Annotated in this window: 54 protein-coding genes (2 of these 54 cut by a window edge); 34 read left to right on the top strand and 20 right to left on the bottom strand. The window is 39.2% G+C overall.

Annotated elements, in window-relative coordinates:
- On the top strand, window positions 1–557 hold the 3' portion of the coding sequence (locus PALI_RS04520) for a trimeric intracellular cation channel family protein (RefSeq protein WP_193155030.1). The gene continues 58 nt to the left of window position 1, outside the view; the window shows 557 of its 615 coding nt (coding positions 59–615); the start codon falls outside the window, past its left edge; it ends in the stop codon at window positions 555–557.
- A gap of 34 nt (window positions 558–591) precedes the next feature.
- Complete coding sequence (locus PALI_RS04515; protein WP_193155029.1) at window positions 592–2,103, top strand: YifB family Mg chelatase-like AAA ATPase; 1,512 nt, start codon at window positions 592–594, stop codon at window positions 2,101–2,103.
- On the opposite strand, the gene PALI_RS04510 is transcribed toward PALI_RS04515, so the two are convergent.
- The gene (locus PALI_RS04510) at window positions 2,100–2,804 is read right to left on the bottom strand and encodes a response regulator transcription factor (RefSeq protein ID WP_077536669.1); all 705 of its coding nucleotides are present in this window, start codon (window positions 2,802–2,804) and stop codon (window positions 2,100–2,102) included. The two genes, PALI_RS04515 and PALI_RS04510, sit on opposite strands and share 4 nt — an antisense overlap.
- A gap of 479 nt (window positions 2,805–3,283) precedes the next feature.
- Window positions 3,284–5,779: an alpha/beta hydrolase family protein gene (locus tag PALI_RS04505; RefSeq protein WP_193155028.1), complete on the bottom strand. Its 2,496-nt coding sequence runs from the start codon at window positions 5,777–5,779 to the stop codon at window positions 3,284–3,286.
- An 81-nt stretch (window positions 5,780–5,860) separates the two neighbouring features.
- Between PALI_RS04505 and PALI_RS04500 the strand changes: the two genes are divergently transcribed.
- Window positions 5,861–6,937, top strand: a complete 1,077-nt coding sequence (locus PALI_RS04500) for a hemolysin family protein (RefSeq protein ID WP_077536670.1) — start codon at window positions 5,861–5,863, stop codon at window positions 6,935–6,937.
- A 70-nt stretch (window positions 6,938–7,007) separates the two neighbouring features.
- Here the strand turns inward: PALI_RS04500 and PALI_RS04495 are convergent, their stop codons facing one another.
- Window positions 7,008–8,225: an EAL domain-containing response regulator gene (locus tag PALI_RS04495; protein WP_138585903.1), complete on the bottom strand. Its 1,218-nt coding sequence runs from the start codon at window positions 8,223–8,225 to the stop codon at window positions 7,008–7,010.
- A 164-nt stretch (window positions 8,226–8,389) separates the two neighbouring features.
- Here PALI_RS04495 and PALI_RS04490 point away from each other — a divergent pair, with 164 nt between their 5' ends.
- The 3 genes from PALI_RS04490 (at window position 8,390) to PALI_RS04480 (ending at window position 13,416) form a co-directional block, all read left to right on the top strand.
- Window positions 8,390–9,406, top strand: coding sequence for a metalloprotease (locus tag PALI_RS04490; RefSeq protein ID WP_193155027.1), 1,017 nt, complete (start codon window positions 8,390–8,392; stop codon window positions 9,404–9,406).
- A gap of 505 nt (window positions 9,407–9,911) precedes the next feature.
- Window positions 9,912–12,860 (top strand): S8 family peptidase, encoded by a 2,949-nt coding sequence (locus PALI_RS04485; protein WP_193155026.1) that lies wholly within the window; start codon window positions 9,912–9,914, stop codon window positions 12,858–12,860.
- Between the two features lie 43 nt (window positions 12,861–12,903).
- Entirely contained in the window at window positions 12,904–13,416 is a 513-nt protein-coding gene (locus PALI_RS04480) for a hypothetical protein (protein ID WP_193155025.1), read from the top strand.
- 442 nt (window positions 13,417–13,858) lie between these two features.
- Here PALI_RS04480 and PALI_RS04470 read toward each other — a convergent pair whose 3' ends face one another.
- The gene (locus tag PALI_RS04470; protein WP_193155024.1) at window positions 13,859–14,812 is read right to left on the bottom strand and encodes a chemotaxis protein CheV; all 954 of its coding nucleotides are present in this window, start codon (window positions 14,810–14,812) and stop codon (window positions 13,859–13,861) included.
- 174 nt (window positions 14,813–14,986) lie between these two features.
- Here PALI_RS04470 and PALI_RS04465 point away from each other — a divergent pair, with 174 nt between their 5' ends.
- Together PALI_RS04465 and PALI_RS04460 are read left to right on the top strand one after the other, a co-directional pair.
- A complete protein-coding gene (locus PALI_RS04465; protein ID WP_077536673.1) occupies window positions 14,987–16,057 on the top strand; it encodes a potassium channel family protein in 1,071 nt (356 codons plus the stop codon).
- Complete coding sequence (locus PALI_RS04460; RefSeq protein ID WP_182702895.1) at window positions 16,054–16,251, top strand: PLDc N-terminal domain-containing protein; 198 nt, start codon at window positions 16,054–16,056, stop codon at window positions 16,249–16,251. Before PALI_RS04465 ends, PALI_RS04460 begins: the two co-directional genes overlap by 4 nt.
- A 108-nt stretch (window positions 16,252–16,359) precedes the next feature.
- Here the strand turns inward: PALI_RS04460 and PALI_RS04455 are convergent, their stop codons facing one another.
- The gene (locus PALI_RS04455; protein ID WP_182702896.1) at window positions 16,360–16,818 is read right to left on the bottom strand and encodes an EVE domain-containing protein; all 459 of its coding nucleotides are present in this window, start codon (window positions 16,816–16,818) and stop codon (window positions 16,360–16,362) included.
- A gap of 77 nt (window positions 16,819–16,895) precedes the next feature.
- Between PALI_RS04455 and tesB the strand changes: the two genes are divergently transcribed.
- On the top strand, window positions 16,896–17,753 hold the full coding sequence (tesB, locus tag PALI_RS04450; RefSeq protein WP_077536676.1) for an acyl-CoA thioesterase II: 858 nt from the start codon (window positions 16,896–16,898) through the stop codon (window positions 17,751–17,753).
- A 343-nt stretch (window positions 17,754–18,096) separates the two neighbouring features.
- Here tesB and plsB read toward each other — a convergent pair whose 3' ends face one another.
- On the bottom strand, window positions 18,097–20,535 hold the full coding sequence (gene plsB / locus PALI_RS04445; RefSeq protein ID WP_193155023.1) for a glycerol-3-phosphate 1-O-acyltransferase PlsB: 2,439 nt from the start codon (window positions 20,533–20,535) through the stop codon (window positions 18,097–18,099).
- A 402-nt stretch (window positions 20,536–20,937) separates the two neighbouring features.
- Between plsB and rpsJ the strand changes: the two genes are divergently transcribed.
- From rpsJ to rpsQ, 11 genes are read left to right on the top strand one after another with little or no spacing between them, the layout of a single operon-like run.
- A complete protein-coding gene (gene rpsJ, locus PALI_RS04440; RefSeq protein WP_002957900.1) occupies window positions 20,938–21,249 on the top strand; it encodes a 30S ribosomal protein S10 in 312 nt (103 codons plus the stop codon).
- A 27-nt stretch (window positions 21,250–21,276) separates the two neighbouring features.
- Window positions 21,277–21,912, top strand: coding sequence for a 50S ribosomal protein L3 (gene rplC / locus PALI_RS04435; protein WP_002957898.1), 636 nt, complete (start codon window positions 21,277–21,279; stop codon window positions 21,910–21,912).
- A 17-nt stretch (window positions 21,913–21,929) separates the two neighbouring features.
- On the top strand, window positions 21,930–22,535 hold the full coding sequence (gene rplD / locus PALI_RS04430) for a 50S ribosomal protein L4 (protein WP_077536677.1): 606 nt from the start codon (window positions 21,930–21,932) through the stop codon (window positions 22,533–22,535).
- Complete coding sequence (rplW, locus tag PALI_RS04425) at window positions 22,532–22,834, top strand: 50S ribosomal protein L23 (RefSeq protein WP_077536678.1); 303 nt, start codon at window positions 22,532–22,534, stop codon at window positions 22,832–22,834. Before rplD ends, rplW begins: the two co-directional genes overlap by 4 nt.
- 15 nt (window positions 22,835–22,849) lie before the next feature.
- On the top strand, window positions 22,850–23,674 hold the full coding sequence (gene rplB / locus PALI_RS04420) for a 50S ribosomal protein L2 (protein WP_007376192.1): 825 nt from the start codon (window positions 22,850–22,852) through the stop codon (window positions 23,672–23,674).
- Between the two features lie 15 nt (window positions 23,675–23,689).
- Window positions 23,690–23,968 (top strand): 30S ribosomal protein S19, encoded by a 279-nt coding sequence (gene rpsS / locus PALI_RS04415; protein ID WP_004588689.1) that lies wholly within the window; start codon window positions 23,690–23,692, stop codon window positions 23,966–23,968.
- Window positions 23,969–23,981: 13 nt separating this feature from the next.
- Window positions 23,982–24,314, top strand: a complete 333-nt coding sequence (gene rplV, locus PALI_RS04410) for a 50S ribosomal protein L22 (protein ID WP_002957892.1) — start codon at window positions 23,982–23,984, stop codon at window positions 24,312–24,314.
- A gap of 11 nt (window positions 24,315–24,325) precedes the next feature.
- Entirely contained in the window at window positions 24,326–25,027 is a 702-nt protein-coding gene (gene rpsC / locus PALI_RS04405; RefSeq protein ID WP_006791356.1) for a 30S ribosomal protein S3, read from the top strand.
- Between the two features lie 12 nt (window positions 25,028–25,039).
- Window positions 25,040–25,453: a 50S ribosomal protein L16 gene (gene rplP, locus PALI_RS04400; RefSeq protein ID WP_002957890.1), complete on the top strand. Its 414-nt coding sequence runs from the start codon at window positions 25,040–25,042 to the stop codon at window positions 25,451–25,453.
- Window positions 25,453–25,644, top strand: coding sequence for a 50S ribosomal protein L29 (gene rpmC / locus PALI_RS04395; RefSeq protein WP_002957889.1), 192 nt, complete (start codon window positions 25,453–25,455; stop codon window positions 25,642–25,644). Before rplP ends, rpmC begins: the two co-directional genes overlap by 1 nt.
- On the top strand, window positions 25,644–25,901 hold the full coding sequence (gene rpsQ, locus PALI_RS04390; protein WP_002957888.1) for a 30S ribosomal protein S17: 258 nt from the start codon (window positions 25,644–25,646) through the stop codon (window positions 25,899–25,901). The genes rpmC and rpsQ overlap by 1 nt, the downstream gene beginning before the upstream one ends.
- A 288-nt stretch (window positions 25,902–26,189) precedes the next feature.
- On the opposite strand, the gene PALI_RS04385 is transcribed toward rpsQ, so the two are convergent.
- Window positions 26,190–26,726 (bottom strand): helix-turn-helix domain-containing protein, encoded by a 537-nt coding sequence (locus PALI_RS04385; protein WP_193155022.1) that lies wholly within the window; start codon window positions 26,724–26,726, stop codon window positions 26,190–26,192.
- Between the two features lie 184 nt (window positions 26,727–26,910).
- Between PALI_RS04385 and PALI_RS04380 the strand changes: the two genes are divergently transcribed.
- Window positions 26,911–27,375 (top strand): hypothetical protein, encoded by a 465-nt coding sequence (locus PALI_RS04380; protein WP_193155021.1) that lies wholly within the window; start codon window positions 26,911–26,913, stop codon window positions 27,373–27,375.
- Between the two features lie 35 nt (window positions 27,376–27,410).
- On the opposite strand, the gene PALI_RS04375 is transcribed toward PALI_RS04380, so the two are convergent.
- Complete coding sequence (locus tag PALI_RS04375) at window positions 27,411–29,021, bottom strand: endonuclease (protein WP_193155020.1); 1,611 nt, start codon at window positions 29,019–29,021, stop codon at window positions 27,411–27,413.
- Between the two features lie 304 nt (window positions 29,022–29,325).
- Here PALI_RS04375 and PALI_RS04370 point away from each other — a divergent pair, with 304 nt between their 5' ends.
- The 4 genes from PALI_RS04370 (at window position 29,326) to PALI_RS04355 (ending at window position 34,377) form a co-directional block, all read left to right on the top strand.
- A complete protein-coding gene (locus PALI_RS04370; protein ID WP_193155019.1) occupies window positions 29,326–31,140 on the top strand; it encodes an assimilatory sulfite reductase (NADPH) flavoprotein subunit in 1,815 nt (604 codons plus the stop codon).
- A gap of 61 nt (window positions 31,141–31,201) precedes the next feature.
- Entirely contained in the window at window positions 31,202–32,899 is a 1,698-nt protein-coding gene (cysI, locus tag PALI_RS04365) for an assimilatory sulfite reductase (NADPH) hemoprotein subunit (RefSeq protein WP_193155018.1), read from the top strand.
- 42 nt (window positions 32,900–32,941) lie between these two features.
- Complete coding sequence (locus PALI_RS04360) at window positions 32,942–33,682, top strand: phosphoadenylyl-sulfate reductase (protein ID WP_193155017.1); 741 nt, start codon at window positions 32,942–32,944, stop codon at window positions 33,680–33,682.
- A gap of 146 nt (window positions 33,683–33,828) precedes the next feature.
- Window positions 33,829–34,377: a DUF4124 domain-containing protein gene (locus PALI_RS04355; RefSeq protein ID WP_138585690.1), complete on the top strand. Its 549-nt coding sequence runs from the start codon at window positions 33,829–33,831 to the stop codon at window positions 34,375–34,377.
- On the opposite strand, the gene PALI_RS04350 is transcribed toward PALI_RS04355, so the two are convergent.
- The 4 genes from PALI_RS04350 to PALI_RS04335 all read right to left on the bottom strand — a co-directional run bounded on the left by PALI_RS04350 (window position 34,378) and on the right by PALI_RS04335 (window position 38,630).
- Window positions 34,378–34,632, bottom strand: coding sequence for a hypothetical protein (locus PALI_RS04350; protein WP_138585689.1), 255 nt, complete (start codon window positions 34,630–34,632; stop codon window positions 34,378–34,380).
- Between the two features lie 137 nt (window positions 34,633–34,769).
- Complete coding sequence (gene acnA / locus PALI_RS04345) at window positions 34,770–37,514, bottom strand: aconitate hydratase AcnA (RefSeq protein ID WP_193155016.1); 2,745 nt, start codon at window positions 37,512–37,514, stop codon at window positions 34,770–34,772.
- A 205-nt stretch (window positions 37,515–37,719) separates the two neighbouring features.
- Window positions 37,720–38,148: a hypothetical protein gene (locus PALI_RS04340; RefSeq protein ID WP_138585687.1), complete on the bottom strand. Its 429-nt coding sequence runs from the start codon at window positions 38,146–38,148 to the stop codon at window positions 37,720–37,722.
- 98 nt (window positions 38,149–38,246) lie between these two features.
- Complete coding sequence (locus PALI_RS04335; RefSeq protein ID WP_193155015.1) at window positions 38,247–38,630, bottom strand: RNA-binding S4 domain-containing protein; 384 nt, start codon at window positions 38,628–38,630, stop codon at window positions 38,247–38,249.
- Window positions 38,631–38,875: 245 nt separating this feature from the next.
- Here PALI_RS04335 and PALI_RS04330 point away from each other — a divergent pair, with 245 nt between their 5' ends.
- The 4 genes from PALI_RS04330 (at window position 38,876) to PALI_RS04315 (ending at window position 40,710) form a co-directional block, all read left to right on the top strand.
- The gene (locus PALI_RS04330; RefSeq protein ID WP_077536690.1) at window positions 38,876–39,163 is read left to right on the top strand and encodes a hypothetical protein; all 288 of its coding nucleotides are present in this window, start codon (window positions 38,876–38,878) and stop codon (window positions 39,161–39,163) included.
- Window positions 39,164–39,218: 55 nt separating this feature from the next.
- A complete protein-coding gene (locus PALI_RS04325) occupies window positions 39,219–39,884 on the top strand; it encodes a hypothetical protein (RefSeq protein ID WP_193155014.1) in 666 nt (221 codons plus the stop codon).
- Between the two features lie 84 nt (window positions 39,885–39,968).
- On the top strand, window positions 39,969–40,286 hold the full coding sequence (locus tag PALI_RS04320; protein ID WP_193155013.1) for a hypothetical protein: 318 nt from the start codon (window positions 39,969–39,971) through the stop codon (window positions 40,284–40,286).
- Entirely contained in the window at window positions 40,219–40,710 is a 492-nt protein-coding gene (locus tag PALI_RS04315; RefSeq protein ID WP_193155012.1) for a hypothetical protein, read from the top strand. Before PALI_RS04320 ends, PALI_RS04315 begins: the two co-directional genes overlap by 68 nt.
- A 221-nt stretch (window positions 40,711–40,931) precedes the next feature.
- On the opposite strand, the gene PALI_RS04310 is transcribed toward PALI_RS04315, so the two are convergent.
- The 5 genes from PALI_RS04310 to glnA all read right to left on the bottom strand — a co-directional run bounded on the left by PALI_RS04310 (window position 40,932) and on the right by glnA (window position 46,008).
- Window positions 40,932–41,390, bottom strand: a complete 459-nt coding sequence (locus PALI_RS04310) for a cyclic nucleotide-binding domain-containing protein (protein ID WP_193155011.1) — start codon at window positions 41,388–41,390, stop codon at window positions 40,932–40,934.
- A 23-nt stretch (window positions 41,391–41,413) separates the two neighbouring features.
- Window positions 41,414–42,799, bottom strand: coding sequence for a nitrogen regulation protein NR(I) (gene glnG / locus PALI_RS04305; protein ID WP_138585681.1), 1,386 nt, complete (start codon window positions 42,797–42,799; stop codon window positions 41,414–41,416).
- Window positions 42,800–42,813: 14 nt separating this feature from the next.
- Entirely contained in the window at window positions 42,814–43,884 is a 1,071-nt protein-coding gene (glnL, locus tag PALI_RS04300) for a nitrogen regulation protein NR(II) (RefSeq protein ID WP_138585680.1), read from the bottom strand.
- Window positions 43,885–43,968: 84 nt separating this feature from the next.
- The gene (locus tag PALI_RS04295; RefSeq protein WP_182703191.1) at window positions 43,969–44,490 is read right to left on the bottom strand and encodes a DUF4124 domain-containing protein; all 522 of its coding nucleotides are present in this window, start codon (window positions 44,488–44,490) and stop codon (window positions 43,969–43,971) included.
- Between the two features lie 111 nt (window positions 44,491–44,601).
- A complete protein-coding gene (gene glnA / locus PALI_RS04290; protein WP_077538922.1) occupies window positions 44,602–46,008 on the bottom strand; it encodes a glutamate--ammonia ligase in 1,407 nt (468 codons plus the stop codon).
- Window positions 46,009–46,515: 507 nt separating this feature from the next.
- Between glnA and typA the strand changes: the two genes are divergently transcribed.
- The 3 genes from typA to PALI_RS04275 all read left to right on the top strand — a co-directional run bounded on the left by typA (window position 46,516) and on the right by PALI_RS04275 (window position 53,677).
- The gene (gene typA / locus PALI_RS04285; RefSeq protein WP_077536697.1) at window positions 46,516–48,339 is read left to right on the top strand and encodes a translational GTPase TypA; all 1,824 of its coding nucleotides are present in this window, start codon (window positions 46,516–46,518) and stop codon (window positions 48,337–48,339) included.
- A 404-nt stretch (window positions 48,340–48,743) separates the two neighbouring features.
- The gene (locus PALI_RS04280; RefSeq protein WP_193155010.1) at window positions 48,744–50,906 is read left to right on the top strand and encodes a winged helix-turn-helix domain-containing protein; all 2,163 of its coding nucleotides are present in this window, start codon (window positions 48,744–48,746) and stop codon (window positions 50,904–50,906) included.
- 557 nt (window positions 50,907–51,463) lie between these two features.
- Window positions 51,464–53,677, top strand: a complete 2,214-nt coding sequence (locus PALI_RS04275; RefSeq protein WP_193155009.1) for a fibronectin type III domain-containing protein — start codon at window positions 51,464–51,466, stop codon at window positions 53,675–53,677.
- A gap of 459 nt (window positions 53,678–54,136) precedes the next feature.
- Here the strand turns inward: PALI_RS04275 and PALI_RS20025 are convergent, their stop codons facing one another.
- From PALI_RS20025 to PALI_RS04260, 3 genes are all read right to left on the bottom strand, one after another.
- On the bottom strand, window positions 54,137–54,358 hold the full coding sequence (locus tag PALI_RS20025; RefSeq protein WP_264299766.1) for a methylated-DNA--[protein]-cysteine S-methyltransferase: 222 nt from the start codon (window positions 54,356–54,358) through the stop codon (window positions 54,137–54,139).
- A gap of 266 nt (window positions 54,359–54,624) precedes the next feature.
- A complete protein-coding gene (locus PALI_RS04265; RefSeq protein ID WP_193155008.1) occupies window positions 54,625–55,716 on the bottom strand; it encodes an MBL fold metallo-hydrolase in 1,092 nt (363 codons plus the stop codon).
- 141 nt (window positions 55,717–55,857) lie between these two features.
- Window positions 55,858–56,514, bottom strand: a complete 657-nt coding sequence (locus tag PALI_RS04260) for a DUF2959 domain-containing protein (protein WP_138585675.1) — start codon at window positions 56,512–56,514, stop codon at window positions 55,858–55,860.
- Between the two features lie 87 nt (window positions 56,515–56,601).
- On the opposite strand from PALI_RS04260, the gene PALI_RS04255 reads away from it, so the two are divergent.
- Both PALI_RS04255 and dtd read left to right on the top strand, forming a co-directional pair.
- Window positions 56,602–57,507: a virulence factor BrkB family protein gene (locus tag PALI_RS04255; RefSeq protein ID WP_193155007.1), complete on the top strand. Its 906-nt coding sequence runs from the start codon at window positions 56,602–56,604 to the stop codon at window positions 57,505–57,507.
- Window positions 57,508–57,671: the beginning of a D-aminoacyl-tRNA deacylase gene (dtd, locus tag PALI_RS04250; RefSeq protein ID WP_193155006.1), read on the top strand. It continues 274 nt past the right edge of the window; only the first 164 of its 438 coding nucleotides appear in the window; its start codon is at window positions 57,508–57,510; the stop codon falls past the right edge of the window.

The following is a 57,671-nucleotide window of genomic DNA, read 5'->3' as shown; positions in this document are numbered from 1 at the left end:
GCACTTTATTAGCGTACGAGAAAAAAATGGATGGCTTTGGTGTCGTCGTTTTAGCGACTGTTACCGCAATTGGCGGTGGTACAGTGCGTGATCTGATTTTAGATGTTCCTGTCTTTTGGTTACACGATCAAAGCTATTTTTTTGCCATACTGGCTTCAGTATTTGTCACTACACGTCTTCTAAATAAGCAAAAGCCAATACCTCATTATATTTTGCAAACAGCAGATGCTTTTGGTTTAGCTTTTTTTGCGGTAATGGGGGCTCAAAAAGCGCAACTTGCTGGTATGCCAGATATGACAGCGGTGATTATGGGTGTAATTACAGGCTGCTTTGGTGGTTTAATTCGAGATGTACTCGCGCGCGAAATTCCTATGCTATTAAAAGGCGAGCTTTATGCCATTACCTGTATCGCGGGTGGTAGTGTTTATACGCTTTGTATTAGTTTTTCGTTAGTGACTGAGGTAGCGATGATATTAGGCATGTTAATGACCTTATTGCTTCGTTTTGCTGCTATAAAATGGAAAATCACATTACACGTTTTTAAATATCCTGACTAAACTGGTGTAATCACACCATTTACTAGGATAAGGAATGTCGCTAGCTCGTATATTTTCTCGTGCTCAGGTGGGGATCAGTGCTCCAGAAGTTATTGTAGAAGTCCACCTAGGAAATGGTTTACCCGCTTTTCACATCGTAGGCCTGCCCGAAGCCTCTGTTAAAGAGTCAAAAGACAGAGTGCGTAGTGCACTCGAAAATTCGCAATTTGGGTTTCCCGATCAACGCATAACTGTAAATTTAGCGCCCGCCGACTTACCTAAAGATGGCGGGCGGTTTGATCTGGCTATCGCGGTGGGAATTTTAGTCGCTTCAGGGCAAATAGTGTGTCCTGACATTCATAAGTATGAGTTTTACGGGGAGCTTGCTCTTAATGGCGAGATACGTGGTGTAAATGCTATTTTGCCTTCGGTACTTGCCGCTAAAGAGCAAGGCCGTTGCTGCTTTTTACCTTTTGCAAATGATAGCTTAGCAAGTTTAGTTAACGGCGTTAAACGCAAAGCCGTTAGCTCGATTCAAGAAGTATGGGGAGACTTACTGAATCAACAGCCATTACCACTAAATATAGAGTACCCAGATTGTACGCAAGCGCCAGACTTTTTACTTGATTTAAGCGATGTTAAAGGCCAACCTGGTGCAAAGCGAGTGCTCGAAATAGCCGCAGCTGGTGGGCATAATTTATTGTTTTTAGGTCCGCCAGGAACAGGAAAATCAATGCTCGCTCAACGAATGGCAACCATAATGCCGACAATGTCGGATGATGAAGCTATTTCAACGGCTGCGCTTTACTCTATTATTGGTCAATCAATTGATTTAACTAATTGGCGACAAAGGCCGTTTCGTAACCCACATCATACGTGCTCAGCGGTTGCTTTGGTTGGTGGATCTTCAAACCCCAAGCCTGGTGAGATTTCATTGGCACATAATGGGGTGCTCTTTTTAGACGAATTACCAGAGTTTGAACGTAAGGTGCTTGATTCACTGCGTGAGCCAATGGAAACCGGTACGGTTACTATTTCGCGTGCTGCAAGGCAAATGGAGTTTCCTGCGCAATTTCAGCTCATTACAGCGTTAAACCCAAGCCCAACAGGAAGCCATACTGATAAACGTGCTACGCCCGATCAAGTTATGCGTTATTTATCAAGAGTATCAGGGCCTTTTATTGATCGAATTGATTTACAAATTGAATTGCCTCGATTAACGAGTGTTGAACTACAAAGTACTCAACCGGAGGAAAGTAGTGCACAAGTTAGAGCAAGGGTTGAGGCTGCCTATTATGTGCAGTTGAAACGCCAAGGCAAGGTGAACGCGAGGCTTAACAATAAAGAAATGAGTGTGCATTGTGATCTGGCGTCTGCAGAATTACAGTTTTTAGCCAGAGCGAGTGAAAAGTTGTCGTTATCACCACGCTCTTACCACCGAGTAATTAAAGTGGCGCGTACTATTAGTGATTTAAAAGGCGCTGAGAATATTAGTTTAAATGAACTTAAAGAGGCACTTAACTATCGTGCATTTGAGCGTCTCATTGCACAATTAACCAAGTATTAAATAGAGAGCATGTAACCTTTCCCGCGTACGGTAACAATCCGTTTTTGATCTTTTTCGTCGTTTAACTTTTTACGCAAACGGCCAATAAGTACATCAACAGTACGATCGTTAGGGCTCCAATCGGGTTGACCTATTTCTTCTGATATTTTTTCACGAGACGTCGCTTTACCCGCATTACTAATTAGGCAAATAAGTACTTTATGCTCTGCTTCGGTTAAACGCGACTCAACGCCAGTTACAGTAATTAATGTACGATTATCGGGATGAAGTTTAAAGTCGGCATATTCTATAAACTCTTCGCTCTCGTCATGTTGTTGGTTAACTGCAATGCGCTTATGCAGTGCACGTACACGTAGTTCTAACTCAAGTAAATCGACCGGCTTGCAAATATAGTCATCAGCACCTTGGGCAAGACCTGCAATACGATCAGCTTGAGAATCTCTGCTCGATAATACAATAACGCCAATATCAGTAAGGGTGTTTAATTCTTTTGCGAGCTGTAGTCCGTCGCGCTTAGGTAAGACAATATCAATTATAGCTAATGAGATAGCACTGCGCAGGTTGACTCGCTGCTTTACAACGCGAAGAGCATCAGCACCAGTTGAGTCTACTTCTATTGTAAACTCGGTATCTGCAAAGTGATTTTGGATGCGTTTAACGAGCAGTTCATCATCTTCAACCAATAAAACATTAATAGCCATAGTACTTTATTTTGAATGCTTATAGTTCTGTATGGTAGCACCATTAGGTAAATGCTGAGAAGGGGTGGTTGTTAGTTTTAGGTAACTTAATATTTCAAAAAAATATAAGGTGTCATGAATAGGTGGTATTAGGGCGTGTTGACCTTTGTGGATTGAAATTTGTTCAATCTAGGGGCGATTTAATCGCGGCGCGAGGTTTGTAACCTAGTGGGCTAAGTAAAAACCGAGCAACAAAGAGTTAATCGCCCCTAGAAAGAACCCAAAGGGCAGCGCATGTTTGGCATTTATGCTGCGTTATCGCCTATTTATGGGGAATAACCACACTGCATAGGCTCTGCCTTGCCTAAATACCAAACAGTCTGCTGCAAAATCAATCACGAAAGGTCAACACGCCCTAGCACCTTTAGAGTAATTAAAAGGTGCTAAGTAGTTAATGATTGGGTAGTAAACCTATATTAAACGACTATTTCAAAATGCTTTTAGTCATTTGAGTACATTGAATCCCACCATTGTGGTTCGTCTTTTAGCTTTTTATCAAAGTACGCGAGCATGGTATCCCACCAGTTAAATCGTTTATCGCGCGCAAAAATTTGGTGGTCAGCGCCTTTGTATTCTATTAACTCTACGTCTTTATTAAGTAATTTAAGCGCAGTATACATGGTTAAGCTTTCGCCAACGGGCACATTGGTATCGCTATCGCCATGAAGAAGTAACAGAGGGGTAGTTACTTTATCAGCATGAAATACAGGGCTATGTTGGCTATAAAGTTCAGAGTTATTCCACGGAAAGCTATTTTTAGATGCTTCACCTGAATATAAATAGCCCCACCAACCTTCGCCCCAATATGAAGTGAGGTTAGAAATACCTGCATGGGCAATTGAGGCACTAAATATATCGGTTTTAGTGGCTAGTAGCATAGTCATAAAGCCGCCGTATGAAGCCCCTAAGTTACCTACTTTTTTATTATCAACGAAGTCGTACTTTTTCAAAAAGGCCCGAGTGCCTGTTATTATATCGTCAGCAGTGTAGTCGCCCCATGCGTTAACATGTTGCGCCGAAAATTTCTGTCCAAACCCTGTGGCTCCAGTTGGTTGCACTACATAAACAACGTAGCCGTTTTCTGCCCATAAGTTAAACGGGTAACGACCGGTAAAGCCACGAGTTACAGGCGAAGTACCACCATAGTAATAAACTAAAGCTGGATACTTTTTAGTTTTATCTAAGTTGCTAGGAATATAAACACGGCCAGTTATTTCAACGCCGTTTTTATTTTTAAAATTAAACTCTTCTAATGTAGGAATGCGCGTATTTGCATAAGCACTCGGCTGTGAATCCCACACTAATTGTGTTTTATTTTTACTTATATTGAGGCGTTTTAATTGCTGTGGCGCTGAGGCATTAGTGCCGCTTAATAGAACTTCGGTATTACGGTCGTGTGAATAACTAAATTTCTCAACAATATCTAATCCAGTACTTAGCTTTTTAAAGCGCTGTTTACTTAAATCGAATAGGTAAAGTGGTTGTGTGTCTCGCTCAGTCACTTTAACAAGTGCGTCGCCATTTTCTAAAACTTCAAGTTGACCAATAGCGGGGTCAAATTGTTTACTGAGGGCTTTTACGTTTTCACCATTATTGGTTAGTAGATAAAGTTGACCGTCATAGTTATTAGCAAGCATTGTTTTTGGCAATGCTCTGCCTGTACCATTTTTGAAATCGGGGCCTGCCACTACATAAATGTCTTTATTGGCGTACTTAGCTAAGTCAAAAGTTTTAAACTTACCTAGCGATAAAAGCTTACTTGATTTTAAATCCAGCTCGACCAGCTCAGTTTCTGGATGAGTTGATGCCTGCATTGCCACCACAGAGCGGCTCATTAGTATTTTACCGCGACTGCTGTTTAAATCTTCAAGGTTATGGGTAAGAGGGCCTTGGCTAAGCGCTTTTGTTAAGCCACTTTTGGTATCAAATATGTAAATTTGGCTAGTGGTGCGGGCATATGACCAACGGTCTTGCAGACCTTTATAATGCTTAGTTAAGCTATCAGTACTTTCGGGGGATTTAGACCAACTAAAAAGAAGGCTACTGTCGTTATAAAAGGTAAAACCACTGGCACCTTCTAAATCGGCAGCTAATGTTTTTATTGATAAATTTTTACGATTAAGTTGTTTTAATTCACCGTTGAGCAAATACACCAAAAACTGATTATCAGGGCTCCAGATTATATTACTTGGTTGACCTGCTTCAAATCGATATAGCGTGTGGTCGTCTGCATCTTTAAGTACAGTAACGGTATTCGCTTGGTTTTGTGTAACATCGTTATATGTTCTTGTTGTGGTGACGTATTGCTTAGCATTAGGTGCTAATGATAATTGGTTGATGATAGGGGCATCAAATAGTTGTTTTGCAGATAAACGTTTTGATTGTGAAGTGCTAAGCGTGATTTTATCGATGTCGGCTTTAGGTGCAAAATCGAGTGCCACGTCATACCAATTAGCAACTTGTTGCGCGACTATAATTACTGTGTGAGTTGTGTTGCTTAAAGCTAGTTTATAGCTGTTCTTATCGCCTTTTTGCAGCTTACCATTGATAAATAGTTGGCCTTGCTGAATCCCTTTTAAGGTGAGCGTGCCTTGTGTGAAACGTGTTGTTTCAATATTGAACTTTAGCGCTTGCAACCCACCAAGTGTAAGCGCATTTATCTTATCAAATGGCTGCCAGCTCTGCTTTTTTCCGAAAATAGATAAACTCTCTGAACTTGCTTGTAATCGTGGTAATAGGTTGTTGATAATGGCGGTGCCATGAGGTGTTTGAAAAGGCTTTAATTGCATGTCTTCGGCCAATGGACCGATAAACTGAATTTTTGACATGTCTAATGGTGCAGCTATTGCTGCAAAGCTTAAGCTGGCGAATGTTAAAAAGGTGGCAGCGTGTTTAAATAGCTTATTTTGAGTGTACCAAGATGCGCTAAACTTCATTATTGAGCCTATTATTAGTAATTTGGCTAAATATAACATGTATTGTTACTATGCTTACATACCTGAAATTAAGGAGAGAAAGTGACTTTACTGATAGTTTATATGGTCGTGGCGATAGTTATTTCGTTTTTATGTTCTGTGATGGAGGCGGTGCTGTTAAGTATTTCGCCTAGCTACGTTGCATCACTTAAAAAAGAACATCCTGAGTTTTCCAAGCAGCTTGAAACGCTCAAAAGTAATATAGATGAGCCTTTAGCGGCTATTTTAACTTTAAATACAGTCGCGCATACCGCCGGTGCCGCTGGGGTAGGCGCGCAAGCCGCAGTGGTCTTTTCAGATGCAGCTGTCGGTATAGCATCAGCTATTATGACTTTATTAGTGCTGGTACTTTCTGAAATCATTCCCAAAACCTTAGGTGCGAATTACTGGCGGGTATTAACGCCAAGTGTCACTTATGCGCTGCGCTTTTTAGTTATTTTGCTTAAACCATTTGTATGGTGTGCACAAAAACTCACTAATTTAATGAGACCTGCACATAATGAAGCGTATTATATTCGTCAAGAAATAGAAGCAATGGCAGATATAGGTACTGAGTCAGGAGCGCTTCATGAAGATGAGTCTGAAATAATTCGTAATTTACTGCATTTTAGACATGCAAAATTATGTGACTTAATGACACCTCGAACTGTGCTTTTTAAAGTTCATAAAGATTTGACAGTGAATCAATACTTGAACGATTACGGTTCGTCGTCATTTTCTCGAATTTTGGTATTTGATAAAGATAGCGACGATATTGTTGGGTTTGTGCATAAAAACGATATTATGCTGGCGTTTCATCGATTAGGCACTGACTACAAAATAAGTAAATTAGTTAAACCTATTTATACCGTGCCCAGCTCTCATAATGTGTCGTCATTACTGCAAACGCTTTTAACCAAGCGTACCCACATATGTTTAGTCGTTGATGAATACGGAGATGTGCTAGGTATTGTAACGTTAGAGGATTTGATAGAGGCTCTTATGGGCTTAGAAATTGTAGATGAGCGAGATCAATCTACAAATATGCGTGCAGTAGCAAAGCAACGATGGCGTAAGCGCTTAGCTAACAGTGCGCATATAGTAAGCGAAACAGATAAAGCCCCCGAAAAAGACCATTAAGGCCTGTTTATCTTTCGAGGTTAAATGCCAAGTATGCGCAGCCTTGGGGTGTCATTTATTCAGCCGATATTTATTTTTTGATTAAACTATTGGCTGTTTTGATCCAGTTTTTAGCCCAGCGTACAAATTCATTTTTGGGCTTAGGGTGACTGAATAAAAAACCTTGAACGGCTAAGTTTTTCCTATGGTGTTTCAAATAAATGAGCTCTTCTGGTCGCTCGACACCTTCAGCGACTAAATCCAAATGTTCTTCGCTTGTTATATTAATTAAGGAAGTAACGACCACTTGAGAGAATAAGTCGGTATCTATGTGGCTAATAAGTGAGCGGTCTATTTTTATTTCAGTAAAAGGAAGGCTTTTAAGCTGATTCATATTTGTAAAGCCCACACCAAAATCATCCAAGGACAGACCAAAGCCATGCATTCTTAATCTATTTAAAGTTTCTAATTGTGCAAGACTGGAAAGTGCATGTTGTTCAGTTATTTCAATAATAATATCGCTGGGCGTCAGTTTATTATTTGCTAATATTAGTAATAGCTTATTTGGGCAATCTAAGTCATCAAGCTGAATGGATGATAAATTAAATGCGAGCTTAAAACCTTGGCAAAGTTCTACTTTCATACTGTTAAAATCGCTGGTGGCTTTTTCGAAAAGAGAAAATGAAATCTGGTTAATTAAATTATGTTGCTCAGCTACATTAATAAAACGATCTGGTGAAATAACACGACCGTCCTTATTAGAAACAATACGGGCAAGCACCTCTACACTTTCTATTTTATTACTATAAGCATTTACTTTAGGTTGGTAAAAAGGAACTATTTCATCATTATTTAATGCGCCGATAAGCTCCTCTTTTGAAATTGCAGATTCTTTAATTAAAGTGTGGCAATGAAATTGTGCGGCTTTTGTTAATAAAGTGCCCACTTGAGATAGTTGGATAGGTTTGGTTATATTTCCGATAAGGTGAGTATTATGTTGCTTGGCAATATTTGCAGCTAAGTTAATTACTTTATGCGCCATTTCAGAAATAATAATAATAGCGCCGTGGTAATTTAATGCCCCTAAGTGCCGCATCAGCTCCATACCATCCATTTCAGGCATGTTAAGATCAGTAAAAATGACGTCAAAATAATTTATATCAGCTTTGACCCTATCAAGAGCTTCTGTCGCACTTAGGCATGTAGTTATGGTTTCTGACATGCCTAGTTCGTTGAGTATAGCCTCCATGACAATCAAAATAGCCTTTGAGTCGTCAACAACTAGAATATTGGGCACCATTTTGTTCACTGTAATCCCTTTCATTGTGTAACGTATGATTACTATAAAAGTAGTCGTGTTGTTTACTTTTGTCAGTATTAAAACGCTATAATTAAAAATAATGATTAAGTATGCTACTCGTGTTTTATAAGCGAGAAGGTATACTAGGTTCATTGTTTTAAACGGTTTTAATTATGATAAGAATAGACCTCACTTTAGCCGAGCAACCATTTTCACTTATGGTAGCAGGGCAAAAAATAGTGCAAGTTTTCCATGCTCAACAAGCCATCACCTTTGACAACCCACGTGAAAATTATTATCAGTTTACTCACGATAATAAAGTAATAGGTATTGATACCAGCACAGTCGAAGAGCACAGTATTTCGCTGTTTGTGGATGATCAATTTGCTACACAACTAGCATTGCCGGTATCGGAAAACGGTGCGCCTAAAAAAGGCTTTTTAGGGTTAGCAGCATTAGGCTTTAAGCTTTTTAAAAGCGCTAAAGTAATTAAAGCCGTGCTTGCGGGGGCTTCGGTTGCAGGCTATGCGTGGTTATTTAGTATTGAATTTGCACTTATGCTTATTGCGTGTCTGGTTGTGCACGAATATGGCCATGTGCGAGCTATGAAATATTTTGGGATAAAAACCAAAGGTATTTATTTAATCCCATTTGTTGGTGGGCTGGCCGTAAGTGACGATAAAATAACGACTCGTTGGCAAGATGTAGTTATATCGCTAATGGGGCCTGCGTTTGGTTTAATTACCTCTGTGCTGGGTGTGGTTTTGTATTACGCCACAGAAATGGAAATATTTGCCGGTGTCGCGGTGCTTAGTGCATTACTAAATTTATTTAACTTGCTACCCATTTTACCGCTTGATGGCGGGCATGTATTAAAAAGTATTAGTTTTTCAATGCGTTCATGGATTGGTTTAAGCGTATGTTTACTCGGTGTTTTATTTGGCTTATGGCTGAGTTACACATTTGGTTTGATGTTACTGGTATTCTTTTTGTTTGTTGGTGCGCTGGAGATTATATTTGAATGGCGAGGTCGTCACTATTCGCATTTAATGCCACTGGATAAATACGGCCAAATTTTTTCGGCTGTAATGTATGCAGTTGTAGTTGCTGGTCATATCGCTGTAATGATGCATTTTGCGGATTCAGAGAACCCCATATTAAGCCTGCCGATGACCATTTTATCGAGTTGATTGTTATGAATAAAGCTGTATTCATATTTTTCTTCTTGTTTCTTGATGATGTTAACGTGATTTATCAATCCATGTAATTGTACTAGTTTTGATTTTTTGAGCTTTCTTGTGCGTTTTTCTCATTTCTTGTTTGTTTTATAATCATAAGATAGTTCTTTAAATTAATTCGTAAATTAATAGTTGACATAAATGGGACTGATAAATATAGTGCGTGCAAAATGGGTACGGCTGATGTGTAGCGTTATTCAGACAAGAAGTTGCGGCACAGCAAAGTGACCCCTTGTTTTTTGATTTAGTGTGTTAATCCCCCCCCCTCTTCCTCCATTTTTTAGATACAAATTAAGGCATGGCGTTGTTTTTATTAGTAAATTAACAGCTACTAAATAATCACAACACATATCGCATCTCATAATTTTCACAAGAGAAATCAGGTAATGAATATTTGGTAATTTTTCTGATCTTTAATTAGTAAAGTTAATACATAAAATAATAAAGGAGTAAATTTATGCGGCTTAATAAATTGGCGCAGAGCTTGTTGGTAGCGTTGATACCAGTTGGAATTTTGAGTGCTAAAGAAATAAATATCGATACGATGCCTGTTTTGGTAAGTTATCTTCAAGGCGAATTACCTAGTGAATTTACAAACCAAGTAGTTCCTATTTCATCCCATAGTATCCGTTCATATGGTTCATTAAATGTTACGACCGATGAGTTAGAGCTTTTACTTATAGAGTCATTCAAAAAAGGAACCTCGCTTAAAGTCGAAGCTAACTATAACTACCAATTTCCCAACTTACTTTCACAAACTCACAGTAATAATGAGCTAAGCGCTACACCATGGCAATTATTAATAGGAGCTAAAAGTTTAGTTGCAAATATAGAGCAGACAACTAAAGTATGTTTAATTGATTCAGGTGTGCAATTAGACCATCCTCAGTTAAACCCTCATATTTTTTCAGGTCTAAGCAGCGAGTATGCGGGTTTTTGGTATGAAGATGCTATTGGTCATGGCACGCACTTAGCTGGGATACTCGCAGATCCAGTATTTGGTGATGGTAGTGTTATAATTGAAGTACGTAAAGTATTGAAGTCAGCTCACGGTGAAAATTCAAATATTCATAACTCGGATTTAATAAGTGCTATAGAGCAGTGTGCAAACTCAGGTGCTGAAGTGATTAATATGTCGCTTAGCAGTCCATATTTTTCTAAAGCAACTAGAGATGTAATTGATAGGTTAACTTATGATAAGGGTGTAATTTTTGTTGCGGCAGCAGGTAATCATGGAAATGCACAATCCAATAAACGAGACTATTTAGCGTTTCCTGCAGCTTATCGAAATGTAGTCTCGGTAGGTGCAATTGATAAAAACACTAATCTAGCACAATTTTCTGCAAAAAATAGCAGCGTGGATATTGTCGCACCTGGGGTAAATATCCAATCTACAATAAATCAAAATAGACAACAAATTTTAGCGGTGAGCGATAATGCAGGAAGTAATTTAGATTATGTTCAAGTTGATAGTGGTCTGCAAGATTATCCTAATAACTTTAGTGTGGGTGCTAATTGTTTAGTTTCGTTACCTGATTTATTGGTTTATCAGCAAATCACTCAATCCACTCTGTCCTCAGAGCATAAGCAGTGGATTAATGATAAAACGGCTCAATGTAACAGCGCTCAAGGTCAAGGAATTATATTTACTTATCACGTTGGTTTTGAAGGCGTAAAAATTGAAAAGCTCGATGTTGATACTAACTTTCCTACTTTATTGATCCCAAATATAAACCTAGACTCGATAAATGAACATCAAATAGTTGAACTAAATATTGAAGCTAAGAAAGCGCCACTTGCCATGCTATCCGGAACGTCACAAGCTGCCGCAATTGTAAGTGCGGGAATTGCAAGGCTTAAGTCAATTAATCCGAATGTTAGTCGAGACGCTTTAATTGCGGCTCTTTATCGCAGTGCAAATGATTTAGGTGAACCTGGTCGAGACTCTTTTTTTGGTTATGGATTAGTTGATTTTCAGCTTGCAAATCAGATTCTTACGGGAGAGGTTGTTTTAGAAAACGATAGTGTAAATAATTGTCCAACCTCTTGGTATAGCAACCGTGCCTATCAACAAGGTGAGCAAGTTGCATACGGTCGCTTTGTATATGAAGCAAGTTACTGGTCTAAAGATGAAATCCCACTATTAGCAGACAATGATAATGAAGCTTGGCGGTATATAGGTGAATGTAAGCAAGCGAATCGCCCTTACACTGGTGATTTTGATGCCGATAGTTTTATATCTGATTACCAATTAACTGAAATGGAAAGAATTGGAGTTGTTTATGATTGTGCATCTTACTCGCTAGCTTGCGGTGGCGGTGGCGGTGGGTTTTCAGGGTTTATAGGTTGGGGCTATGGCGGAGGTAGCAGCTTCTCTGGTGGTTCAGGTGGTGGTGGTGGTGGTGGCAGCTCCCCGACACCCAAAGATAAGCAACAAACAAAAGAAGAAAAGCAATTCGCTGAAGATGCTGCCGATATCACTAATGCTGTTGTTCAATTTAAAACACAGTTAAAGCAAATATTGAATAACTTAGATAAAAACAGCCCCGCTTACGAGAAAGTCAATAAGATGTTGGGTAATCTAGGGAAATTGACGGATAGGCTCAATAGTGGATTACAGGGCTTTAATCATGCTTGGAACGGTGAAGGTCAAAAAGCACTTGCCGAGGGGTTAGCTTTCGTAGTTGCATCTGCAACAGGTAAATCAGTTGATTTTGTTTTAAAGCAATCGGCGAAAAACCCTATACTTGCTGTGGGTAAAGCTGCAGCTTCTGTTTATCTTGGGATGAAGGCGGGTTCATCCGCTGAAGCTGCATTCGAAAAATTTATTTTTGATACTTATTTAAACGATTTCATAACGGCCGGGGAGTACTATCACCAAACGGGAAATCAAATAAATATAATACTGAATGAAATGCGTTGTGGCTACCAAAAGATAACGCTTTCAAGGCCTGATGTACTTTGCAGCGGAGATATAAGAAGTACCCTTGAGTTATCTGGTCGATATATAGTTACACTAGATTTAAATAACAATGGTATTCAGTGGCAAGAGGCGCAAGCAAAAAATTATCTTACTTTAGGGATGCATGACGGTATTTTATTTGTTGACCGCAATCACTCTGGGGCGTTAGATAGTAGCCAAGAGTTTTATTTCACTAAACTAGGCACTCAAGTTGATACACTCACATTGCTTGACGGTAATGGGGACCATGTTATTAATGGCCAAGATAACTATTATGATCTGCTAAAAGTTTGGACCGATATAAATAGTAATGGTCAAGTAGAATCAAATGAGATTGTGCATGCAAAAAAATTAGGGTTGTCTATCCAATTGGCATTACCACCACTGCGTTTTAGTGCGACTGTAAATAATGCGTTAATAGGCATTGAAAAACATATCCAATAATAACAAGGAGCCCTATATTACAATAGTGATATAGGGGACTTTCATGACACAATTTCATTTTATCCTTAAAAAAACTAAGTACCTCTTTGCTGTTGTTGTTTTGATGGCTTTTACTGTGTGGTTGTGGGGGGACGTCTTAAATCCAGAGGAAGGAGCTAATAGTTTTCGCCAAGGTAGTTTACTTAATGAACCGACCACCTTATTTTGGTTGTCTACAGCCACTTCAATTTTTTTCATTTTTACGTGCTTTTATATGTTGGTGTTAATGGAATCAAAACTAACACTAGATATAGAAAAATGCAGCGTCTCGGTCAGTTACTATTTACTTCCTCAAAAAACAATTTATTTTGAATCACTTAACAACCTAGCTGTTTTTAAAGAGGAGGAAAACCCAGCTGAGTTTGGTTTATATTGCGCAAAGCAAAGTGAATACTATAAGCCAATATATGATAGCCGAGGTTTATTTTGGACGCTTTCGCAGCAGCAAACAGAAGAGTTTATACAGTTAGTTAAAAAGCATCAATTGGATCAAAGGAAATTTCCATGGCACGATTAATACAATCTATGTGACCAGTGCTGTGCGTTTATTTAACTAGGGCGTGTTGACCTTTCGTGATTAATTTTTGCAGATGTATGGATTCCCCCTCATTAACGAGAGTAATGTATAAGGTGAATTGCAAGCAAAACTTCTCCCAAATAAGGAATCTACACATAGCGCGTGTCAAATATAATTACCATCGATTTAATCAGGTGCGACAACAAGATAGAATTGAAAACTGCGGTAATCATTTTTTGTGGGCTGAAGGTGTTACGACAGATGTAATTACAAAGGTGAGTAAAGTAACAAAAATAAATGGGTCAGGCAGATAACGTTTCACCAAGGTAGTGAGTGGCTTGGCAACTTTTTTGAGCAAATGTTGTATTTTTATTATGTGTCTAAAATGCCAATTAATCACAAAAGCGCTAAATTGGCAAATAGACTAAAATCTTCAGTATGGCTATTCGGTGCTGTTATTAAGCACTTCTTTTAGGCGATTTTGTACTTCATTAACAAGCAAATCAGGTTGGAATTTAGATAAAAATGCATTACAACCAACTTTTTCTACCATAGCCTCGTTAAAGCTACCGCTTAAAGATGTGTTAAGAACCACATAAAGATTTTTAAGCCTGCCATCGTTACGTATTTCATGGGTTAAGCGATAGCCGTCCATAGAAGGCATTTCGGCATCTGTAATTACCATTAAGAGCTCTTTTTCGACATCTCGCCCTTCATCAGCCCAGTCTCTAAGCATGTTAAGAGCTTCTAAGCCATTACTTGCAGGAATAATCTCAATGCCCAGTTGTGATAGCGTATCGCTTACTTGTTTACGTGCGGTCGGTGAGTCATCGGCGTGAAGTATTTTACGTCCCGCAAACTCATTGACGATGCCTTGATCGAGTACCCCATCAGAAATATCCACCTCGTATTCAACTATTTCTGCTAGTACTTTTTCTACATCAATGATCTCAACGAGATGTTCTTGATCATCACGTTTGATTTTAGTGAGCGCTGTTAAGTAATGATTTTTACCAACAGAGCTAGGCGGTGGCATAATATCTGACCATGTCATATTGACGATTTGATCAACTTTGCCAATCAAAAAGCCTTGTACGCTTCTATTGTATTCTGTAATAACTAAGTTACAGTCTTCGGCGTATTTTACTGCGGACATAGAAATAGCCTGCCGTAAATCGATTACAGGAATAGATTCACCTCTAATATTCGCAACTCCAGTTATTTTGGAGTGAGAATGGGGAATTTTGCTTAAATGTGGCAGCTTCACCACTTCTTTTATTTTAAACACATTGAGTGCAAATAAGTGGCGGCTATGTAAATAAAACAGTAACAACTCTAAGCGGTTTTCACCAACTAACTGAGTTCTTTGATCAACCGAAGCTAAAACACCAACCATAATGAACTTATCTAATCTAATTATTACATTACTATAGCTTACTATTTTTTAACTACATAGCTTAGGGTCTGTTTATCTTTCGAGGTTAAATTTGCAGCTAGTTGTTGCTATGGTGGTATAATTTACAGTACCGTACTACAAAGTGATTTTACTAATCTATTAGCAATTAAAACTATGCATCATACTTTTAAACGTTTCATCGTGTTATTACGCAGCCATATAGAGCAAGTAAGTTGGCAATCTATAGCTATTGTTATTTCTTTGCATATTATTATTACATGGTGTTTATTGGTGCTAGCAAATGAAGAGACCTTGATACCTCCAAGCACTTTTATTTACTATTACGTAATAACAACATCAACGGTAGGTTATGGTGATTTTAGTCCAACTACTGAGCTTGGTCGTTGGGTGGTCGCGTTAATACAAATTCCATTTGGTTTGGCTTTATTTGGTGTTCTGTTGGGAAAAGCAGGACAAACTGTTACTTACTTAATTAGGCGCGCTATGACTGGTGATAAAAGTTTTGCCCACAGTACTAATCACATAATTATTTTTGGTTGGCACGATACCCGTACAAAAAAAATGATTGATTATATTCTGGCCGATACTAAACGAACCGATCGTCGAATTCTACTTGCGGTCACAGAGCAGATGGATCATCCATTTTTAGCAAATGATAGTGTTGATTTTGCGCGTTTAACGAGTTTTACTAATTTAGCTGAGTTAGAGCGTGTGGCTATTAATCGTGCCGATAAGGTTATTATTGATGGCCAAGATGACGATCAAACATTTACTACTGCACTGCGTATAAGTCGTTTAGTTAAAGATGATTGCCATATAAGCGCGCACTTTTTAGATGAAACTAAAATAGATATGCTACTAGAGCATTGTCAAAATATAGAATGCTCTAGCGCTAAATCAGCAGAAATACTTGTGCGTTCAATGCAAGACCCTGGCTCTAGTCGAGTACAAGAAGAACTACTGTCTACACTTCACGGTGATACGCAATTTAGCTTAGCAATACCAAAAGACAGTAAAGAAATGGAATTTGGTACTTTATTTCATCATTTTAAGCTTGAGCATGATGCAATTTTATTAGGCGTGGCGCACAACTTGAGTGCACAAAATATGGATTTAAATCCACCGCTTGATTATAAAATAAATGCCGGCGATATTTTGCATTACATAGCCGTCGAACGCGTGCTAAATAACGAAGTAAACTGGGAAAGCTTAGTAAAAGAATGAATGAAGTTGTATTTTTAATTATTGTATTGAGCGCCTACATTTTACCTGTAGTGATAGTGCTTAATAACAAACGAACTCAAGGCCATGAAAAAAACGGCTGGCTATTTGGGATCATTATTTTCTCGTGGTTAGGGTTATTTTTATATTTCTTAATTGTTCCAAAGCATGGGCACAAAAAGAAGAAGAAAAAATAATACAATGGCGCTCTTTCAGAGCGCCATTGTATTTATAGCATTAATTTGTGACCCATAGTAACTTGCTTGGAGTAAGCTGCTGCGCGTCTCAGTAATAACTGCAGAGCGCTACTTCGCCATTTTAATAATTTCATCCCAGTCATTTTCACTAACAGGCATTACAGACAAGCGACCACCTTTTTTAAGTGCTATTTCAGTAATATTATTATTCGCTTTAATGTCTTTGAGACTAACTAATTTTTTTAGGTGGCCTTGGTAAGTAACTTCAACAACAACCCAGCGTGGTTTCTTGCTGGTGGCTTTAGCGTCGTAATAATCACTACTTAAATCAAATTGAGTTGGATCTGGGTAAGCTTCTTTTGTAACTGTAGCAATACCCACTACGCCAACTTGTTTACAGCTTGAATGATAAATCATCGCCAAGTCGCCAATTTTAACGCCATCACGCATAAAGTTTCGCGCTTGGTAATTACGTACGCCTTCCCAAAGAGTGGTTTGTTTTGGTGCGTTTTTTAAATCATCTAATGAAAACGCATCGGGTTCGGTTTTAAAAAGCCAGTAAGCCATAGCAGTACCCCTAACAAATATTTACATAGTTCTAGTCTATAGTATCATTAACTTATCTGGGGATTGAGGAAGAAGTAATGAGCCAAGTATTAGATGATTTATTGTCGCTGTTAACACTTGAAGAAATAGAGCAGGGTTTATATCGCGGACAAAGTCAGGATTTAGGCTTTGGTGCTGTGTTTGGTGGTCAAGTTATGGGGCAAGCCCTCTCTGCAGCCAAAGAAACATTACCTGAAGGGCGTATTGTTCATTCCCTCCACTCTTACTTTTTACGCCCAGGCGATCCAGCTAAACCCATTGTTTATGATGTAGAAACTATTCGCGATGGAAAAAGTTTTAGTACTCGTCGTGTAAAAGCAATTCAATATGGTAAACCGATTTTTTATATGACCGCGTCATTTCAAGGTAAAGAAGATGGTCTATCGCATCAAGCAACTATGCCTGATGTACCTGAACCTGAGGAGCTGCGGTCGTCGTTAGAGTTTTATCAAGAGCATGCGTCACATATTCCAGAAGCGATTCGCAATAAGTTTATTCGTGAAATGCCAATTGAAATGCGACCTGTCACCTTTCATAACCCGTTCAAGCCTGAAGCAATGGAGCCTGTTAAGCATATTTGGTTTAAAGCTAATGGCGATATGCCAGATGACCAACGCATTCATAATTATTTGTTAGCTTATGCGTCCGACTTTGAGTTTTTACCAACTGCATTACAACCTCATGGCGTATCGTTTATGCAACCAAACATGCAAGTAGCGACTATCGATCATGCAATGTGGTTTCATCGTCCATTTAGAATGGATGACTGGATTTTATATTCAATAGATAGTCCAATCGCTAGCTCAGGTAGAGGATTGGTGAGGGGGCAGTTTTTTGACCGCCTGGGCAACTTAATTGCCTCAACAATGCAAGAAGGGGTTATGCGCCAACGCTAGGGCCTGTTGACCTTTCAGGATTAAAATTTGTTCAATCTAGGGGCGATTTAATCGCGGCGCGAGGTTTGTAATCGAGTGGGTTCGGTAACTGCTCCTGCGTTACTCTAATGGCTTACATTCCTGTAAGAATAAGTAAAAATCGAGCAACAAAGAGTTAATCGTCCCTAGATCGAGCTCAAAGGGCAGCGCATGTTTGGCATTTATGCTGCGTTATCGCCTATTTATGTGGAATGACCACACTCCATAGGCTCTGCCTTGCCCAAATACCAAACAGTGTGCTGCAAAGTTAATCACGACAGGTCAACACGGCCTAGTGCTAACCCCATCAATAGAGATATAGTCCTCAATTAGACTGACTTTGCACTATATCGCTAATTGACTGCCAGACCCGTGCTGGCAGTAATGCCTTAAGATGTGTATAAGTTTTACACAGCTGTGTACTACCTATTAAACCTTTATCGCATTCAGTTATTAATGATTGCTCGCGTAAATTATCAATAAAGCTAACCAGTACTTTTTTGTCAAAAAATTCAGGTGTTTTAATGCCATGCAGTGTACCTAGGCGCTGTGCTAATACTTGGCTTTCTCGTTCAAGTTCATCTTTGGCAATGGCATCATTTGTTTGAATAAATCCAATTACAATAGCGTAACGCTGCAAAGTAAAGCTTAGTGCTCTTCCTAGCATTTCAAGTTTGGCTAAACAATCGTTGCTATTTGTAATGTGGATATTGTCGCCATCAAACTCAATTAAGTTTTGATCTGCAAAGTTTGCCAAAATACGTGTTACGTAGTTTTCATCAAGTGGTTGCAAATACCACTCTTTAGCAAACAGCGGATAAAACGTTTTTACTAGCTCTTGGCACTGTTGAATAGTTGTTGTGTGCTGCTTGAATAGATGTAGCGCAATTAGGCTTGGTACAGCAAATAAGTGCAAAATATTATTTCGGTAGTAATTAAATAATACTTTTTCTTTATCGCTAATTGTAATAATTTCACCAAATTCATCACTTATCACTTCAAACTTATTAAGCTTTAATGCATGTGTTAGTAGTTGCTCAGGTGTTTCATCAGGCGCTGTTACTTTATCGCTGTAGCTAGCGTCGCGTTGTAAGCGCAGGTAAAAATCAAGTTGTGCTAGGAGCTTTGGTTTACTTAATGCCTGTTTATCGTTAACCAGTAATATCATTGCCAGTAAGTTAACAGCATTAAGCGCCGCTGCATTATTAATTTTAACCATTACTTGATCGGCAAGTTTAGTAACTTGCGACCCTAGCCATTGTGGCTTTTGAACATCGGTTGGATGAATTGAATCGCGCCAATCTGGTTGATTATCATTTAAATATTGGTTAATTGAGATTGGATCGCCAAAGTTTAAATTACCACGCCCATAATTTTTAAGATTTTTAATTGCTTTAAAAATACCAAAAATAGACTCGCCTTTTTTATCTTTACCATCAAGCTCTTTAAGGTAGGTGTTAATTTCCATAACGTGTTCGTAGCCAATATACACAGGCACTATCGATATAGGGCGGTCTATTCCACGCAGCATTGCCTGTAAGGTCATTGATAGCATACCCGTTTTAGGTGGAAGTAAACGCCCGGTTCTGCTTCGCCCGCCTTCTGTATAAAACTTAACGGAGTAGCCTTTAATAAATAGCTGGCTTAAATACTCTTTAAATATTGCCGAATAGAGCTTATTTCCTGCAAATGAGCGGCGAATAAAAAACGCTCCTGAGCGTCTAAAAATACCGCCGGCAGGGAAAAAGTTGAGATTGATACCCGCAGCTATGTGCGGTGGCACTAAGCCTAAATGATAAATTGAGTAGGTAAGCAGTAAGTAATCCATATGACTGCGGTGACACGGCATATAAATAATTTCATGCCCTTTGTTTGTTAACTCGTGAAGTTGCTCAGTATGTTTTATATCAATACCGTTATACAACTTGTTCCACAACCAAGTTAAAAACCTTTCCGCAACGCGTATCATTGCCTCAGAATAATTAGCAGCTATTTCATCAAGTAACTTGAGCGCATTTTGACGAGCTTGCTCTTGGCTAATGTTTTTTGACTTAGCTTCTTCCTGAATCGCTTTTTTTATTGTAGGTGAAGCAAGCAAAGAATTAAAGAGTTGCTCGCGTGATGGCATTTTTGGGCCTGTGGCTGCTAATTTTTGGCGTTTAAAGTGGACCAAGGCGACACGTAATAACTTGTGTGGTAATTCACTCACATCTGCTTTTTCATTTACTAAAAGCGATAAGTCGAGAGGTTGGCTGAAGCGAATAAAATTATCACGGCCTGAAAATAACACCACAAAAAATTTTCTAAACCAACTTGGCGTCAATGAGTGGGTAATTAAGGTACGTACTCCTGGTTTTTCTTTGCCTGGATCGCGCCCCCATAAAATAGTGACAGGCACTACTTGCACGTTTTTCTGACCACTTTTTAATAAGTGGTCGATGATCTGTTTACCTTGAGCCAACGCACTAGTTGATTTAGCTTCATCACCAAAAAGTGGTGGTGGGTTTTTTATACCAATGAAGCGTTCTAAACTTTGATTACCTAACACTTGTTCATCAGTCGGGCTGGGGAGACCATGTTTTTTACAAACATGTGCCAATGCCGCTAGGTCAAATCTTGAATTTAAGCGCACTATATAAAATGTAGGGAACTCAGGGTTTAAATTGTACTGTTCAATAGGGTTCTCTGGTAGCACTTTGCTTTTTACAAATAGACGGCTAAACCCAGCAGATAGAACATTTAAACAATAATTAAAAATACGCATCGACTCACCATATTGAGAGTTTAAAGGCAAAATTAGCGCAATAGGATACCATAACATCCAAAAATCACTTAATTTACGCAATAGAAGTCGCTAACAGCACAGCTATTAGTTTAAGTATAGCTTGTAAGTGGTGATGGTCGTTTATTTGCTCAAATCAAGAATCATTATATTGCTTCTAAATAGTTGTTGCATTTATCACCAACACCTCTATAATACGCAGGCTTTCGAAATTCCCTAGGGAACTAGAGAGGATAAATTAAGCTTGGATTTCAAGCTAATAAACAGGAGTTCCGATTTGGAACTCAACGTAGATATAAATCAACAACCGGCATCTTATGTTTTTAAGATTGTTTCGGTCGTTTTTTTATGCTCTTTTAAATGCTCTTTATATTGAGGTTAAGAATGTCAAATCAACGCATTCGTATTCGCCTAAAAGCTTTTGACCACCGTTTGATTGACCAATCAACGGCAGAAATCGTGGAAACTGCGAAACGCACTGGCGCACAAGTACGTGGACCAATTCCACTACCTACACGCTTTGAACGTTTTACTGTACTAACTTCACCGCACGTTAATAAAGATGCGCGTGATCAGTACGAGATCCGCACCCATAAACGTCTGATTGACATCGTAGAACCAACTGACAAGACTGTTGACGCTCTTATGCGTTTAGATCTTGCTGCTGGTGTTGATGTTCAAATCAGCCTGGGTTAATCGAAAGATTAGAGAGGTTTTAGGAAAATGGCATTAGGTCTAGTCGGTCGTAAAGTGGGTATGACACGAATCTTCACTGAAGATGGTGTATCTATCCCTGTGACAGTTATTGAAGCGACACCTAACCGCATTGCTCAGATCAAATCTGACGCAACAGACGGTTATAACGCGCTTCAAGTAACCGCAGGCACTAAAAAAGCAAGTCGTGTAAACAAAGCTAAAGCGGGTCATTTCGCTAAAGCTGGTGTTGAAGCGGGTCGCGGTCTGTGGGAATTCCGCCTTAACGGTGGTGAAGGCGATTTTGAAGTAGGCGCAGAGCTTACTGTTGAATTATTCAACGAAATCAACAAGGTTGACGTAACCGGTACTTCTAAAGGTAAAGGTTTCCAAGGTGGTGTTAAGCGCTGGAATTTCAGCATGCAAGACGCTACACATGGTAACTCTCTATCTCACCGTGCTCCTGGTTCAATCGGTCAAAACCAATCACCTGGTAAGGTGTTTAAAGGTAAGAAAATGGCCGGTCATATGGGTGCTGAGCGTGTAACGACTCAAAACTTAGAACTAGTTCGCGTTGACGCTGAGCGTAATTTGCTTTTAGTTAAGGGTGCAGTACCTGGAGCTATTGGCGGTGACGTTATCGTTAAACCAGCTGTTAAAGCATAAGTCCTGGAGATTTAGTGATGGAATTAGCAATTAAAGACGCTTCTGGCGCTCTTGAAGTTTCTGAAGCTACTTTTGGACGTGAGTTTAACGAAGCATTAGTACACCAAGTAGTTGTTGCATACGCAGCAGGTGCTCGTCAAGGTACTCGTGCTCAGAAGACACGTTCTGAAGTAAGCGGTGGTGGTAAAAAACCATGGGCTCAAAAAGGTACTGGCCGTGCACGTGCCGGTACAATCCGTAGCCCAATTTGGCGTTCAGGTGGCGTTAGCTTTGCAGCTAAACCACAAGACCACAGCCAAAAAGTAAACCGTAAAATGTACCGTGGTGCGATTAAAAGCATCTTATCTGAATTAGTTCGTCAAGAGCGTTTAATCGTTGTTGAAAGTTTTGCTCTAGCAGCACCAAAAACTAAAGAACTAGTTGCTAAGCTTAAAGAACTTGAGCTTAAAGATGTTCTTATCGTGACTGAAGAAGTAGATGAAAATCTTTTCTTATCGGCACGTAACCTTTATAAGGTTGACACGCGTGATGTAGCTGGTATCGATCCTGTAAGCTTAATTGCTTTCGACAAGGTACTTATTACAGCCGCTGCTGTTAAGCAACTTGAGGAGGCGCTAGCATGATCCGCGAAGAACGTCTTTTAAAAGTGATCGTTGCTCCACATATCTCTGAAAAAAGCACTATTGCTGCTGAAGAAAACAATACTATTGTTTTTAAAGTATCAAATGACGCAACTAAAGCTGAAATTAAAGTAGCAGTTGAGAAGCTTTTTGAAGTAGAAGTAACGGGTGTTCGCACACTTAATGTTAAGGGTAAAACAAAACGTACTGGCGCACGTTTCGGTCGTCGTAACGACTGGAAAAAAGCTTACGTTACTCTTAAAGAAGGTAGTGAACTAGACTTTGTCGGCGGCGCCGAGTAATAAGGGGATAGAATTATGGCACTTCAAAAGTGTAAGCCTACTTCTGCGGGCCGTCGTCACCTAGTTAAAGTGGTTAACCCAGATCTACATAAGGGTAAGCCATACGCACCACTTTTAGAGAAAAACTCTAAATCAGGTGGTCGTAATAACAATGGTCGTATTACGGTTCGTCATATCGGTGGTGGTCATAAGCAACATTACCGTTTAATCGATTTTAAACGTACTAAAGATGGCATTCCAGCCACTGTTGAGCGTTTAGAATATGATCCAAATCGTAGCGCAAACATCGCTCTTGTATTATATGCAGACGGTGAGCGTCGTTACATTATCGCACCTAAAGGCTTAAAAGCTGGCGATGCAATCCAGTCTGGTGTTGATGCACCAATCAAACCTGGTAATGCATTACCAATGCGTAATATGCCTGTAGGTTCGACTGTTCACAACGTAGAATTAAAACCAGGTAAAGGTGCTCAAATCGCACGTTCTGCTGGTGCATACGTTCAAATCCTTGCTCGTGATGGTCAGTATGTAACATTACGTCTTCGTTCAGGCGAAGTTCGTAAAGTTGAATCTGATTGTCGTGCGACTCTAGGTGAAGTAGGCAATGCTGAGCATATGCTTCGTTCACTTGGTAAAGCAGGTGCAAATCGCTGGCGTGGTATTCGTCCGACAGTTCGTGGTGTTGCCATGAACCCGGTAGATCACCCACACGGTGGTGGTGAAGGTCGTACATCTGGTGGTCGTCATCCTGTGTCTCCATGGGGTAAACCGACTAAGGGTGCGAAGACGCGTAAGAATAAGCGTACGGATAAATTTATAGTACGTCGTCGTACTAAGTAATATTGAGGAATAGCCATGCCACGCTCTCTCAAGAAGGGTCCTTTTATAGACCTACACTTGCTGAAGAAGGTAGAGAAAGCTTTGGAAAGCGGTGAGAAGAAGCCAATTAAAACTTGGAGCCGTCGTTCAATGATCATACCTAACATGATCGGATTGACCATTGCTGTCCATAATGGTCGCCAGCACGTACCAGTTTTCGTTTCTGACGAAATGATCGGTCACAAACTAGGTGAATTTGCACCAACTCGCACTTACCGTGGCCATGCTGCGGATAAGAAAGCGAAGAAACGTTAAGAGGGGAAGATAAATGCAAGCATTAGCTAAACATAAATTCGCCTCTGGTTCGGCGCAAAAAGCACGTCTAGTTGCAGATCAGATCCGCGGATTACCTGTCGATCGCGCACTAGAAATCCTGGCGTACAGCCCTAAAAAAGCGGCTGTATTAGTTAAGAAAGTACTTGAGTCTGCTATTGCTAACGCAGAGCATAACGAAGGTGCTGACATTGATGAGCTTCGTATAACTACGATCTTTGTGGACGATGGTCCTACAATGAAACGTATTATGCCTCGTGCTAAAGGACGCGCAGACCGCATCCTTAAGCGTACAAGCCATATCACTGTTATGGTTTCAGATAGCTAGGAGTATAAGTAATGGGACAAAAAGTTCATCCTACTGGTATTCGCCTAGGTATATCTAAACCTTGGGTTTCTACCTGGTACGCGAGTTCTAAAGATTTCTCTGATCAGCTTTTTGGCGATCACAAAGTTCGTGCATTCCTTACTAAGGAATTAAAAACGGCTTCTGTGTCTAAAATCGTTATTGAGCGTCCAGCAAAATCAATCCGCGTAACAATTCACACGGCTCGTCCGGGTGTTGTTATCGGTAAAAAAGGCGAAGACGTAGAAAAATTACGTCAAGCGGTAACTAAAATCGCTGGTGTACCTGCTCAGATTAATATCTCTGAAGTACGTAAACCAGAACTAGATGCACAACTAGTAGCAGACGGCATTGCCTCTCAACTAGAACGTCGTGTTATGTTCCGTCGCGCTATGAAGCGTTCGGTACAAAATGCAATGCGCATCGGTTCTAAAGGGATTAAAGTTGAAGTTAGCGGTCGTCTTGGCGGCGCTGAAATCGCACGTTCAGAATGGTATCGTGAAGGTCGTGTACCTCTACATACTCTTCGTGCTGATATCGATTACGCAACTTCTGAAGCCTTAACCACTTATGGTATCATTGGTGTTAAAGTTTGGATTTTCAAAGGCGAAGTTATTGGTGGTTTACCACTAGTACAAGAGCAAGAAAAACCAGCTAAACGCGCACCAAAGAAAGCCAAGAAAAGTGCTAAGTAGAGGTAGCGAGTAATGTTACAGCCAAAACGTACAAAATTCCGTAAAATGCACAAAGGCCGCAACCGCGGTTTAGCGCAAAACGGTAACAAAGTAAGCTTCGGTACTTTCGGATTGAAAGCTACTGGCCGTGGCCGCATGACTGCTCGTCAAATCGAAGCAGCTCGTCGTGCTATGACGCGTCACGTGAAACGTCAAGGTAAAATCTGGATTCGTGTCTTCCCTGACAAACCGATTACAGAAAAACCTCTTGAAGTTCGTATGGGTAAAGGTAAAGGTTCTGTTGAATATTGGGTTGCTGAAATTCAGCCTGGTAAAGTACTTTACGAAATGGAAGGTGTTTCAGAAGAGCTTGCTCGTGAAGCATTCGACCTTGCTGCTCGTAAACTGCCATTCAAAACAACTTTCGTAACTCGGACGGTAATGTGATGAAAGCTAGCGAACTAAAAGACAAAAGCGTAGAAGAGCTTAATGCTGAACTTCTAGGACTACTTCGTGAGCAATTTAATATGCGCATGCAAGCTAGCACTGGTCAGTTAGCTCAGACACACACGCTAAGAACAGTACGCCGCGATATCGCGCGTGTAAAAACAGTTATTAACCAGAAGGCAGGTCAATAATGAGCGATAAAATTCGTACTCTTCAAGGCCGTGTAATCAGCGACAAGATGGAAAAATCTTTCACTATCGCTATCGCACGTTATGTGAAGCACCCAATTTATGGGAAATTCATTAAACGTACGACTAAGTTACACGTACATGACGAAAATAACACAGCAAAAGCGGGTGACGTAGTTACTATCCGTGAATGCGCACCAATTTCTAAGAATAAATCTTGGACTTTAGTAGACGTTATTTCTAGTCCAAAACAAGCTTAATTTTTTAATTAAGTTAGTTTTGTAAAAAAGCCTCAGCATTAGCTGGGGCTTTTTTGTATTAGAAAGTTGAGTTCAATAAATTAATACTTAACCTGAACTCTAGTTAAGATATTTACTAATATATTGAGTCATAATGATATTTTAATTTATTTTTCTCTAGCCAGAGACCTTTAGTGAAAACAAGGCTAATTTACGTATCAATAGCGGGCCTATTGTAAGTAAGTGCAACGTTAGTTAGCGCTGAAAATAGCTGCTTGAGATAGATTTATTATCCAGGGTTCAGGTTATTTACTTTTCTTTTTGATGTAATGGCTTAACTCGTCGTACACTCATTAATATTCCAATAAATATAAAGACGGCTGAAGACACACATAAAATACGATTTTCTATTCGACTAACATCACGCTGCCCTATAATTTCGTAAATGACATCACCTTCAATATATTTTTCACCTTTATAAATTTCAGTAATATTGATTGCCCAAAAACCTTGGTTTTTAGCCTGGTAAGTGAAGAAGGTTTCAGGGAAAAAGATATTAAGCATCGCGCAAAGGTAGATTAGTATGCCGATAATAATAAAAAGAATGCCGCCCCATTTTAATTTTTTAGTAAGGTTTGCTGTTTTTTCTTGATTAGGAACGAAGTGTTCAATCGAAACATGATAGCAGACATTTAATTTTTCAATAACATCGGGTGAAGGAATGGATTGTCCGTTTTCGAGTTTAGACAAGTAAGATTGCTGAATGCCAATTTCCTTAGCCGCAAAAGCTTGCGTCCATTTTTTGTTCGCTCTAAGGCGTTTTAATTCCATTCCTAACGATGACATGTTTCCATACCTAAATAATTTACTGACCCGTTTATTATCGCTAAAAATGGCCTATTTAAATAGCCTATAGTGTTATATTCATGGCTATGAATAAAAATAATGTTATGAATATTAGTAAGTTATATGTTATTCGAGGTTTTTTTAGTTATGCTAAGTGGACTAATTAATAGAGGAGTATTACAAAATGAAAATATATTTTTACCAAACTGCCATGTTTATAAGCTTGTTGTTTTTATCACACACGAGTTTAGCTGAGCCCGTGTTTGCAATTAAAGCAACTATTTATAAATTACAAAATAACATCACTATAGATAGTAAAATAGATGAAACCTTGAAGCAGCTAAAACCGAGCCATCAACCTCAGCTATTGGCCAGTTTAAATGAAAGTGCATTAATGGAAATAGGCGATGAAGCGCAGTTAACCGCCCTTGAGGTCAAAACCAATGAAGACGGCAGCTACTTTAATGCAACGATGAAGTTAAAAGAAAAAGTAGATGGGCAGTGGGAGTCAATTACCTCGTTTATGCCTCATATTCCTGACGGGCAAACGGTGTATTTTAGCCGTACATTTAAAGACAGTGTTTGGTTGATAAAATTAACAGGGAAGCGCTATGAGTCTATCGTATTGGGTCAGGAGAGTTTTGAGTAGCCTCAGCAAATGCTGAGGCTTTATTGATTAAACTATTACCAAATCATCTCTACAAATTCAGGGTGATCGATATATGGGTTACGATTGCCTTGAAATTCAAATGCGGCTTGGTTGCGATCTAATTCCATTTGGCTAACAGGGTCACTGTTGTGCCATTTTAGCAGCATAGCAACAACCCAGCTTTCAAATACTTGATTGTTTGAGCCGTTAAGTACTGCGTCGCTTGAAGTTGTTTTAGTTTGCCAAGAGCCAATAATATTTTCGTAACGCGTTGCCATATAAAAATAAGCACGTGCAAAGTCACCTTTAAATTCATCAATAGGCTCAAACACAGTGCCTGAGTAATTTAATGAACTAACGGCAGAACCTAATTTACTTCCGTTAGTTGATGTAAATGAGGCGCTTGCTACTTCACCAAATGGGAAGTTGCTACGCTTTGAATTTACATAGCCGTCAGTTGCGTAAATATGATGAACATCAGAGTTCATCGGTTCAACTTTTCCACCAAACCAACTTTTAGGGAACGAATGTTCTCGGTTGTAACAATCCGCCTCACTATTATATGCGCCGCACTGATTTGTAACGGCTGCATAGCTATAGCTGTCAGCACCGTTCGGTTTCTCGCTGTACATATCTAAAATACTATTATCGTTTTCAAAATATTTATCACGTGCTGATGAGTCGTAAAAATTCCAGATAGCTGAATAACCCTGTGCATTATGATCTTTGATAATATGGTAAAGTTCAGTTTTTAAGGCATAGCCAGTTAGGCCTTGTGCAGTGACATAATAGCCTGTTGGTGTTGTGCCACCGCCTGTATCACCTAGCTCAAATGTTGTGCTGTCTGTGTTGCTAAAGCTTGCACCGCTGGCGATAGTTTTCTGAGCGTGTACTAATGCATAGCTACCATTACCTAATGAGCAACACATACCATCGCCATAGCTATCACTAATTACAAGTGTATAGGCACCATCGGCTAAACATATTTTTTCATTGTATTGCGTGTTTGATGCGTAACCACTGCCATTGGCAATTGCTCTACCTTGGTTATTATTAACAGCCCAGCTTGTCTCGCTGCCGTAATTGTCGGTATTAAGTGTTAGGGTCAGGCTATTGTCAGAGCAGCTTGGTGATGCGCCGCCGTCGCTATTAGGTAAAAAATTATCTATGTATACAGTTTCATTCCCATCGAACCCGCTTACATCATAGAAACGTAAACCCACATTAATAGTTTTGCTACTGCTTGCTGTGTAGCTATGGCTAATTGTTTGCCATTGATTTGTTTGCGCTTCGTTTGAGTAGCCTTGGTAGCCATCTACATATAAGCGGGCTTTAACTTTACCTTCTGTATGGTAAACGTCAGCCGAGAAATTGTAGGTTTTACCTATCTCTACAGTAATTTGCTGCAATAAGTCGGTGTTACTTTGTGAGCCCGTTGTTACATTGATAGCAGCAGAGCGATGACCATTTTTAACTGTACTGGTAGAAGGCGATAAGCTAATACCGTTATCTATTGTCGTCCATGATGCAGGTGTATTGCCTGACCATTGTTCAAAACCGCCGTTAGTTACATTGGCCATTACCGGAAGTGAGCCAAGTAATAGTGCCGTGCTCAGTAGTTTATTTTTGTATGTCCCGTGTGACATGGGTATTCCTATTTTTTATTTTGAATGTGGAATATACCTTATATTAGTTTGGTTACAAAATTGTTAATTTAAAATCCGATAAAAGACAATAATGTCTTTTTAATCTGTTTTTGAAGGTATTTTTATAAATTAATAACTAAATGGAATATCAAAGCAGATTCTATTCTTTTTTTATCTATGCTGAGCCCGTTATCCTACAGACTCATAAAACCTCAGCAGACATTCTCTGGATGAGGTAAAACTCATTGTTAACAATGCAAAAAGTGTATTGTGATTAATTTTCAGGGTTACGGGGAATCGATTCATGTTGTTAGGTCAACTAAATGCTGCGGCCAGCCCGCTATCGCAAGATCAAGTACAAAAGCTGCAAGGTTTAGTGGCTGAACTTAATCCAATTCAACAAGCGTGGGTAAGTGGTTACTTAGCTGCAAATGCTAATTCGGCTGTGTTAGGTGGGCCAACTGCAGGCACGCCGGCTGCGGGTGATGCTGCAGCGCTAACCATTTTATATGGCTCGCAAACAGGTAACGCAAAAGGCGTGGCAACCAAGATGAAAGAGCAGGCTGAATCACGAGGCCTAGCAGTTAAATTGGTTAGCATGTCGGATTACAAGCCAACAGCCCTGAAAAAAGAAAAATTCTTAACTGTTGTTGTATCTACTTACGGTGAAGGTGAGCCACCTGAAGACGGCGAAACATTACATGAATTTTTAGCAACTAAAAAAGCGCCAAAGCTAGACGATGTAAAAATAGCCGTTATTGGGTTAGGTGATTCAAGTTATGAATTTTTCTGCCAAACGGCAAAAGACTTTGAAGAGCGCTTAAATAAACTCGGTGCAAAAACTATATATCAACGTGCTGATTTAGATGTAGATTACGAAGATGAAGCGGCAACGTGGATCTCGGGCGCACTTGATGCCTTTGAGCCAGACCTAAAAGCACAGCAAGGCGCAACGGCGGGCCAAGCTGGCATAATGCCTTTTGGTGCACCTACCGCTGCTTCAAGCCAGTACACAAAGCAAAATCCATTTGCAGCAGAGCTTTTAACAGTACAAAAAATTACCGGTCGCGACTCTACTAAAGACGTGCGCCACGTTGAAATTTCGCTTGAAGGTTCTGACATTACTTACACGCCAGGTGATTCGTTAGGTGTATACTTTTTAAATGACGATGTATTAGTTGATGAAGTACTTACACTTACTCAAATAGATGCAACAAGCATTGTAAAAGTAGGTGATGAAGAGCTAAGCGTACGCGATGCACTTATTGAAAAGCTAGAGTTGACTCAGTCATATCCAGGTTTTGTAGAAAAATACGCAACAGCAACAGGTACGCCTGAATTATTAAAGCTTGTGGAAGATAAAGCGGCAATGCGTGCGTATATTGAACCTCGCCAGATATTTGATGTAATTCGCCAAAATCCAGCAAAAATTGATGCGCAAACATTAGTAGATTGCCTACGTAAGCTGCAAGCTCGTTTGTACTCAATTGCATCTAGCCAAGCAGAGGTTGAAGACGAAGTGCATTTAACTCTAGGCTTAGTTGAGTTTGATGCATTTGATAGCGAGCATTTAGGTGGTTGTACTGGTTACTTAACTCGCCGTGCTGAAGAAGGCTGTAAAGTTAAAGTATTTAGTGAACATAACGATAATTTCCGCCTACCTACTAACGATGATACACCGGTGATCATGGTTGGCCCAGGAACGGGTATTGCGCCGTTCCGTGCATTTTTACAAGAGCGTGATTCGCGTGAAGCGCAAGGCAAAAACTGGTTGTTTTTTGGTAACCCACATTTTACTCAAGATTTTTTATACCAAGTAGAAATACAAGGTTATTTAAAATCTGGCCTACTTAACAAGGTAGATGTTGCATTTAGCCGCGATCAGGCCGAAAAAATATATGTGCAAGATAAGTTACGCAGTAACAGTAAAGACGTGTTTGAATGGCTAGAAGCGGGTGCTCATTTTTATATTTGTGGCGATGCAAATCGCATGGCAAAAGATGTACACAATGCTTTGGTTGATATCATTAAAGAAAATACGGGCAAGAACAACGAAGATGCAGAGCAATATTTAAAAGATTTACGTAGCGCAAACCGCTATCAGAAAGACGTGTATTAATCACGTTTCTTATTTTATTTAACAGCTAACGGCCGTCACTGTAACAAATTTAGGATTTAAAATGAGCGAACAAGATAAAAACGTAAAACTTTCTGATAACGAACGTTTGAAAAGAGAAAGTAACTTTTTGCGTGGCACAATAGCCGAAGATTTAAAAGATGAAATTACCGGTGGCTTTACTGCCGATAATTTTCAGTTAATTCGTTTTCATGGCATGTATCAACAAGATGACCGCGATATACGTGGTGAGCGCGCTAAGCAAAAGCTAGAGCCACTACATAATGTGATGTTACGTGCACGTATGCCTGGCGGTATTATTAAGCCAGAGCAGTGGTTAGCAATCGACAAGTTTGCAGATGACAAAACAAGTTACGGCAGTATTCGTTTAACAACGCGTCAAACGTTTCAATTTCATGGTGTGCTAAAACCAAATATTAAAGGCATGCACCAAATGCTCGATAGCGTAGGTATAGACTCAATTGCTACAGCGGGTGATGTTAACCGTAATGTACTTTGTACTACCAACCCCGTTGAGTCTGAGTTACATCAAGAGGCTTACGATTGGGCTGCAAAAATCTCTGAACATTTATTACCAAAAACGAAAGCCTACGCTGAAATTTGGTTAAATGGCGAAAAAGCCGAAACTACTGAAGAGCCAATCTTAGGGTCTAATTACTTACCACGTAAATTTAAAACAACGGTAACCATCCCGCCTAACAACGAAGTTGATGTTCACGCTAACGATTTAAACTTTGTGGCAATTGCTGATAACGGCAAGCTTGTTGGTTTTAACGTATTAGTGGGCGGTGGCCTTGCCATGACGCACGGCGATACAGCAACTTATCCGCGTAAGGCTGATGACTTTGGCTTTATTACGCTAGAAGATACCTTAAAAATTGCAGAGCATGTTGTATCTGTGCAGCGCGATTGGGGTAATCGTTCAAACCGTAAAAATGCAAAAACTAAATACACATTAGACCGTGTTGGCGTTGATGTATTTAAAGCTGAAGTAGAAAAACGCTCAGGCGTTACATTTGCACCAAGCCGTCCGTTTGAGTTTACTCATCGTGGTGACCGCATTGGTTGGGTTGAAGGCATTGATGGCAAGCACCACTTAACGCTATTTATTCAAAGTGGTCGTATTTTAGATTACCCAGGCAAGCCGCTTAAAACTGGTTGTCGTAAAATCGCAGAAGTTCACCAAGGTGATATGCGTATGACGGCAAACCAAAACTTAATTATTGCTGGCGTACCTGCAGATCAAAAAGCCGTGATTGAAGAAATTGCCCGTAGCCATGGCCTAATTGATGACAAAGATTCGCAGCAACGTAAAAACTCTATGGCGTGTGTTTCACTGCCAACGTGCCCACTTGCAATGGCCGAAGCAGAGCGTTACTTACCAAGTCTTGTAGAAAAAACTGAAGCATTACTTGCTAAGCACGGTATACCAGATGACAGCATTATTATGCGCGTTGTAGGTTGTCCTAATGGTTGTGGCCGCGCAATGCTTGCAGAAGCTGGTTTAGTAGGCAAAGGCCCAGGCAAGTACAACATTTACTTAGGGGGGAATTTAGAGGGCACACGTATTCCTAAGCTGTACCTTGAGAATGTAGGCGAAGATGTTTACCTAGACGCATTCGATAAGCTAATTGGCCAATGGGCAAAAGAGCGCAACGAAGGTGAATGCTTTGGTGACTTTGTGATCCGTAAAGGCATAGTCGCTGAAGTAAAAGTATCAGTAACTGATTTTCACGCTTAATTAAATACCAGCGCACAGCGCTGGTGAGGTTTGAAATTTACCATGAGTGAATTTAAAAACATTTTACAGCTAGATAAACAAAGCCAAATGGCTATGTTAGCTGATGCTAATGGTTTGCTGGCGGATATGAGCGCAGAACAGCGCGTTGCATGGGCGCTTGATAACTTGCCAGATACGGCTTTTCTATCATCTAGCTTTGGTATTCAAGCGGCAGTTATGCTGCATTTAATGACCTCACAACGCCCTGATATTCCCGTTGTGTTAACCGATACAGGTTATTTATTTCCTGAAACCTATCAGTTTATTGAACAAATGAGTGAGCGTTTATCACTGAACTTAAAAGTGTATAAAGCGCAGCTTAGCCCTGCATGGCAGGAGGCTAAATTTGGTAAGTTATGGGAGCAAGGCGAAAACGGCATTAAACAATACAATCAGCTTAATAAAGTGGAGCCGATGACCCGTGCGTTAAAAGAGATTGAGGCGTGTACATGGTTTAGTGGCCTACGACGCGATCAATCATCTACGCGCGCTGATAAGCAATTTGTAGAAATTAGCCGTGGCACAGTCAAAGTGTACCCGATAATAGAATGGTCTAATCGCGACGTATATCAGTACCTGACTAAGCACGATTTACCTTATCACCCGTTATGGGAGCAAGGTTATGTGTCGATGGGAGATGTACACACTACGCGTAAATTAGAGCCGGGTATGACTGAGGAAGAAACCCGTTTCTTTGGCTTAAATCGTGAGTGTGGGTTACACATTGATGGCGATGGCATTTAACACGGCGCACGTGTAGCTAAATCGTAATTGAAAAACGCAGCATAGGCTGCGTTTTTATTATCTTTAATTAAGGTACAAAAAATTGCCTAATTAGATAATTTTTATTAGACTCATTAGAATAAAGGATTAATTAAAGCAGGAACGCTATGAAATACTTTACCTACTTAGCCATATCAATCATGGTTATTGCTGTCATCTCTTTGTTTTATTTAAAAAAACCTGATGGTCAAACATGGCTTTCTGCATCATTAATTAGCAATGAATCTCAGCAGGTTAAAGAAAAGGTGATTTCGTTATCGAGTAATGCGTTAGATCAGGCTGTGCAAGGCGTAAAGCAAGCCGGGGATCAAATCGTAAATCGCATTTCTGATGAGCCAGCTGCTGCAAATGCAACCTCAAACGGTAAAATCTTTAAATGGCAAGACGAAACAGGCCAATGGCATTTTTCTGATACGCCAAACCCCCACGCAAAAAGCATTGAAGTAACGCTCGACCCTAAAGACGTTACTATTATTGCCGCAGAAGATACCTCTATTTTAAATCGTATACCAAAAACGTTAAATACTTCTAGTGAGCAAGTGATACCCAGTGTTTTTAACCCTGATTCAATTAAAAAGTTATTTCAAGACACTGAAAATGTAAAACAAAAGCTAGAAAAGCGTAATAAAGAAATCAATAATTTAAGCGCGCTTTAATTATTTAGAGCGAGTGCTTTTATGGTTTTTTAAATAATGTTTTTCGGCTTCCATTAACAGTATGGTTAAATATATTTTAGTGGGAAGTGACAGCAGTACGCCTACGGCAATACATGCCGCAGCTATAATTATTCCTTGAATGCCATGATCTACAGTGACATACCTCGACACAATCAAAGTGTGGCCCGTTACAATAAGGCACAAGCCAAGCACAATTGATATTTTAAGCAGCCTAATTATCATTGTTTGCGACATAGTTACCTCACTAAGAGTTGCCTTAGTGTAGGCACGCTTTAAATGCTTAGCATTGATTTAAGACAACAAACAGCACACATAAAAAAGCCCAGCTTATTACTAAACTGGGCTTTTAAATGTATTAACTACTGTCTTTGTTAGTCGAGCATATTACGCAGTACATACTGTAAAATACCGCCGTGTTTGTAGTAATCCCACTCCTTAGGAGTATCAATACGTACATCGGCGCTAAAGCTTACTTTTTTGCCTTCAGCGTTGGTTGCAATAACACTCACTTCATCGGTTTTATCATATAAGCCTTCAATATCAAATTGCTCTTGGCCCGTTAACCCTAGCGATTCATAGCTTTCGCCATCTTTAAATTGCAGAGGTAACACACCCATGCCAATTAAGTTAGAGCGATGAATGCGCTCATAGCTTTGTGCCACAACCGCTTTAACGCCTAATAAAAGTGAACCTTTAGCCGCCCAATCACGAGATGAACCGGTGCCGTATTCTTTACCCGCTAAAATAATGAGAGGCGTATTATTTTTTTGATACTCCATAGCTGCATCATAAATACTTGTTAATGTATCTTCAGGCTGAGTACGCGTTACGCCGCCTTCAGTACCTGGAGCAAGTAAGTTTTTAAGGCGAACATTAGCAAATGTGCCACGCATCATTACTTCGTGATTACCTCGACGTGAACCGTACGAGTTAAACTGCGCTTTATCTACGCCTTTTTCTTGCAAATATAAGCCTGCTGGCGCATCTGCTTTAATAGCCCCTGCCGGAGAAATATGGTCAGTGGTCACTGAATCCCCAAGTTTAGCTAAACAACGTGCACCTTGAATAGTAGGAATACCAGGAGGCTCTACTTTCATGCCATCAAAAAAAGGTGCCTTTTTAATATAGGTTGAGTCATCGTCCCAATCATAAAGCTTTCCATCCGGTATTTGAATTTGCTGCCAGCGGCTATCGCCTTCGTAAACGTTAGCATAGCTTTTTTCAAACATTTCTCTGGTTACGGTTTCTTTTACTAGGTCGCTGACTTCTTTAACACTTGGCCAAATGTTTTTAAGGTAAATATCGTTCCCGTTAGCATCTTGCGCGAGGGGCTCGTTGTATACGTCGATATCGGTTCTACCGGCAATAGCGTAAGCAACTACTAGCGGAGGGGACGCTAAAAAGTTCATTTTAACATCTTGGTGAATACGCCCTTCAAAATTACGATTACCCGATAAAATAGAGCTAACCACTAATTTATGTTTTTGAATCGCATCTGATATTTCGGTTGCAAGCGGTCCTGAGTTACCTATACAGGTTGTACAGCCATAACCGACTAAGTTAAAGCCTAGACTTTCTAGGTCATCCATCAAGCCTGCTTTTTCTAGATAATCAGTAACTACTTTTGAGCCTGGAGCAAGTGATGTTTTAACCCAAGGTTTTACATTAATGCCTAATTGCTTTGCTTTTTTAGCAACTAGGCCAGCAGCTAAAATTACACTTGGATTAGAGGTGTTGGTACAGCTGGTAATCGCGGCAATAACACAAGCGCCATCGTTTAGCTCAAACTCTTGGCCTTTAAATTTAACTTTAGCGGCGCCCATAAACTGCGCCTCATCAATGGGTTCATCGGGGTTTGTTGTTGGGCCTTCACTTTCAATACGAGCTTGTTCTTCATCACTTTTATCTCGACGGGCCATGCGCTCGTTTTGAAAGCTTTTTAAATGTTCGCCAATAATCTCGCCCGCTTTATTGAGAGCGATTCTGTCTTGTGGGCGTGTAGGACCTGCAAGGCTTGGTACAACGTCATCTAATTTAAGCTCAAGTGTGTCGGTATAATTAGCTTCGTCGCCGTCATTACGCCATAAACCTTGATGTTTAGCGTAATCTTCAATTACTTTTAGGTGTTTTTCGTCACGATTTGTTAAGCGTAAATAATTAATGGTTTCATCATCAATCGGGAAAATACCACAAGTAGCACCGTACTCTGGTGCCATATTCGCTATGGTTGCTCTATCGGCAAGCGGTAGGTCGGCAAGGCCATCGCCGTAAAACTCTACAAATTTACCCACTACACCATGGTTACGCAGTATTTCGGTTACTGTTAATACCAAATCGGTTGCAGTCGTGCCTTCAGGTAGTCGGCCGCTAAGCTTCATACCCACAACCTGTGGAATGAGTAAACTTATTGGCTGACCAAGCATAGCGGCTTCGGCTTCAATGCCGCCTACACCCCAACCAAGCACACCTAAGCCATTTATCATGGTGGTGTGCGAGTCTGTGCCTACAAGTGTGTCTGGGTAAGCGTATTTTTTGCCATCGCGATCTTCATTAAAAACAACGCGCGCTAGATACTCTAAATTTACTTGGTGAACAATACCCGTAGCTGGTGGCACTACTTTTAAATTATCAAAAGCGGTTTGTCCCCAACGTAAAAATTCGTAACGTTCTTTATTTCGGTCGTATTCAAGTTTTGCATTTAAATCAAATGCACCCTCATTACCGTAACCATCTACCTGTACCGAATGGTCAATAACAAGTTCAGCTGGCGATAACGGGTTTATTTTTGCGGGATCCCCACCGAGTTTTTCCATTGCGTCACGCATGGCGGCTAAATCAACAATAGCGGGTACGCCAGTAAAATCTTGCATAACAACACGGGCGGGTGTAAAGGCAACTTCAGATGCAGGCTTTGCTTGAGGATCCCAATTAAGAAGGGCTTGAATATCTTGTTCTTTAATATTTGCGCCATCTTCGTTACGAAGCAGGTTTTCAAGTAATACTTTTAAAGAAAAGGGCAATCGTTTCGCTTTGTCGCCAAGTCCTTTTAGAGAATGAATATGATATTGCTCACCATTTATTGTGAGCTGATGTTGGGTATCGAAACTATTATTCATTATTTGCCCCTTTATGAATTATAAAAATATTTTGAAGAGTGACCTCTGTAGTACTTGAATTGCAAAGTGCATACCAATGTAAAAAGCCGTCTTTAGAGAACGAATTTTATACCGTTATTATAGTAGAGGTGATGCTGAAAAATTTAATTTCAAGAGATGATTTAAAAGACGAGGTAAGGTCAAAAGTTATTTTGACCTTTATTAATTACTGTAACCAACCTTGTTGCTTAGCTTTAATACTTAAATAAAGTAGAGCAATGGCAATTATGATTACAAAAACAGGCATAAATACAGCACTTGCGCCAAGCAGCTCAATACTGTTTATCACTACAAAGTTATAGTACTGCTGTAGTAAAATAGCACCGAGCGACAGTGCAAAAGTAGGTGTTGCCAGCGCGTTTTTAGTAAGTAGAAACAGACAACCCAAAGTGCTTCCAAGTACAGCTATAGCAAAGGCAATAGTTGACCAAATAGGAACATTAGAGTAGGCAGCTTGTTGATCTAGCGGAAGTCTACCTATCATTTCGGGTGTCATCATCATGTGCATAGCAAATGCAATAACGCCAAGTAAGTTCCATACAAGTGCCGCCCATACAGCGGGTTTAAACCAGGTGGCTGGTGTGTTTTTTGACATATTATTACCTTGTTTTTATTATTAGCTAGGTAATTAAAGAGCAAAAAGGCCAACTATACAAGGTGGCCTTTTTATATAAAAAGAGGTTTTTTAAATACTTAACCAAATGAAATAGGACGACGACCTGTTTTATCGTCAACTTTAGGCTTTTTAGTGCGCTTGCGCTTAGCTTTAGCTGGCTGATTTGTTGGTTGTGGTGCAGCTTGCTTTGATTCTGCTTGAGTTTGTGCCGCAGATTTTTCTGCAGGGACAGCGCCTTCACTTAGGGACAGTTTAAAAAACTCACCATCAAATTCTAATACATCACCACTGTATAATTTTTTCCGTTTTATTGTACAAATTTCATGGTTAACACCCACATAGCCTTCGGTAATTAGGTTTTTAGCTTGGCCGCCACCTTCAACTAAGTTTAGTACTTTTAATAATTTGCAGAGCTCAATGGGCTCTTCTTCTAATTCTATTTCTATGTATTCTTCGTTCATATTTGATCTCGGTGGGGGAACGCACAAGCTTTAGTATAAAGGCTCGCAGCGACTTTTGCACCAAAGCAAATAACTTTAGCTCAGTGCCATGAATAAATAGCGATGAAAGTTTTTATGTGTTTTTTCTGTCTTTAAAAAAACTGCAGCAATTGAAGAGTAAGCTTTGCTGCAATTAATTTTACGCGTGGCTCGCTAATTGCTGAAGCTCTGGCGAATTTATTAGTTTTCATCAAATGGAGTAGAAAATGGGCGTAAGGTTAGCAATGAAAAAAGAGCTAATGGGCTTAGATAATTCAGATATGTTAACTGCGGATGATGTTAGAGCGCACCTTGCTAATTCTGTAAATAAGCAAACAGAGCAAGATGAACGCGGTTTTTCTGTCATTTCAAAATTTAATGACACTCACAGCCGCTTAGTCAGTGGAGATGTGATGAGAAAAACACAACTTAAATTTGAACGCCATCGCTTGTTTAATGAAGTTTTATATACTCGACAAAGTGTTGATGCATGGTTAAGTAGCCAAACAAATTAGGTTGCAATTAATGAATACCTTCAATAGACTACAAGTGTAATCAATTGGGGTGACTATGAAAAATGGAATTTTAGTTGGGCTATTGTTAGTGCTTTTAAGTGCCTGCCAACAGCCCACAGTGTATGTTTATACCGAGGCTTTAACGGTCAAGCAAAAACAGCAACTAACAGAAAAGCTGCAAAACCAAACGTTGCCTTTTCAATTTAATGATTTACCAATACCAAAAGAGTTTTTGGCCGCAACACTTGCACTCTCCAAAGATAAATTACGCATTGCTGAAATTGAGCAACTTGCAAATATAATGCAAGCAATGGGTTACCAGCCGCAAATAAATTATGTGTCGGTAGCAAATCATCATTACAGCAATGGTAATATTGGTTTTTACTTACGAGGTGAGCAAACAGAGCGTCACTTTAAAATGCCTAAATTGATGCGGACAACTGCTTGCAGCAAAGATAAGTATAATGATTTGCAAGCTATATTCTCTCCAAAAGGGGTCGATTTCACCCTACCAAATGGTACGGGTACTCAGTTAGCTTGGGAGTACAGTGAAGGTTATTTAGTTATTTATTATCAAAGCACATCCCAGTCATACACGCATACAACCCCTTTAGTGAGCACGCCATTTGGTGAAAAACCTTCAGATACATTTGCGTATAACGCTCAATTAGAAAAACCAGAATGGCTCAATTGCTCACTGCAAATTGTGTATATGGATTAACCGTGATTTTCTATATATTTGAAAAAATTAAATACATTGTTATTGTTTAGATACAATAATTTTTATATGACAAGGATGTAGTTAATGGCAAATAAAGCATTTAAAAACGCTGGTCTTTTGGGAACGGTTTATTTTGTAGGGGCTTTCCTCTATAAAGAGTTTTTTAAGAAGCGTGAGGATGCTGAGGAGCAATATAAAAACTTATACCCCCTTCTAAAAATCACCTTCACTAGGGCTGGTCGAGACTCAAGTGAATTTAATAATTTACTAAATGCCTTTTTATCACTAACCCCCGTTGGTGCAAATCGCAGAAATTTTAAACGAAGATACATAGATGACAATAGCGGGTGGAGTAATTTACCTAAAGACCCAGCAAAAATTCCATATGGGCATTGGTGGTGATATGAACAAAATGTGTTGGAAAATCGGTTTTTTTGTTATTGCTTGTTTTGTTATGTATGCAATCTATGATGCATTTACAGTTGCAGATATTATTGCACCGACACATCCTTTCTTTTTAAGTATTTTAATGTTATTTGCAGATTTGTTGATACTATTTGGTGCGTACTGTTGTGCATTTAATAAATTTATAATCCGCTCTAAAGCCATTTGGTTGGCAGTAATAATACTATTTTTTACTCTAAACGGTGCTGCTTTAATTTATGAATTTATTAATAACCATGGCGGATATGAAGTCTACGACATGGTTACTATGACTGCTTTTTATTTACTATTTGCCTCAGTCTTAGTCTTGCCAATTATTAAGTATATTGAAGACTTAAATCAAATTAATAGCAACCCTGATATTGATACCAACCCGCAATAATATTTTATCAACTTGAGGAAATAAACCTGACACTCTAACTGCGTTAAAAGCTCCTGCTAAACGACAGCCGTGTGTGCAGGAGCTAGAGTAATGTAGGAAAAATTGCCGAGAACAACTAAATACCGAAATTTTTGCTTTGTTATCGATCAGATTTTCTTACCTCAAAATAGACCACTTAATTAAGCGAAATGGTATGACTCGTAATTTGCTGTTTCGATTACCTAGCTACTCGCTTCTAGATAGTGGCTAAGTTTTGCAATTCGTTCGCTCATGCCCTCGATAATACGGTCTTTAATTTTTTCACGTATAACATTAGGTAAGCGAGTCAATGCTTCAGGGGTTATAGCGAGCACAATAGTGTCGCTTTTAGCACGGGCGCTCGTGCTTCTTTCTCTGTTACCAATAAACGCGCCTTCACCTATAAATTCACCCGGTTGTATAGTACCAAGCTCTAATAAATGATTATGCTTAAATACTAACAATGCACCGCTGAGTACAATGTATAAACGTTTGTCGTTATCAAATTGTTTAAATAAAAATTGCTGCTGACTCACTAAATAGAGCATACCGAACGATTCTAATAATATTTGGCGTTCGTTGAGGGTAAACTCTTTAAAAAAATGCAGTCTGTTTATAATTTCCAATTGTTTGAATAAGGGAATATGTTCAATTAACTTCATCAATAACTCAAATTTATTAATAGTTAACTAATGTTGCGCTCTTTTAACTTTCGGGTCAACGTGTTGCGACCCCAGCCAATTTTTATTGCGGCATCTTGTTTATGGCCAGAACAATTAGCGAGTGCGGTTTTTATTAAGCGAGTTTCTAATTGCGCTTGAATATCGGGCCAAATATTTTCTTTACCTTGCTTGAGCTCATTATTGAGCCACTGCTGAAATGCATCGAGCCAATCGCCTTCTTCCTGTGTTGGTGATGCATCAAGGATCTCAGGTGGTAAATCTTGTTCCGTAACCAATTCTCCAGGCGCCATTACAGTAAGCCATCGGCAGGTGTTTTCTAATTGGCGGACATTGCCAGGCCAGTTAAATAAACAAAGCTGCTCGGTCGCTTTCGAGCTAAGAATTTTACTTTCTACCTGTAAGTCTTTTGCGCTTTTGTGCAAAAAATGTTGTGATAAACGTTCAATATCTTCAGTGCGCTCTCGCAGAGCCGGTAAGCGTAAACGGACAACATTTAACCGATGGAATAAGTCATCTCTAAACTTACCTTGCTTGACTAAGTCTTCAAGGTTTTGATGTGTTGCTGCAATAATACGTACATCTACTTTTATACTCTGGTGTCCGCCAACACGATAAAATTCGCCATCTGCTAGTACGCGCAGTAATCGTGTTTGCACATCCAATGGCATATCACCAATTTCATCTAAAAACAGTGTACCGCCATTGGCTTGTTCAAAACGGCCTTTGCGTACACTATCGGCTCCTGTAAATGCGCCCTTTTCGTGGCCAAATAGCTCTGACTCAACAAGTTCCTTTGGAATTGCTGCCATGTTGAGTGCAATAAACTGGTTTTCTTTTCGCGGGCTATGATTATGTAGAGCACTGGCGACGAGCTCTTTACCGGTGCCCGATTCACCATTAATTAATACGCTCATGCTAGAAGCTGATAGTTTACCTATCGCTCTAAATACTTCTTGCATGGCGGGTGCTTCACCAATAATGTGCGCACTCTTTGGGGGAAGTTGTTTGCGTTTAGTTTTTTTCGTCGAGTTTGCTCTAAATGCACTTTCGACAAGGGCTACGGCATCATTCAAATCAAATGGCTTGGCTAAGTATTCAAATGCTCCTTTTTGAAAAGCATTAACAGCGGAGTCTAAGTCTGAGTGTGCGGTCATTATAATAACAGGCAATCCAGGGTTTTGCTCTGCGATTAGCTCAAGTAAAGCCATACCGTCCATACCAGGCATTCGCACATCAGATACTAAAACAGTTGGTTGACTAAATTTTAATGCATTTAGCACATCTTGCGCATTAGCAAAACTTTCAACATTAAATCCCGCACGGGTTAGCGCCTTTTCAAGTACAAAGCGAATTGAGGCGTCATCATCTACAAGCCAAACTGTTTTCATGCAAACTCCAAACATTAATCTGCGAAGGGCAGATAGATATTAAATTCAGTATGTCCAGGCCAGCTATCACATTCAATGTAACCACTGTGTTGATCTACAAGTGTTTGAGCAATCGAAAGTCCAAGTCCTGAGCCACCATCTTTGTTGGTGATCATGGGATAGAACAACGTTTCGCGTACACTGGGGTCAATGCCTGGACCGTTATCAGACACTTGAATCAACAAGGCTTTTTTAGGTGCTTTACCAGGACGGCGATGCTGGTGGTTTATACGTGTTTTTATTTTTATTTCACCGCCACCAATGAGCGCCTGCTGAGCATTACGGACAATGTTCAGTATTACTTGTTGTATTTTACTTTGATCAATATATACATCCGGAATGCTAGGGTCATAGTCCTTTACCAGCGTGATATTGGCACAGCTATCAAGCGTACTTAGTCTGACTACTGATTCTAGCGTTTGATGTATATTGCCATAAGATTTTTGCGGAAGCTGGTTTGGCCCTAATAGCCTATCTACCAATTCACACAATCGATCTGTTTGCTCAATTATAAGCTCAGCACACTGATCTCTTTCCAGTTGATTAACTTCATATTGCAATAACTGCGCCGCTCCACGAATTCCACCTAAAGGATTTTTAATTTCGTGCGCTAAACCACGAATTAAATTACGCGCAGCTTGGTATTGATGCATTTGATTTGAGGCTTGGTCGTGCTTTATTTCATCATCAGTTTGGCGCCATTCAAACAAAATATAAAGCGTACCGTTAAATTTAATTTGCCGTGTGCTGACCGCTATTTTTGCATGGCGTGAATCGCTAAAAACCACGTCAGCTCTGTGTTGCTGGCAATCTACTCCATCAATAAGAGAGTATTGTTCAATACGTTTTAGATCAATCGAATGATAGTTAAATAGGCTATCAAAGGGTTGTTCTAGCAAACGCTTAGTGCCTAAGCCAAGTAGCTCGCTGGTACTGGTGTTGGCATACACAACGGTAAAATTTTTGTCGAGTAGCATGACTGCTGTTGTTTGGTTTTGCCAAATGGCATCGAGTAGCTCAGGGCTAAAATTTTTATTATCAATCATAGTTGCACCATTTTAGTGCGCAGATGTTTGCAGGCAAGTTATTTTATTAAAATGGACTGCTGCGCCTATGTATTACGGTTAAATTTAGTTACCAAGCGCTAAACCTTTTCTGCGCATAAAGAATATACAAGGCTCGCTTAGAGCAATAATTTTATTTTTATTATTAAAAAGTTTTAATTGTAGTGAGTGCTCGCCGCGTTGAACATTTTTAACAGCAAATGTTGAGTCATTGCTAGCAGGACCATTTGCTTTGCCATCAATAAAAAGCTGTATGGTAAAACCACTTTCAAATCGAGGTGTTATTTGACTAGTTACATAAACTGTTCCGGTATTTTCGTGAATTGTTTGGTTATGCTCAGGCGACGAAATAGTAATGTTGAACACTGTTTTTTGGGGTTGAGTTTGCTCGTTTAAAATATCGGTATTTGTTGCTGGCATAGTAAGATTTTGGCTGGTGAGTTTTACCTCTTTTGCGCCAGAGTGTGGGGTGTCTGAAAACACAAGTACGCCGTTTTTATCTTTCCAAACGTATATTTTTGTTTCACCTGCATAACAGTAATCACTTAATCCTAAAGCAATTATTAGCAATAAAATATTGTTGTTCACCCAGCAACCCTGCATTTTCACGATAACTTAACTTTAGTGGAGATTGATTAAATTTACCATTAAAAAAGCCCGCTAAGCGGGCTTGAGAACACACATTTTTTAACAGCTAAATTAACAGCTGTAGTACATTTCGAACTCAACTGGGTGAGTTGTCATGTTAAGTTTTTCTACTTCTTTAGACTTAAGACCAATATAAGCATCAATTAAGTCATCAGTGAATACGCCACCTTGCGTTAAGAATTCACGATCTGCGCTAAGTGCATCAAGTGCTTCTTCAAGTGATGCTGCAACAGTTGGAATTTCTGCGGCTTCTTCAGCTGGTAAGTCGTATAAATCTTTATCCATTGCATCGCCAGGGTGGATCTTGTTTTTGATACCATCAAGGCCAGCCATAAGCATTGCAGAGAAAGCAAGGTATGGGTTAGCAGTTGGATCTGGGAAGCGTACTTCAATACGACGACCTTTTTCAGATGGAACCACTGGAATACGAATTGATGCCGAACGGTTACGTGCAGAGTAAGCAAGCATAACAGGCGCTTCAAAGCCTGGTACTAAACGTTTGTACGAGTTAGTAGAGGCATTTGCAAACGCGTTAATTGCTTTTGCATGCTTGATAATACCGCCGATGTAGTAAAGTGCATCTTCAGAAAGGCCACCGTACTTGTCGCCTGCGAATAAGTTAACACCGTCTTTAGCTAAAGACTGGTGACAATGCATACCAGAACCGTTATCACCAACAACAGGCTTAGGCATAAACGTGGCTGTTTTACCGTATAAGTGAGCCATGTTGTGGATAACATATTTCATTTCTTGAATTTCATCCGCTTTTAATACCATAGTATTAAAGCGAGTAGCGATTTCGTTTTGACCTGCTGTTGCTACTTCGTGGTGATGTGCTTCAACTACTTGGCCCATCTCTTCTAACACTAGACACGTAGCTGAACGCCAATCTTGGAAATCGTCAACAGGTGCAACAGGAAAATAACCACCTTTAACACCAGGGCGGTGACCTGTGTTGCCATCAGCATATTCTTTATCTGAGTTCCAAGCTGCTTGCTTAGAATCAATTTTGTACATTGAACCCGACATATCTGATTTGTATTTAACATCGTCAAATACGAAAAACTCTGGCTCTGGACCAAACAATACCGTGTCGGCAATACCAGTCGAGCGCATATATTCTTCAGCGCGCTTAGCAACAGAACGCGGGTCGCGCTCATAACCTTGAAGTGTAGAAGGTTCAACTACATCACAACGGACAATTAGTGTTACTTCTTCTGTAAAAGGGTCTAACTTTATAGAATCTGCATCGGGTAATAACACCATGTCTGATTCGTTAATACCCTTCCAACCTGCAATTGAAGAGCCATCAAACATTTTGCCGTCTTCGAAAAAGTCTTCATCAACTTGATGATGAGGGATAGATACATGTTGTTCTTTACCCTTAGTGTCAGTAAAGCGTAAATCAATGAACTTAACGTCATTTTCTTTAATAAAATCTAAAACCGATTGTGACATGTGTCCTCCAACTATTGGATTTTGTTGTTGCTGCATAATTGCTTTGGCATTTACTAAGCTGATTTTATGCCATTTTTATAACTATATGTTTATAAATTAAAAAAAATAAGTTGTTATAAAATACAGTGTAGTGACGCACTGTTTTGGTGCGTAAAATATCCATTGTGGTGCAATATTTACACGGTGTGATTTGTTGATAATTTAAACGTTCGAAATTAGCATAACCTAAATGCAAAGGAGTACCAAAAATATCGATAAAATAGCCTAAATAGCTATTTTTCAAAAAATAATCGAAATTTAATTCATATAATTGTCATATATAAAACAGATACTTAGTAAAAGTATTGAGAAAGTTTCCAAATTTATATTGGATAAACTTTCATCCATGTCATTAATGAGGGATAATATGCGCCCTTTTAAATCCTATGCTGGGACATCTCGCGAAAGCGTGGATGAGTGCGTAGATCTTGCAGGATCATTGAGAATTTAATTTCTCTGAGTAAATATATGAGCATCGAAAAGTTAAGAAATATAGCGATTATCGCGCACGTTGACCACGGTAAAACAACTCTGGTTGACAAACTACTTGAGCAATCAGGTACATTAGAAACACGCGGCGGTAACGAAGAGCGCGTGATGGACTCAAACGACATTGAGAAAGAACGTGGTATTACCATTTTGGCTAAAAACACAGCCATTTCTTGGAATGACTACCATATCAATATCGTAGATACCCCAGGACACGCCGATTTCGGTGGTGAAGTTGAACGCGTACTTTCGATGGCTGACTCAGTATTATTACTTGTTGATGCTCAAGAAGGTCCAATGCCACAAACGCGTTTCGTTACGCAAAAGGCATTCGCGCAAGGCTTAAAGCCAATCGTCGTTATCAATAAAATTGATAAGCCAGGTTCACGTCCTGATTGGGTTATGGATCAAATCTTTGATTTATTCGACAACCTTGGTGCAACTGACGAACAGTTAGATTTTAAAGTAATCTACGCTTCAGCTATCAACGGCTGGGCAACACTAGATTTAGACGAGCCATCAGACAACATGGAACCTATGTTCAAGATGATCGTTGAAGAAGTATCACCGCCGGATGCAGATCCTGAAGGTGATTTCCAAATGCAAATTTCTCAACTAGATTACAACTCTTATGTTGGTGTAGTTGGTATTGGTCGTATCAAACGTGGTTCTGTTGCTCCTAACCAACAAGTTACTATTATCAGTGCTGATGGCACTACACGTAATGGTAAAATTGGCGCAGTACAAAGCTACCTAGGTCTTGAACGTATCGAAACTGAAAGAGCTTACGCTGGTAACATCGTAACTGTAACAGGTATTGGTGAGCTTAAGATTTCAGACACAGTTTGTTTCCCTGGAAACGTTGAAGCATTACCACCACTAAGTGTTGATGAGCCAACTGTAACAATGACATTCTCTGTAAATAACTCACCTTTCTGTGGTAAAGAAGGTAAGTTTGTAACGTCACGTAATATCCGTGAGCGTTTAGACAAAGAATTAGTACACAACGTAGCACTTCGCGTTGAAGATACTGCTAGCCCAGATAGTTTCCGTGTTTCTGGTCGTGGTGAATTACACCTAGGTATCTTAATCGAGAACATGCGTCGTGAAGGTTACGAGCTTTCAGTTTCTCGTCCAGAAGTTATCTTACGTACTGTCGATGGCGTTCTAGAAGAACCGTTTGAAACAGTAACTATTGACTGTCAAGACGAGCATCAGGGTTCTGTTATGGAACAAGTTGGCCTACGTAAAGGTGAACTTACTAACATGACGCCAGATGGCAAAGGCCGTATGCGTTTAGACTTCATGATCCCTAGCCGTGGTTTAATTGGTTTCCAAACTGATTTCATGACGCTTACTTCAGGTTCTGGTCTTATGTACCATACGTTCGATCATTACGGTCCTCACAAAGGTGGCGACATCGGTGTTCGTAAGAACGGCGTAATGATTGCAAACGCAACAGGTAAAGCACTTACTAACGCATTATTCAACTTACAAGAACGCGGCCGTTTATTCATCGGTCACGGTGTTGAAGTATACGAAGGTATGGTTATCGGTATTCATAACCGTGATAACGACCTTACAGTTAACGCCCTTAAAGGTAAGCAGTTAACTAACGTACGTGCATCTGGTACAGATGAAGCACAAACGCTTTCTCCACACCTTAACTACTCACTTGAGCAAGCGCTTGAGTTCATCGATGATGACGAGCTAGTTGAAGTTACTCCACTAAACATTCGTATCCGTAAGCGTCATCTTACTGAAAACGAACGTAAACGTGCGGGTCGTGCACCTAAAGCATAATCACCTTATTTAAATAAAGTGATTTTAAAAGCCGCTGTATTGAAAAATACAGCGGCTTTTTTGTGTTTTGGAATGGCTATAATTTCTTATTGCTGCTTAATACCAATCTGCATAAATCTTTGATCAGTTTAACGAATTAAATTGCACTATAACGTCGTTAAAAATTTTTTATTTAGAACAACTAGATACAAAAATTTTTGCCTAGTTCTAGCGTAATTTTCTTAACGTTAAATAGACCCCATATATAAGCAGATTGGTATAAGTGGTTCGATAATAGGATGAATTTATAGGTTCCATTTAGATATAACTCTTTGTACTACTATCGAAATAAATCTATATTTTTATAGTCTAGTAAAAAATTAATTAATTGTATATTGTATGCCTTATTTTTCGAAAGACAGACCATGATCGATTTTCAAAAAATATTTCAACTTGCAGAATTTAAAGTCGAACCAGCAATAGATACAGTTAGCTTTGGCAGCCAGTCTATAGCAATTAAATCGATGGCTATGAAAATATTATGCTACCTCGCGAGTCATGAAGGCCAATTGGTCACCAGAGATGATTTAAGAGAACGTGTATGGAATAACTCTACAGTGAGTGATCATGCAATTAATAATCATATATATGGTTTACGCCGTGCGTTATCTAAGTTGGATCCTAAAGCCAAATATATTCATACGGTAACAGGAACAGGCACGAATGGTTACAGATTAAATGCCCGAATTACTCAAAGCAGGTCTGAGCCTTTTACTCACCCGCTCGACCTACCTCATGAATTCTGCACTGAAAAATTAAAGAGTGGCGCTAAAAAAACAAAATTGGATAGACCAAACTATATATATCTTTTTTTATCGATATTATTAGTGCTTATTATTGTTTATTTTTTTTATTTTACTTATCGGTATATTGTTGAACCTACAAAGTATAATACTGTTACGGCGATTACCTCCCATGAGGGAAGAGAACAAAGCTCTTCGGTGAGTGAGGATGGTGAGATTCTCATTTACTCAAATCGTGTTGATAGAACTCAAAAGTGGCAGTTATACGCGAGTCGTGTAAATGATTTTGGGAATGCAAAAAAAATTTTTAACGATCCATTTGGCAATGATAACTTTGTTAGTATTTCACCAGATAAAAAGAAAATCGCATTTATAAGATATAAAAGAGGCTCAAGAGGAATTTACTTAGCTGATTTTGATGCACAAAGTCTTCAAGCTAGCAATGCTAAAATATATATAAAGCTTTCAGTTCACAATTTATCTCCCTCAATAAATTGGCTTAATAATAACCAGTTTTTTTATAACGCAAAAGAAACACCAACCGCACCGTTGAAGTTTTATTTATACAATATTGCGCTAAATATATCAGAACAAATCACTTCTCCGGCAATGAATACATTCGGAGACCTAATGGCGACTATATCACCTAATAAAAAGTGGTTAGCGCTAATGCGCTCTGATGGTGCTTTTGGTTACCGATTATATTTACTAAATATAAATACTAAAGACTTAGTATCAACACCAGTTTACAGCAATGAAATGAGGACTGGTTTTAGTTTTAGCGATAATAGTCAGCATCTTTATTTTATAGATGAACAGGGATATTTTTCCAAACTTGATGTCTATAACAGCAGCATATCTAAAGTATCTGATAAACAATATATAGGCTATTGGCCAATTAAAATTTATGGTAAACCACAGTTTATTATGCAGCAAGATTGGGGATTGTCATCGCTTACAACTCAAATTATTAAACATGCTAACCCTTTAAAAGGAGGTGATGGGGTTGCTGAAGTTATCGTAAAAAATAATATGTCTATTCGTGCAATTGAAGGTGTGGGTAATGGAGGATTAATTTTCGCTTCAGTGGGTGCTAATTATAAAATACAACTATGGAGGTATGAAGAGGGTGTAGCACGTCAATTATCAAAATTTAATGAGAAACCAAAATACAAACCTCCGCTTAGTTTAAATTGGCAAAAAGGCAGTAACAAGGCGTTATTATCTTTGAATAAAACATGTCGATTAGTAAATATAGATACTGGAAAAGATACGCCTCTATGTCCATTTGGTGAGAGTTTTTATGCCGGTCGATTCTCATTGAATGCTAATTCATTGTACCTAGCAGGGTTTAAGCATGATAAGCCAAATGCAGTAAAATTGGCAGTTACCGGATATCCTTTAACTAAGTTGTCGATCATGGCTAATGCAAACACTATTGTGCAGCATACAGCAGATGATTTTTATTATAGTGAGCATGGTAGTTATGATATTTATTACTATAATTCAAGAACATTGAAACACATTAAACTAATCTCGCGTACATATATCAGTAATCCTTACTCGGTCAATGATTTTATAGTTACAAAGCGCGGAATATATTATATGGACAGAGTAAAAATAAGAGAAAATGCTATTTACTATTATGACTTTAATAAAAAAACTACCGAGTTCGTAATTCATAGTAAAGACAATTACCCTAATATAGTTTTGAGTGATGATGAGCAATATATATATCTAATTCAATCATACGATAACAATAGTAATTTGTTACTTGTTCAATAAACCGCATCTATAAGCAGGTTGATATCAGATCATTCTGTAAGTTAGCCTAAGCTCCGGTCAAGATATTTATTTAAAACGCTCACTTTTACATGTGGGCTTTTTAATTTTTTGAGAATTAAATTATATTTATAGAATTACTTGTTACCGAATGGTTGTTCATATTGTAATTTGTTAATTGCTTAAATAACAAAAATCAGAGTCGATATATTTCATATTTATGTTTTTATAATAAATAAGCGCGAACTATTTTTTAAGTATTATTTATTTTGTTTTTTATTGTTTACCATTTTTTATCATTACTCATCATCTACACGTATATCATTAATAATAACGGTTATTTTATTTTTTAAATTAATGTTTAATAAGGCTTTTTTGTGTTTTTAAAATTGCTTTTAAGAATGCGATCATGTTTTATAAATATATCAATTTTATTTGATTGTATATCATATACACATTACCTTTGTGTTGCACTTAAGTTAATTTAATGTGCATCGTTTGTTTTCGATGTTTTATAAACATAACAATAGCTATCTATACAACATAAAATGGTGAATATAATGATACGACCCTCATCAAGACTAGCTAAAGGACTTATTGGTTCTTTAGCCTTTTTTTCACATCATGCATTTAGTGCAGACTTGCCTGATATGTGTGCAACGCAAGGATCTTCGACCTCAATAAGTGATGGAGTACCCATTTGTATAAGCAATACCAATGTGGCCTATTTAAGCTTAAGTGGTGCCAGCTCGCATGATAGTATTGCAATTAGCACTGCACATGGTTCGGGAGATTTAAATCTATATGTAGATCAAGGGCGCTGGCCTAGTACAGGCCCTAATAGTACAGCCTACAAGTCATTAACGGCAGATTCAAACCAAGAATGCGTTATCATTAACAACCCCAGTCAACATTGGCTCATGATCGCAATATCAGGCGAGCGGGATAACGCGTCTATAGTTGTTGATTTTGGCGCTACTAGTTGTCGAAATGGTGATGAAACGCCTGGTACCGGAGGGAATAGCACGGGTCCTTTAAGGGCTCCCAATAATCTCAAAGGATCCCCAAATGGCACAAGCATTAATTTAACATGGAGTGATAATTCTAATAATGAGGATAGCTTTGAAATTCAACGCTCAAGTGCTGGATCTTCTTGGCAGGCAATTGCAACTATTGGTTCAAATAGTACCAGTTACACTGATACGGGTTTAACAGAAAATACGACTTATTATTACACTATGTTTGGGCAAAACAGTACCAATAAGTCAAGCTGGAGTAATACGGTTACTGTTAAAACAGCTCAATCAGATACGACCAATCCAAACTCGGGTACATTAGATGATATCTGTGCCATACAAGCGCCAACAACAGAAACATCACTATTGGATGGTGTTCCCGTATGTGTGCCGGCTTCTTCACAAAAACATGGTTTCAGTGTTTCGACATTTAATCAAAATGTAACAAGTATTGCTTTTAGTACTGCGCATGGCTTGGGTAACTTAACATTAGCAGCAAGTGCTAATGGTTGGCCAAGAGCTGGAGATGACAGTATTAGATCCTTGCATGTGGGTAATACTGAGTGCGTAGTACTAACACAGCCTAAAAATGGTTGGAATAATGTTAACTTAGAAGGGTTATTTAAAGGCGTAAGTATTGTTGCTGATTTTAATGCAACTACTTGTCGAGTTACACCTGGGCCCGTAGATCCAGGAAATGATGGCTATGATTACAACAGTGTTCATGTACTCGTCTACCCAATCAGATTTCCAGATCAAGATTTAGAGTTTACTACAGCTCAAATTAACGCTGAGATGCAGAAGACCAAGGCGTATTTTACTGAGCAATCTTATGGGAAATTTAATTTCACATGGGAAATAAAGTCAAAGATCACCATGCCTAATAACCATGATTACTACAATTATGATAAAAATAAATGGAATCCAGGATACAAAGAGCAGTTAGTGAATGCGGGTGTTGATCCTAATTTCCCAGGTGAAGGTACGATTATAATGGTGACGTCACCACCAGTTGGGACTGAAGCGAGCTATTTTATTAACTCTCAAGCAGGTCCTCCGCTAATGGAAATCTATACTTATAAAGCAGGTACTATTGCTCATGAAGCTGGTCATGCTTTAGGTTTACATCACTCAATGTCTATTGAAGGTGGTAATAGTATCTTAAATGGAAATAGTAATGACTCGGTTACTAACTATGGCAACGTATTTGGCTTAATGGGTATGGGAGCTCACTCTTTAGAAGAAATGAATTTAATGTATAAGGGATATTTTAATAATTGGATAACTGAAACAGATGTACCAACTGTTACTACTTCAGGAAGATATCGAATTTATACATTTAATCATGGAACAGCGGCTGGACACAATGCACCTGGCGCTATTGGACTAAAGATTAAATCAGGTGATGGTGATAAAACTTACTGGGTAGAATACCGTACAATGCAGAAAAGTGAGATTAATACAGCGCCAAATAATCAGCTTCGTACACCCCTGCTGCAGAATGGTATTTTAATTAACTTGCAAAATTATATGGATGAAAATGCGGCTCCTTGGTATAACCATAATTCTTTATTACTTGATTCTACACCAAATTCACGTAGTTCAAGTTGGGCATTAGAGGACTTTAATGATGCACCATTGCAAATAAATCAAACTTTTATTGACCCTTGGAACGGGTTTAGTATCTATCCAATAGAAACAGGCGGAACCTTAGGTACTGCAAATGCTTGGATTGATGTACAAATCACAATCAATTAAAAGCGCCCTTTAAGAAACGCACACGGCTAAATTATGCTTGTGTGCGTTTTACATATATTAAAGAAAGTCAGGGCTTATTTATCCAAAAATTTTAATCAATAGCCATGTGGTAATTAACTCCAGCCCAATGCCTCTAAAGAATTCCGTTACTGGTGACTAAGCGCCATTAATTGTATCAAGCCTCTTTAAACATGTGCCCAGCGGTACCTTTTCTTATATGCTAACTAACCTGAACTCTGGATAATAAATCTATCTTCAGCAGCTATCATCAGTGCTAACTGCGTTGAATTTACTTGTAGTAGGTCAACTATCGGTGTGTAAATCTGCTTTTTTACGATTAAAAGCTCTCAATAATAGGGCTCAAAATTAAACTAACAACTCGGTTTCGGCTTGTCGTGAATGGATCACATTTTGAATGTCGAGTTGTTGGCTCTCTTTTGAGAGTTTAACTTTAGAGCCTTAATGAGTGAGTAACCACAATTTACGCTCAATTCCTCCTGCATAGCCAGTGAGCGCTCCATTACTGCCTATTACTCTATTACACGGTAAAATTAAGTTCATAGGGTTACGGCCATTAGCGCCGCCAACAGCTAGTGAACCCTTGGGTTTATTCACCATTTGAGCGATATCTAAATACGTGAAGACCTCGTCATATGGAATATTTGATAAGCAGCACCACACTGATTTTTGAAAATCTGTGCCTTTAGGAGCAAGAGGCAGATGAAATACGGTGCGGATTTTTGCAAAGTACTCGTGTAATTGTTTTTTACATTCAGCGGTTATATTGTTGGGTTTTACAGAGGCTTTACCTCTCTAGAAAATATAACTTGGGTTACCCCTTTCTCTGATGCTTTAAATTCAATAACACCTAGCGGTGTATCAATATAATCAACACGCCCTGGGTATGTATTTTAGTAATATCGACGCATAGCCTAAAATTTTAATGGCTATAATTGTACACTTTCACCTTCATTTAAAATATACAGCGGTACTTTTGAATCCATTTTATTGTACATATGCAATAAGCGCAGCAATGCAGAGTGACTGCTGTGGTCGCCCATCTTCCAGCTTGAGTTACCGTATCCCCAAGGTATCATTACTTTGCAGTTAAGCTCTTGCGCTGCGGTTAACGCGTCTTCTGGGGTGGTGTGTACGTAACGATACCAGTTAGGATCGTCTTTACTGTAGTAAGAAGCGATTGGCATTAAGCACACATCGATATCACCATATTTTGTTTGTATATCTCTAAAGTGTTTTGAGTAGCCCGTATCGCCTGCAAAAAATAAGGTGCTGCCGTTTTGTTCGAGCAGCCAGCCATTCCACAGATCTTTATCGTTATCTTCGTAAATAAAAGGCACCAATACACGAGCGCTAAAATGATGAGCTGGCACGGCATTAATAACTAAATCGTTAATACTCGTTTTTGCATACCACGCCATTTCGCTAATATTAAATCCACCTGTTGGGAAGTTATCAGCCATTCCCAGTGGCGTTAAGTAACGTGGTTTGTTACCTATTTCTTCTATATCGGCTTTGTTAAAGTGGTCATAATGAATATGGGAATACATTACCGCGTCAATATTTTCGAGTTCTTGCTTGTTTGGCCAAGCTCCTGGTTTACGATAAATACCACCTGCGAGTTTAAAGCCAAGTGCGACTGGCGAATCGAACTGCTCTTTTACAGGATCAAATACCACTTGCTGTCCGTTGGGGGTGCTGATCATAAACCCTGCATGGCCAAGCCAGCGAACAGTGTATCCGGTATTTAATTTTGGAATTACTTGCTCAGCAATATATTGGCAGTTCTCACTTCCTTCTTCGCATTGCAAATGAGTATTGCTTGGATAGCAGTCATTTTCACAACTAATAGGGTACGTTTTTTTGCCTGGGTATAGATTATGGTAGCGTCCTTCGCGCTTGCCATCTTTATGCTGTGGTACGACGGTATTAGGCCCTGCGATTCTTTCTATGTGATTAGCAGTTCCGCAAGCGGTCAGTAAGCTAGAGATAGCTAGAAGAGTTAAGGTACTTATTTTCATTGTAGTTTTTTATTTTAATTCTAATTTGTGAAAGTGTACCAAAAACGTTAGATTAATAAGTGGTTAAAAAGTAACAAAAAGTAAAAACAAAAAAGCCTGCAAAATTGCGGGCTTTTGTATTTTTACGTGTAATGAATTAGTTTAGCCTACGCTATTCATTTGTTTGATAAACTTGTTCGAGTCTTCAATCGATTTATTCATGTCGTTCATTAGTACTTGAATATCGCGCTTAAGATTAGTGAACTCGCCTTTAATAGCCGATACCGCTTGTGCGTTTAAGTTATGCTTTAAGTATAAAACGTTATCATGAAGCGATGTTAATACTGGCTCCATTTTACTCTCTGCGCTGCGCATTGAGCGTAATAGCTGTTCAAATTGACGCTGAGTAGCGGCTAGCTTTTTGCTGCTTTCACGTTTAAGTGATGCGCTTTTGTATTGCTCTAGCTCATCGCTCCACTCATCAAAAAGTGCTTCTGCTACGTCTTCTACTTTATTGATGTTAGTTGATACTTCGTTGGCGGCTTTTAAACTCGACTCGTAATCATCGTTTAACTGATTGTAAGTGTCTTGTAGTTCGCCACCATTAAAATCGATTAAAGTAGTTAAGCGTTCAAGTGCTGATTTAAATTCTTCTTGAGACTCTTGTTGCGAATCTTTGGTTTCTTCTACGCGGTCAATAAGGATATCGCGTTTGTGAATACCGACTTTTTCCATCGCAGAGTAATAAGCTGTTTGGCAACCTGACAAAGTAAGTGTTAGTGCAAGAATGGAAACACTAAGTAATGTTTGTTTTTTCATCTTAATTCCTGTTTACGCGTGTTAGTGCTGTAAATTATGGCGCTGATTGTTATTATAATCAAAACCACATAAGCACAAGTCAATTGTATGAATGATAAGCTCTCCCATTATAAACAGCAAGCTAAGTCCTTTATACGCCAGCAGCCAAGCTGGTGGATGCAGTATTTTAATCGCTGTATAGACGACCAAATAACGGTTAATGCCGGCTATTTAGCCTACGTTACATTACTTTCTTTGGTGCCGCTAATCGCTGTGGGTGTTGCTATATTTTCAGCGTTCCCAGGCTTTGAATCTACTCGCATCGAAATAGAGAGCTTTTTGTTTACTAACTTTGTGCCGACCTCTACTGACGTTATTAGAGAGCATATTAGCTCATTTGCCGGTAACGCAAACCAAATGACCGCAGTGGGTATTGGTTTTTTAGCGGCAATAGCCTTGCTGTTAATACGTAATGTGGATGCCACGTTAAATCGTATTTGGAGAATAAAGAAAAAGCGCCCGATGATGATCTCATTTGCAGTATATTGGATGGTTTTGAGTTTAGGGCCTATGTTACTTGGTGCCAGCATTGGTGTTACTTCTTACATCGTGTCGTTGGTATCGTTTGCTGATCAGGGAATTCCGGGATTTAGTGGGTTTTTGTTAAAGCTATTACCGTATGGCATTTCGATGGTGGGCTTTATTATGCTCTACACCTTAGTGCCTAATACGCGCGTGTCGTTTAAAGCCGCGATACCTGGGGCATTATTTGCGGCACTTTTGTTTGAGCTAACTAAAAAAGGGTTTGCACTTTATATCAGCCATTTTCCTTCATACGAAGTTATTTATGGTGCAGTAGCGACGATTCCTATTTTGTTTGTTTGGGTGTATTTATCGTGGGTTGTTGTTTTGCTAGGCGCTGAATTTACAGCGTGTATTAGCCCAGATGAAATACCAGAAACCCCCGATATTGAGTTTGAAGATGACAAGCCAACAGCAAAGGACACAGTTTAAATGCAAGGGTTAATACAGCGCGTAAAGCATGCCAAGGTAGAAATTAATAATCAAGTTGTAGGCGAAATTAGCCAAGGTATATTGTTGTTGCTGGGTGTTGAAAAACATGATGACACGCAAACGGCCGATAAGCTGTTACATAAAGTAAGTAATTACCGTATTTT

Origin of the sequence: Pseudoalteromonas aliena SW19 (assembly GCF_014905615.1) — a bacterium.
GTDB classification, from domain to species: domain Bacteria; phylum Pseudomonadota; class Gammaproteobacteria; order Enterobacterales; family Alteromonadaceae; genus Pseudoalteromonas; species Pseudoalteromonas aliena.
Note: the sequence above shows the minus strand (reverse complement) of the source record. Positions and strands in the feature narration are given on the sequence as shown.

Excerpts from the sequence above, each read along its gene's own strand:
- rpsQ (WP_002957888.1), top strand. The coding sequence starts at position 25,644 with ATGAGCGATAAAATTCGTACTCTTCAAGGCCGTGTAATCAGCGACAAG.
- PALI_RS04485 (WP_193155026.1), top strand. The coding sequence starts at position 9,912 with ATGCGGCTTAATAAATTGGCGCAGAGCTTGTTGGTAGCGTTGATACCA.
- PALI_RS04455 (WP_182702896.1), bottom strand. The coding sequence starts at position 16,818 with ATGGCTTACTGGCTTTTTAAAACCGAACCCGATGCGTTTTCATTAGAT.
- PALI_RS04340 (WP_138585687.1), bottom strand. The coding sequence starts at position 38,148 with ATGTCAAAAAACACACCAGCCACCTGGTTTAAACCCGCTGTATGGGCG.
- PALI_RS04350 (WP_138585689.1), bottom strand. The coding sequence starts at position 34,632 with ATGTCGCAAACAATGATAATTAGGCTGCTTAAAATATCAATTGTGCTT.
- cysI (WP_193155018.1), top strand. The coding sequence starts at position 31,202 with ATGAGCGAACAAGATAAAAACGTAAAACTTTCTGATAACGAACGTTTG.
- PALI_RS04320 (WP_193155013.1), top strand. The coding sequence starts at position 39,969 with ATGGCAAATAAAGCATTTAAAAACGCTGGTCTTTTGGGAACGGTTTAT.
- glnL (WP_138585680.1), bottom strand. The coding sequence starts at position 43,884 with ATGATTGATAATAAAAATTTTAGCCCTGAGCTACTCGATGCCATTTGG.
- rplD (WP_077536677.1), top strand. The coding sequence starts at position 21,930 with ATGGAATTAGCAATTAAAGACGCTTCTGGCGCTCTTGAAGTTTCTGAA.
- PALI_RS04315 (WP_193155012.1), top strand. The coding sequence starts at position 40,219 with ATGACAATAGCGGGTGGAGTAATTTACCTAAAGACCCAGCAAAAATTC.
- rpmC (WP_002957889.1), top strand. The coding sequence starts at position 25,453 with ATGAAAGCTAGCGAACTAAAAGACAAAAGCGTAGAAGAGCTTAATGCT.
- PALI_RS04360 (WP_193155017.1), top strand. The coding sequence starts at position 32,942 with ATGAGTGAATTTAAAAACATTTTACAGCTAGATAAACAAAGCCAAATG.
- rplP (WP_002957890.1), top strand. The coding sequence starts at position 25,040 with ATGTTACAGCCAAAACGTACAAAATTCCGTAAAATGCACAAAGGCCGC.
- rplV (WP_002957892.1), top strand. The coding sequence starts at position 23,982 with ATGCAAGCATTAGCTAAACATAAATTCGCCTCTGGTTCGGCGCAAAAA.
- rplC (WP_002957898.1), top strand. The coding sequence starts at position 21,277 with ATGGCATTAGGTCTAGTCGGTCGTAAAGTGGGTATGACACGAATCTTC.
- rplW (WP_077536678.1), top strand. The coding sequence starts at position 22,532 with ATGATCCGCGAAGAACGTCTTTTAAAAGTGATCGTTGCTCCACATATC.
- PALI_RS04335 (WP_193155015.1), bottom strand. The coding sequence starts at position 38,630 with ATGAACGAAGAATACATAGAAATAGAATTAGAAGAAGAGCCCATTGAG.
- PALI_RS04370 (WP_193155019.1), top strand. The coding sequence starts at position 29,326 with ATGTTGTTAGGTCAACTAAATGCTGCGGCCAGCCCGCTATCGCAAGAT.
- PALI_RS04480 (WP_193155025.1), top strand. The coding sequence starts at position 12,904 with ATGACACAATTTCATTTTATCCTTAAAAAAACTAAGTACCTCTTTGCT.
- rpsS (WP_004588689.1), top strand. The coding sequence starts at position 23,690 with ATGCCACGCTCTCTCAAGAAGGGTCCTTTTATAGACCTACACTTGCTG.
- rpsC (WP_006791356.1), top strand. The coding sequence starts at position 24,326 with ATGGGACAAAAAGTTCATCCTACTGGTATTCGCCTAGGTATATCTAAA.
- PALI_RS04325 (WP_193155014.1), top strand. The coding sequence starts at position 39,219 with ATGAAAAATGGAATTTTAGTTGGGCTATTGTTAGTGCTTTTAAGTGCC.
- PALI_RS04255 (WP_193155007.1), top strand. The coding sequence starts at position 56,602 with ATGAATGATAAGCTCTCCCATTATAAACAGCAAGCTAAGTCCTTTATA.
- PALI_RS04490 (WP_193155027.1), top strand. The coding sequence starts at position 8,390 with ATGATAAGAATAGACCTCACTTTAGCCGAGCAACCATTTTCACTTATG.
- PALI_RS04330 (WP_077536690.1), top strand. The coding sequence starts at position 38,876 with ATGGGCGTAAGGTTAGCAATGAAAAAAGAGCTAATGGGCTTAGATAAT.
- PALI_RS04380 (WP_193155021.1), top strand. The coding sequence starts at position 26,911 with ATGAAAATATATTTTTACCAAACTGCCATGTTTATAAGCTTGTTGTTT.
- plsB (WP_193155023.1), bottom strand. The coding sequence starts at position 20,535 with ATGCGTATTTTTAATTATTGTTTAAATGTTCTATCTGCTGGGTTTAGC.
- tesB (WP_077536676.1), top strand. The coding sequence starts at position 16,896 with ATGAGCCAAGTATTAGATGATTTATTGTCGCTGTTAACACTTGAAGAA.
- PALI_RS04465 (WP_077536673.1), top strand. The coding sequence starts at position 14,987 with ATGCATCATACTTTTAAACGTTTCATCGTGTTATTACGCAGCCATATA.
- PALI_RS04265 (WP_193155008.1), bottom strand. The coding sequence starts at position 55,716 with ATGAAAATAAGTACCTTAACTCTTCTAGCTATCTCTAGCTTACTGACC.
- rplB (WP_007376192.1), top strand. The coding sequence starts at position 22,850 with ATGGCACTTCAAAAGTGTAAGCCTACTTCTGCGGGCCGTCGTCACCTA.
- PALI_RS04505 (WP_193155028.1), bottom strand. The coding sequence starts at position 5,779 with ATGAAGTTTAGCGCATCTTGGTACACTCAAAATAAGCTATTTAAACAC.
- PALI_RS04385 (WP_193155022.1), bottom strand. The coding sequence starts at position 26,726 with ATGTCATCGTTAGGAATGGAATTAAAACGCCTTAGAGCGAACAAAAAA.
- typA (WP_077536697.1), top strand. The coding sequence starts at position 46,516 with ATGAGCATCGAAAAGTTAAGAAATATAGCGATTATCGCGCACGTTGAC.
- PALI_RS04280 (WP_193155010.1), top strand. The coding sequence starts at position 48,744 with ATGATCGATTTTCAAAAAATATTTCAACTTGCAGAATTTAAAGTCGAA.
- PALI_RS04470 (WP_193155024.1), bottom strand. The coding sequence starts at position 14,812 with ATGGTTGGTGTTTTAGCTTCGGTTGATCAAAGAACTCAGTTAGTTGGT.
- acnA (WP_193155016.1), bottom strand. The coding sequence starts at position 37,514 with ATGAATAATAGTTTCGATACCCAACATCAGCTCACAATAAATGGTGAG.
- PALI_RS04310 (WP_193155011.1), bottom strand. The coding sequence starts at position 41,390 with ATGAAGTTAATTGAACATATTCCCTTATTCAAACAATTGGAAATTATA.
- PALI_RS04275 (WP_193155009.1), top strand. The coding sequence starts at position 51,464 with ATGATACGACCCTCATCAAGACTAGCTAAAGGACTTATTGGTTCTTTA.
- PALI_RS04510 (WP_077536669.1), bottom strand. The coding sequence starts at position 2,804 with ATGGCTATTAATGTTTTATTGGTTGAAGATGATGAACTGCTCGTTAAA.
- PALI_RS04355 (WP_138585690.1), top strand. The coding sequence starts at position 33,829 with ATGAAATACTTTACCTACTTAGCCATATCAATCATGGTTATTGCTGTC.
- PALI_RS04460 (WP_182702895.1), top strand. The coding sequence starts at position 16,054 with ATGAATGAAGTTGTATTTTTAATTATTGTATTGAGCGCCTACATTTTA.
- PALI_RS04260 (WP_138585675.1), bottom strand. The coding sequence starts at position 56,514 with ATGAAAAAACAAACATTACTTAGTGTTTCCATTCTTGCACTAACACTT.
- PALI_RS04515 (WP_193155029.1), top strand. The coding sequence starts at position 592 with ATGTCGCTAGCTCGTATATTTTCTCGTGCTCAGGTGGGGATCAGTGCT.
- PALI_RS04375 (WP_193155020.1), bottom strand. The coding sequence starts at position 29,021 with ATGTCACACGGGACATACAAAAATAAACTACTGAGCACGGCACTATTA.
- glnG (WP_138585681.1), bottom strand. The coding sequence starts at position 42,799 with ATGAAAACAGTTTGGCTTGTAGATGATGACGCCTCAATTCGCTTTGTA.
- rpsJ (WP_002957900.1), top strand. The coding sequence starts at position 20,938 with ATGTCAAATCAACGCATTCGTATTCGCCTAAAAGCTTTTGACCACCGT.
- glnA (WP_077538922.1), bottom strand. The coding sequence starts at position 46,008 with ATGTCACAATCGGTTTTAGATTTTATTAAAGAAAATGACGTTAAGTTC.